Here is a 57671-nt window from a genome sequence, read left to right on the forward strand (position 1 = left end):
CGGTCCCAACCAGCATGCGCCAATCAATCAGTGATTTCTGTAGAACGAAAGTCGTCGTCGCCAGCAGCGCCGCCGCCCTCGTTCAGTGAGCGGGTTATAGATCCCACCACCATTTGAAGTCAACAGCCATTTTCAAAAAACTGTCATTTTTCTCGGGACCTGCCCAAAACACGCGATTTACGGCCATAAAATGAGCAGCGCTTAACGAAAGGGCAGCTCCGGAGCGCCGAAAAACCCATTTTACGCGGCGATTTCGCGTTGTTAGGGTAAAACCGATTTCTGGCGGCTGGAGTATGACATGCTGGTATTGAATGAAGTGCAGACCCGGGATGCACTCCCCTTTGCGGAACTCATCGCGGCGATCGAGGCGATGTTCAAAAGCGACTGCGTCATGCCGGTGCGCCACCATCATGAGATGGAGGTGCCGGGTGAGACAAATGCGGTCATGCTGCTGATGCCGGCCTGGGTGCCGGGCGACCATATCGGCGTCAAGATCCTCAATCTGTTTCCGGACAATCATCTCCGGTCCCTGTCGACCATCTTCGGCAGCTACCTTCTTTCGTCGGGCAAGACCGGCGAGATGCTGGCGATCGTCGAGGGCGGCGAACTGACCGCGCGGCGCACTGCCGCGACCTCGGCGCTCGCCGCCCGCTATCTCGCGCGGGAAGATGCCGAGACCATGCTGATGGTCGGAACCGGCCGGCTTTCGCTCAACCTCATGCAGGCCCATGCGATCACACGGCCACTCAAACATTTCCGCATCTGGGGGCGCAATATAGAGAAGGCCGAAGAGACCGCGCACGAAGCGCGGATGCTCGGGCTCGACGCGGTGGCCGTCGAGGATCTGGCCCACGCGGCCGGACAGGCGGACATCATTTCCTGCGCTACGCTATCGAGCGAGCCGCTGATCCGTGGCGAATGGCTGAAGCCGGGCGCGCATCTGGATCTCGTCGGCGCCTTCAAGCCGAGCATGCGCGAGAGCGACGACGAGGCGGTGCGGCGCGCGGCGGTTTTCGTCGATACGCGTGCCGGCGCCATGAAGGAAGGTGGCGACATCGTTCTGTCGCTTGCAAGCGGCGCGCTGTCGAAGGAGGGGATCAAGGCGGAACTGGCCGAACTCGCGCATCGAAAACATCCCGGCCGCACAAGCGCGGACGAGATCACGCTCTTCAAGTCGGTGGGCGCAGCGCTCGAGGATCTTGCCGGAGCGATCCTCGCCTATCGTCATGTCAGCGGACAGGTTTCGCACTGATGGCCTCAGCGCATGAGGCAGGTCCGATCACCAAGACCCTGCCAAGGCTTCCCGTTACCGACGTACTAGGCAATATAATGGTGGCGCTGGCCGAAGGTACGCGCGCGGTCCTTTCCGCCCCACCGGGCGCCGGCAAGACGACGCTGGTGCCGCTCGCGCTGCTCGACCAGGCCTGGTGCACCGGAAAGATCATCCTGCTCGAGCCGCGGCGGCTGGCGGCGCGTGCAGCCGCGTCCCGTATGGCGTCTCTGCTCGGCGAACAGGTCGGCGAGAGGGTCGGGTACCGGATGCGCCTCGACAATAAAGTCTCGGCGAAGACCCGGATCGAAGTGGTGACAGAGGGGGTATTCGCCCGGATGATCCTCGACGATCCGGAGCTCAACGGCGTTTCCGCCGTCATCTTCGACGAATTCCACGAGCGGTCGCTCGACGCGGATTTTGGTCTGGCGCTGGCGCTGGATGTGCAATCGGCACTGCGCGACGATCTGAAGATCCTCGTCATGTCGGCGACACTGGATGTGGAGCGGGTGGCGGGCCTGCTTGGCGAGCCTCCTGTCATCAAGAGCGAAGGCCGGACTTTTCCGATCGACATCCAGCATCGCGACCGCGCCCCGAACGAACGGATCGAAGACGCGATGACGCGGGCGATCGTCGAGGCGCACGCGAATGACACGGGCTCCATCTTGGCTTTCCTGCCAGGCCAGGCGGAAATCCTGCGCACGGCCGAGCGGCTCGCGAACCGGTTCGGGCCGGAGACCGTGGTCGTGCCGCTCTATGGCAATCTTTCCCAGAGGGAGCAGGATCTGGCGATCCGGCCGGCGCCCGCCGGGCAGCGCAAGATCGTGCTGGCGACAACGATCGCCGAAACCTCCATTACTATAGACGGTGTGAGGATCGTCATCGACAGCGGGCTGCAGCGCCTGCCGGTGTTCGAACCCTCGACCGGGATCACCCGGCTGGAGACGGTGCGTGTTTCCCGCGCCTCGGCCGACCAGCGGGCGGGTCGTGCCGGCCGTACCGAACCGGGCATCGCGATGCGCCTCTGGCATCCGGGACAGACGGCAGCGCTGCAGGCATTCACGCCGCCGCAGATTCTCGCAAGCGATCTTTCCGGCCTGGTTCTCGATCTTGCCCATTGGGGCGTGCAGGATCCGAAGGGGCTTGCCTTTCTCGATCCGCCTCCCGGACCGGCTTTCAACGAGGCAAAGGTGCTGCTGGCCCAGCTTGGCGCGCTCGACCCCCAGGGCGGGCTGACGGAAAAGGGCCGGCTGATGCGGGAACTGGCGCTTCCGCCGCGGCTTGCAGCCATGGCGATTTCCGCGGCGGAGGAGGGTTTCGGCAGGCAGGCGAGCCTGCTTGCCGTGCTCCTGACCGAACAGGGGCTCGGCGGCAGCGACATCGATCTCGACGAACGGCTGCGGCGGTTCCGCAACGAACGTGGCGAGAGAGCCGATGCGGCCCGCAAGCTCGCGGATCGGATCTTTTCGAACCTGCCGAAGCGATCGCAATCGACGGAACCGGTTCTGGCGGGGCGTATTCTCCTGCATGCCTATCCGGACCGGATCGCGCTCCAACGCGGCGGGCGCGGGCGTTTCGTGATGGCGAACGGGCGCGGCGCGGAACTGCAGGAAACCGAGCGGCTGGCGGCGTCGCAGATGCTTGTCATCGCCGATCTGACAGGGCGGGCGGCGCAGGCTCGCATTCTCGCGGCAGCGGAGATCAGCCGGGCGGACGTCGAGGCTGAGCTTTCCGGCGCGATCCGCGAGAGCGAGGAGTGTTTCTTCGACCGGGCGAGCCGGCAGGTGCGCGCCCGCAAGGTGACGCGGCTCGGCGCCATCATCTTTGAGGAAAGGCCACTGCCACGGCCGAGTGGCGAACGGGCCGCACAGGCGCTTGCGGACGGCGTGCGGGAACTGGGGCTTCAGGTCCTGCCATTCTCCAAGGAAGGTGCGCAATTGCGCGACCGGATCGGCTTCCTCAACCGGTCGATCGGTGAGCCCTGGCCTGATATGAGCGACGAGGCGCTGCTCGCCCGGCTCGATGACTGGTTCGTCCCGTTCCAGGGCAGTACATCGGGCATCGATTCCATCGCTCCCGGCAGTCTTTCGGAAGGACTTCGTTCGCTCATTCCGCATGAGGTATCCCAGAATCTCAACAAGCTGGCACCGACGCATTTCGAGGCGCCTACGGGCGAGCGGCATCCGATCCGTTACGATGGCGAGGAGCCGGTCCTGGCAATCCGGGTGCAGGAACTGTTCGGGCTGAAGAAACATCCGGCGATCGCCGGCGGAAAGCTGCCGCTGCTGCTCGAGCTCAACTCGCCGGCGCATCGGCCGATCCAGACGACGCGGGACCTGCCCGGCTTCTGGGCAGGTTCCTGGAAGGATGTGCGGGCCGAAATGCGCGGCCGCTATCCCAAACATCCCTGGCCGGAAGACCCGGCCGAGGCTGCGCCGACGACACGTGCCAAACCGCGCGGGACGTGACAGAATGCCGCCTGCGACCTGAGGTCGAGCCGGTTTATGAAGGCTGCCTCAAGTCACTTAATATAGGGCAAGGTAAAGAGCAGACGGTGAGCGTAGACAGTCCTTCAGTGCGGTTTGCGCAATTCGGCCCTTCGAGCCGGCGGATCCGGCTTCAGACGCTGGTGCGGCTGCGCTGGCTCGCGGTCGCCGGCCAGACGATCACCGTGGTCATCGTCGGACTGCTGCTGCAGTTTCCGCTGCCTCTTCAGGAAGCTGGCATCCTGGTCGGCGCGCTTGCGGTCGCAAACCTCACCCTGTCGGCCTGGTTTCCGCCGACCCATCGGCTTGGCCCGAAATCGGCGCTGGCGTTGCTCGGTTTCGACCTGCTGCAGATGGCGGCGCTGCTGTTCATCACCGGTGGGCTTGCCAACCCCTTTGCACCGCTGATCTGCGTTCCGGTCATCATCGCCTTCGCCTCTCAGCCGCTGCGCCATTCGCTTGTCCTGATCGTTTTTGCGCTGACCTGCACCACGGTGCTCGCCTTTTCACCCTACGCGGTGCCCTGGTACGAAGGCGAGCCGCTCCGAATCCAGCCGGTCATGCAGCTCGGAGTCTGGTGTTCGATCGCCTCTATGATGATGTTCGCGGCCTTCTATGCATATCGCGTCAGCCATGAGGCGACGCTGCTTGCCGATGCGCTGGCGGCGACCGAACTGGTCCTGGAGCGGGAAAAGCATCTTTCGCAGCTCGACGGGCTGGCCGCCGCCGCCGCCCATGAACTCGGCACGCCGCTCGCAACCATCAGCGTCGTCGCCAAGGAGATGGAGCGCGAGCTCGGTCCCGACGATCGGTTCCGCGAGGATGTGCTGCTGCTGCGAAGCCAGAGCGAACGCTGTCGCGACATCCTTCGCCGGCTCACCTCGCTTTCCGCCGAGAGCGAGGAACATATGCGCCGGTTGCCGCTTTCCTCCCTGGTCGAGGAGGTGGTGGCACCGCATCGGCAATTCGGCATCGAGATCGAGCTCGTGGAGAAGAACGACCGAACCGACGAACCGGTCGGCAACCGCAATGCCGGCATTATATATGGGCTCGGCAACCTGATCGAAAATGCCGTCGATTATGCCAAGAGCAAGGTGATCGTCACGGTGGAGCACGACGCCGAGCGGGTTGCGATCACCATCGAGGACGACGGCCTGGGTTATGCGCCGGATATTCTTTCGCGGATCGGTGAACCCTATATGACGAAGAGGCCCAAGGAAGACGAACGGGCCGGTGGGCTTGGTCTCGGCCTCTTCATCGCCAAGACGCTGCTCGAACGGTCCGGAGCCTCGATCCGTTTCGGCAACCGCGACAGCGGCGAACCGGGTGCCCGCATTCATATCGAATGGCCGCGCTCGGTGATGGACGCGCAGGACTTGAAATAGGCCGGCCAGCCGGCCGATCATCATGAAAAGGCAAGCGGGCCTTCGAAACCCGCGGAGAAAAAGAGATGGAAACACACCCGGAACCGACCAAGGCTCATGCCGACCCAGAACTCGGACCTGATCCTTCGCTGCTGATCGTCGATGACGACGGGCCGTTCCTGCGCCGGCTGGCCCGGGCGATGGAGACCCGCGGCTTTCTGGTCGACACGGCGGAGTCCGTCGCGGAAGGCATCGCCAAGACGAAGGCGCGACCGCCGAAATATGCGGTGGTGGATTTGCGCCTCGGCGACGGCAACGGGCTGGATGTGATCGAAGCGATCCGTCAGAGCCGCGAGGACACCAAGGTGATCGTGCTGACCGGCTACGGCAATATCGCAACGGCCGTGACCGCGGTAAAGCTCGGGGCGCTCGATTATCTCGCCAAGCCCGCCGATGCCGACGACATTTTTGGCGCGCTGACGCAGCGGCCGGGCGAGCGCGCGGACGTGCCGGAAAACCCGATGTCGGCGGATCGCGTCCGCTGGGAACATATCCAGCGGGTCTACGAGATGTGCGAGCGCAATGTGTCCGAGACGGCGCGCCGGCTCAACATGCATCGCCGTACGCTGCAGCGCATCCTCGCCAAGCGCGCGCCGAAATAATCAGCCGCCATCGTTCCCGGCATCGTCGAATGTCTTGCCGGTCGCCCATTCCGCCAACATCAGGCGCTGGGCGGCGGCGCGCGAGAAGTTCAGCGTCATCGCCTTGCGGGTGGAGGGCGGCAGTCTGTGTTCCGGTGCGTCACGTAGCAGATGCCCGCCATAACCGTCCGAGAGGAAAAGGCCGCAATCCTCCGGGAAGATGTCGAGAGGCACGTCCTTGTGCGTCGCGAAAAACAGGCGGTCGCAGAAGTACCGGTATTCCGGCCACTTACGGTCGACGCGAAAATCCTCGATCGACGTCTTGATCTCGACGATCCAGATCTCGCCCTTTTCAGAAATGGTCACCAAATCGGCGCGCCTTCCGCTCGACAGCACGAGTTCCGGCAATATCGCATGCCGCATGTCGTGGAGCAGAATCTGGACGCCCTTGCGGACCAGCATGGCGCGGGCCGACTGCCGCCCATCTATTAAGGGATTATTACTGGCAAGGTTGAGTATAGTCATAGAATCCCGAAAAACCGTTTCCATGATGTTGCAAAAACGCCATGGCTTTATTCAATCATGCGCCGGCTCTGTTTTGATGCGCTGCAGCGCTTGCCAAGCGTAGTCTAATCGAAAATAACCCGTCATCAAAGGTGGGCCAAAGGCCCGTCTAAATCGATTCGTTTATCCAAGAGATCTCCATGCGCTTTCGCACTAGCATGCTCGCACTCGGCTTGTTGGCAACTGCCGCCTTGGCCGGTTGCGCCTCCACGATTCCCGGCGGCGGCACCCAGGTGGCCACGGCCTCCTACACCGAACAGATCTTTACCGACTCCTACGGTTCGGTGAGAGACGCCGGCTATACGCTTCCGGCAATCCCGATCAACAAGGTGGCCAAGCAGTATGTCCGTCAGATCGTCAGCTATCAGACCAGCGAAAAGCCGGGCACGATCGTCGTCAACACGCGTGAACGCCATCTCTACTACATCATGCCGAACGGCAAGGCGATGCGCTACGGCATCGGCGTCGGCAAGCAGGGTTTTGCCTGGTCGGGCACGGCCTATGTCGCCTGGAAGCAGGAATGGCCGACCTGGCATCCGCCGAAGGAAATGGCCGGCCGTCGTCCGGACGTCGCAAAATACGTCGAAGACGGCATGGGCCCCGGTCTCAGCAACCCGCTCGGCGCCCGCGCCATGTACCTGTTCAACGAAAAGGGCCAGGATACGCTCTTCCGTCTGCACGGCACGCCGGAATGGAACTCGATCGGCACCGCGGCTTCGTCCGGCTGCATCCGCCTGATCAACCAGGACGTCATCGACCTTTACAGCCGCGTCCGTCCGGGCCGCGAAACCAAGGTCGTGGTGGTCCAGTAATCGCGAAATTCGACGAGAATACGAAAAGGCCGCCGAGAGATGTCTCCGGCGGCCTTTTTCTTTGTTCAGTTCTCTGCTCTCCGGTCAGCCGGCGAGCTTGGCTTTCAGCTCGATCCGGCGGCGATGCAGAACCGGCTCGGTATAACCATTCGGTTGTTCGCGGCCCTTGAGCACCAGATCAAGCGCGGCCTGGAAGGCGACGGAACCCTCGAAATCCCTGGCCATCGGGATGTAGAGCGGATCGTCGGCATTCTGGCCATCGACGACGCCGGCCATGCGTTTCATCGTCTCGACGATCTGCTCTTCGCTGGTGAGCTTGTGATAGAGCCAGTTCGCCATGTGCTGGGCCGAGATGCGCAGCGTCGCGCGGTCTTCCATCAGGCCGACATTGTTGATGTCCGGCACCTTCGAGCAGCCGACGCCCTGATCGATCCAGCGGACGACGTAGCCGAGAATCCCTTGCGCGTTATTGTCGAGCTCGCGCTGGATTTCCTCCTGAGTCCAGTTCGGCCGCACGGCAACCGGCACGGAAAGGATATCCGACAGTTTGGCGCGGCTGCGGCTCTTCAGGCCTGACTGGACGGCGGCAACGTCGACCTTGTGATAGTGGGTTGCGTGCAGCGTGGCCGCTGTCGGCGACGGAACCCAGGCGGTGTTGGCGCCGGCCTTCGGATGGGCGATCTTCTGTTCCAGCATCGCCGCCATCATGTCCGGCATGGCCCACATGCCCTTGCCGATCTGCGCATGGCCCGACAGGCCGCATTCGAGGCCGATATCGACGTTCCAGTTCTCGTAGGCCGCGATCCAGACGGCCTGTTTCATGTCGCCCTTGCGGATCATCGGGCCTGCTTCCATCGAGGTATGGATTTCGTCGCCCGTACGATCGAGGAAACCGGTATTGATGAACACGACCCGCTCGCGCGCCTCGCGGATGCAGGCCTTGAGGTTGATGGTGGTGCGGCGCTCCTCGTCCATGATGCCCATTTTCATGGAATTGGTGGGAAGACCGAGCGCCTGTTCGACACGGGCAAAAATCTCGCAGGCGAAGGCGACCTCTTCCGGCCCGTGCATCTTCGGCTTCACCACATACATGGACCCAGCCCGCGAGTTCTGGCGGCGACCGTTGGGACCGATATCGTTGATGGCGATCAGCGCCGTCACCATGGCGTCCATGATGCCTTCCGGAACCTCCCTGCCCTCGCTATCCAACACTGCCGGATTGGTCATCAGGTGACCGACATTGCGGATCAGCATCAGCGAGCGGCGCTTCACGGTGATCTCGCCGCCCGCAGGCGACTTGAAGGCGGTGTCCGGGTTGAGCTTGCGGATGAAGGACTTGCCGCCCTTGGCAACCTCCTCCTTAAGGTCGCCGTTCATCAGGCCGAGCCAGTTGCGGTAGACGACGACCTTGTCTTCGGCATCGACCGCGGCGATCGAATCCTCGCAGTCCATGATGGCGGTCAGTGCCGATTCCAGCCAGACATCGGAAATCTTGGCCGGGTCGTCCTTGCCGATCGCCGTCGTGGCGTCGATCAGGATCTCGATATGCAGGCCGTTCTTCGTCAACAGCAGATGGGTCGGCTCGGCGGGTTCGCCGAGATAGCCGGCAAACTGCGCCGGATCGGCTAGATTGGCGGTCTTGCCGTCCTGGGCTGCCGCCGCGAGCGTGCCGCCCGTCACCACAAACGAGGTGACGTCCGTCCAGCTTGCGCCGGAAAGCGGCACCGACTGATCGAGAAAATCCCGCGCCCAGGCGATGACCTTGGCGCCGCGGACCGGGTTGTAGCCCTTGTCCTTTTCGGCACCGTCCGTCTCGGGAATGGCGTCCGTGCCATAGAGTGCATCGTAGAGCGAACCCCAGCGGGCATTGGCGGCATTCAGCGCATAGCGGGCATTCATGACCGGTACGACGAGCTGCGGACCGGCGATTTCGGCGATTTCCGGATCGACCTTGTCGGTCGAAACCGTAAAGTCCGGCCCTTCCGGCAGCAGATAGCCGATGTCGCGCAGGAAGGCCTCATAGACGGCCAGATCGCTGGGGGCGCCGTTCTTGCGGTACCAGCCGTCGAGCTTCGCCTGGAAGGCATCGCGCTTGGCGAGAAGTTTGCGGTTCTTCGGCGCCAGATCGTGGACGATCTTCGAAAACTCGGAGAAGAAGCGGCCGGCATCGACACCGGTGCCCGGCAGCGCTTCCTTCACCAGGAAGTCGTGGAGCTTCTCGTCGATTGCGAGACCATTTTTTTCGATACGGGCCATCGGTTCCTCCGAATTTTTCATGCCGCGACTGTCTTTGTTAGCGAGCGAAATTGCAATTGCACAAATATTGAATGACCTATGCCATATCGGAAATAATCCCCGGTGATAGCAGCTATTTCCGGCCTGCCTCCGGGGAATGCCGCTCCCAATAAGGCGTCGGCCCATAGAGGTCCGCCAGATACTCGATGAACGCCCGGACCTTGGAGGGAAGATGCTGCCGGCTGGGATAGACCGCGGAGACCGAGACATTCTTGGAGCCTTCATATCCGGGCATTACACTCACCAGACGCCCGTCCTGGAGTTCGTTGCCGATGTCCCAGGTGGATCTTAGCGCGATGCCGAGGCCGGCGATTACCGCTTCGCGGATGACTTCGCTCGAATTTGTGTTCAGCCTTCCAGCCGGTCGGTAAATCAGCGGGCCCTTGGGGCCTTCCAGCCTCCAGGGTTCGCCGTTATGGGCCGTCAGGCAGTGATGGTTTGCCAGTTCCTCAATGCTTGTCGGGGCGCCGTGCCGCTCGATGTAGGAGGGAGAGGCGCAGAGAATGCGCCGGACCTGCACAAGCTTGCGGGCGACAAGGCTCGAATCTTTCAGCTCGGATATACGGATCGCCACGTCAAAACTCTGGGCGATGATATCCGTGAACTCATCCGACAGCATCAGGTCGATCGACAGATGCGGGTTTGCTTGCATGAATGCCGGCAGATGAGGCGCGATATGCATCCGCCCGAATGAAGTCGGCGCGGAGATCCGCAAATTGCCCGCGATCTCGGTCGACCGGCCGGAGACAAACTGCTCGGCATCCTCGATCCCGGTCAGGACGTTGGCGATCCTGTCGTAAAAACCCTTGCCGGCGTCGGTCATCCCGACCTGGCGGGTGGTCCGCTGCAGGAGGCGCGTCCCTAGCTGCTCCTCAAGCCGCTTGATACGCTTCGAAACCACTGCCGGGGAAATGCCAAGGCTCTTTGCAGCCGCCGACATGTTTCCGGTGGCCGCCACTTTGACGAAGATTTCCAGATCGGCAAGATTGGTGATCACTGCAATTTTTCCCGGCTGGAATAAATGCCGGCCAACTTACGCCCTTTTGAAGAGAGCTTAAAGGTGGTCCACACCCAGCGTCGAGGAGCATGGGCCGGCTAAGCCACCTGGAAAACGGCTATCCTCGGCCGGCCGACAGCCACGGCAGTAATCCGCGCCTCGATGAGCTTTCGCGAGCCCTCGATTTCCGGCGCATCCAGTTCTTCCGAGACGGTCACGGCGGCGTCCCCGGCGCCCTCCGCATTCGCCTGCTCCAGCGCGGCTGTGATTGCACGGTCACGGGCCGTTGCCACCGCCTGCGTTTCGCCAGCGACTGAGAGCCGCTCGCCTGCTCCAGAGAGGATGAAGCGGCCCTCTTCCGGGGAAGTGACAACAATGGTGACGCTGGCCCGGACCTGGCCGACCACCGCTCCGACGGCGTTTGCAACATCGGCATCGGCCGGGATGACCGACTGCGCGCCCAGCATATCCGCAACCGCCGGATAATAGACGGGTGCCGAAGCGCCGAGCCCGATCAGCGGGCGATCCAGCGAGACGGAGAACCGGGCGATGCCGGGGACGCGTTTCAGCGCTCGATCCACGGCAAGAGAGACCGCGGGATCGATGGCTTCGGCGCCGTCTTCGGAAAGGCAGGCCGCGAGCACGGCCTCGGACGACTGGCGCGTCAGCCGGCTCACGATCTTTTCGGCCAAGTCTTCCGGGGAAGCAGCGATCCCGCGTCCTGCGCCATCCTTGCGCCGGGCGGCAAGTTCGAGACCCAGACTTGCAGCCTCTCCGTGCCATTGGTTCTGGCGGCCGAGCACGTGCAGGGCATCGGATGGGGTGATGCCGCAGAGATGCACCAGCCCTCTCGCAACCAGCCGGTCGAGAACCGCCCTTTGCGAGTTCATGGTCAGAAGATCGTTGAGCGAAACCGGCGCAACGCCGATGCGGGCAAAAAGCGCCTGTTCCGGCTGCTGCAGGCCTTGGGCCATCATATCCGGCACGCCGGTTCGCACCGCAAAGCGCCCGTCGTGCCGTCCGGCATGGCTGGCACGCAGCTGCTTTTCCAGCGTCGACAGGATGATCTCGCCATGCGCCATCGCGGCAAGGCTGAGCGGCAGAAGCCGGCGCGGACCGAGCGTGAGCCGGACTTCGAGGCCGCGGTCGTCGATATGGACTTCGGAATCGCCGCCGAGCCCGTAGGTGCGCAGCGCCACGGCCTCCACCATGGTGCGATGACCGCCGACGACGGCGCCTTCTTCCGCCAACTTCGGCCGCCCCCCATCGAGAACCGCAACATCCGTGGTCGTGCCGCCGATATCGGAAACGACCGCCTGATCGAGCCCAGTGAGAAAATGCGCACCGACGAGGCTTGCCGCGGGGCCGGAGAGGATGGTCTCGATCGGTCTCAGCCGAGCCTCGGCGGCCGAGATCAGCGCACCATCGCCGCGCACCACCATCATCGGCGCCGTGATGCCGCGCGCGGTCAGAAAGCCCTCGCAGGAGCCGACCAGCCGGTCGATGATCGACACCAGCCGGGCGTTCAGAAGCGTGGTCAGCGCACGGCGGGGACCGCCGAGTTTCGACGAAAGCTCGTGGCTGCAGGTGACGGGCGGATGCGAAAGCGCGCGAATGCGGTCCCTCACCCGGATTTCATGAGCCGGATTCCGGACAGCGAAATAACCAGCGACAGCAAAGGAAGACACCGTTCCGCCAAGCGCGGGCATGGCCGCCTCCAGAGCCCCCATGTCGAGCGGCGTTTCGTTGCCGTGCACGTCATGGCCTCCGGGCAGGAAGATCACCGGGTCATTTCCCAGCGCCTCCGCAAGTCCGCCGCGGGTCAGATCCTCCGCGGCAAAGCCGATCATGATCAGGGCGGCCCGGCCGCCCTGCCCCTCGACCAGCGCATTGGTGGCAAGCGTGGTCGACAGCGAAACGAGGCCGATAGCCGAAGCGGAAACCGCGCTCTTTTCCAGTACCGAATCGACGGCGCCGGCAATGCCGACCGCCAGATCATGCCGGGTCGTCAGCGATTTCGCCTTGGCGATAACGCCTTCGCCATCGCGGAACAGCACCGCATCCGTATAGGTGCCGCCGGTATCGATTCCGAGAAGGAGAGGACCGGGAGGAAAGGAAGAGGCCACGCGAAAATCCTGAAGATCGGGTCTAGGGATCAATAGCGCATAGGCCGCCAAGATCAATTCACCAGCGGAGACCTCTGATGTCGCGGACTGACCCGCATCAGCAGACCATCGCGCGGCTGGGTGGTCAGCTTCTGGACCGGCCAGACTTTTGTTTCGGGCGTAACGTCGAAACGATAGCGAGCCATCAGCACCGCAAGCGCGATCACCGCTTCCTGCAGGGCGAAGGTGGCGCCGATGCAGGTGCGAGGCCCCGCACCGAAAGGCAGATACTGGAACCGGTTCAGCTTGCCGCGGTTCTCGGGCAGAAACCGCTCGGGCATGAAGGCCCGCGGCTTTTCCCAATAAAGTTCGTGGCGGTGCAGCGTCCAGGGCATGACCAGCACGGTCACGCCGGCGTCGATCCTGACCGTCTTGCCTTCCGGGCTCGTCCAGCTGTCGTCGCTGATCGCCTCGCGGTTGATCGAAGGCGCCGGCGGATAGAGCCGCAATGCCTCCTCGAACGCCGCCCGCACCCAGGGCATCAGTTCCAGCCATTCCACTGGATCGGCGCCGGTCGCCAGAACACGATCGATTTCTTCCTCCATGTTCTGCCGTACCGATGGCGATTCCGCGACGCAATAGAGCGTCCAGGCCAGCGCCCGTGCCGTGGTCTCGTGCCCCGCGCCGATGAAGGTGAGGATATTGTCCTCGATCTCGCCCATCGTCAGCCCGTCCGGACCGGCAAGCTGAAGCAGCAGGGTCAGGAAATCCTGCGGCACGTCGCCCGGATGGTTGCGCATCCGCTCCTGCCGCATAAGCATCGTTTCTGCGACCACGCGCCGGAACTTGTCGAGGATCCGCCTGCCGCCGATGCGTGTGACGCGTGGCACCCACGGCGGCGCACGTAGCATATCCATCGGGTCGATCCGGCCCATGCGATGCAGAAGCTGATCGACATCGTCGGCAACGGTCTGCTTGTTCCCGGCGATCTCGCCGGAAAACAGGGTTTCGGCGAGGATGGCATAGGTCAGTTCCGTCATGTCGACGGAAATATCCCGGACCGAGCCCTCGGCGCCGGCCTCGTCATATTTCCTTGAGAACTCCTCGGTCTGGCTCAGCATCTGGCCGGCAAAACCGCGGGAATGCTTTGGCGTGAAAACCGGTGCCATTGCCTTGCGGCAGCGTTTCCAGACCTCGCCTTCCGCCGTCAGCAGGCCGTCCCGGAGGATCGGGCGAAGGACGAGCTGGCGGATTTCCGACATCTCGTAGTTGCTGACATTGTCCACCAGTACATGCCGGATAAGCCCGGGATGATTGACGATCAGCGTCCGTTCCTTGAAGAACTTCGTCTCGAACCAGGGCAGCGTGTAGGAAACCTTGCCCCAGAGCTCCAGCGGATTGCGCAGCGCAGTCCAGATGACCTCGATCGGGTTCAGCAACCGATCTCGAAGCGGAGGTGCCGGCGGAACGAAGGGTTCGGGGCGGATGTCCACGGACAGCCCTCCTCAGGGGTTTCCTATGGAGGGAATATCAGCCGTCAGAGGAGAGATTTCAACTCGGCGAGCTTGTCGTTGACCAGCCAGCCATAATAATTCTCCTCCGGCAGGCCGCCGCGGGCAGCCAAGGCCGCGGCGCGCTGCGTCGAACCGCCAGTATTGTAGAGCGTCGCGGTGATGCCGGGATTGCGTGAGATATCCATGCCGGCGATCGTCTTGTAGTCGTCGATGGAGCGGCGGATGCTGGCTGCCATATAGGCGAGCGACTTGTCCGGATCCATGATCGCATCATAGACCGCGGCCGCTTTATTCTCGTCGAGCTTCGGATAACCGGAGGTTCTGGCCACCATGTCCGAGAGCATCAGCGCCGTCAGCGGATTGACTTGGCCGAGGCCAAAAGTCTGGCCGGCATAGAACGGCTGGAAGAAGACCGCACTGAAGCGGTTGTCGGGAAACGACGTGCCGCCGACCGAACGGCCGCGAAAGCTCTTGTCCCAGACGCCTTCGCGGCAGGTCCAGAGCTTGTAGGAATCGGCGAAATCGCCGCATTTGCTGAATTCCGGCCGGTCGAGGAACTGCTGGATGCTCTCGTCGCCGTAGCCGAAACGGAAACTGTTGCCCGCATAGGCGGCGGCCTTGACGTAATAGGTCTGCAGCCGGTCGTAGGCATCGACATTGTAGGTGTGCTCGCCGACGATCGCGCCGATCATGTGGATCGGATCGATACCGTAATCGGCGGCCGTCGACCTGACCTTGGCGATCAGCTTCTTGTCGGAAGCCAGCAGGTCGCGGATCTTTTCGTATTTGTCATCGAAGGTTGTGCGGCCGGCCCGGGTCCGGCGCACCGAGGCGCCGGGAATCTTCGGCTGTTCCGCGTGACGATTTCCTTCGGGAACCATCGTGAGGCCGCCTGCGAACGCGGAAGAGGCCGCGGACGTGGCGACGACAAGGATCAATGCCAGAAGGATGCGTTTCAAGATTTGCGTGTCCCAGGACTTCGACTATGCCGATCTCCGGCACCGAATGCTAAAAGCCATTCCAGACCGACTCACTCAAGCGCCGGATATTTCCATGAAAACGCGCTTCCCTTACGCGAGGCGCAAGGACCGTGTCGAGACGCGGGCGTTCAAAATCCCGTCAGTGCCGGCAAATGAGCAGCCGGACGTTGCCCGGCTGCCACGATTGCCCGCTCAGAGAATGTAGCGCGACAGATCCGTGTCGGCCGCAAGATCGCCGACATGCTTCTTGACGTATTCCGCATCGATCGTGACGGCCGTGCCGCCCTGATCCGGGGCATTGAACGAGATTTCGTCGAGCACCCGCTCCATCACGGTCTGCAGCCGGCGAGCACCGATATTCTCGACCGAAGAATTGAGATGCACGGCGACATCCGCCAGCGCATCGATCGCGTCGGCTGTAAAATCGAGCGTCAGCTCTTCGGTTTCCATCAGTGCCTTGTACTGGCGGATGAGGCTTGCCTCGGTTTCCGTCAGGATACGGCGGAAATCCTCCTTGGTGAGCGGCCTCAGCTCGACCCGGATCGGCAGGCGGCCCTGGAGTTCCGGCAGAAGGTCGGAAGGCTTGGACACGTGGAAGGCACCCGAGGCGATGAACAGGATGTGGTCGGTCTTCACCGGTCCGTATTTGGTCGAGACAGTCGTGCCTTCGACCAGCGGCAGCAGGTCGCGCTGCACCCCTTCGCGGGACACGCCGGCGCCCATGCCGCCGTCGCGAGCGGCGATCTTGTCGATCTCGTCGAGGAAGACGATGCCGTCGTTTTCAACCGAGCGGACGGCCTCGCGCTGGATGACCTCGTTGTCGATCAGCTTGTCGGATTCGTCGCGGATCAGCTCGCCATAGGATTTCTTGACGGTGGTACGGACCTTCTTGGTGCGGCCGCCCATCGCCTTGCCGAACATTTCCGACAGGTTCAAGACGCCGATGTTGGCGCCCGGCATGCCGGGGATCTCGAAGCCGGGCATGCCGGCGCCGGTGTCAGTGACCTCGATGTCGATTTCCTTGTCGTCGAGCTCGCCGGCGCGCAGCTTCTTGCGGAAGCTTTCGCGGGTAGCGGGCGAGGATGTCGCGCCGACCAGCGCGTCCAGCACCCGTTCCTCGGCGCTCATATGGGCCTTCGCCTGCACGTCGGCGCGCATCTTGTCGCGCACCAGGCCGATGCCGATCTCGACGAGATCGCGGATGATCTGCTCGACATCGCGGCCGACATAACCGACTTCGGTGAATTTGGTCGCTTCGACCTTGATGAAGGGCGCGCCGGCGAGCTTCGCCAGGCGACGCGAGATCTCCGTCTTGCCGACGCCGGTCGGGCCGATCATCAGGATGTTCTTGGGCATCACTTCGTCGCGCAGGCTCTCGTCGAGCTGGTGACGGCGCCAGCGGTTGCGCAGCGCGATCGCCACCGCGCGCTTGGCGTCGTGCTGGCCGATGATGTGCCGATCCAGCTCGGAGACGATTTCCCGGGGTGAAAAGTTACTCATGTCAAATCCGTTTCTTCTGGTGCATCCAGCGCCATGAAATGGGCCGGACCGTAAATGGACGTCCTGGTGTCGACATAGCGGAAGCCGGCCTTTTCATAGGCGCGGATCGCCTGGGCGTTCTCCGGATCCGGATCGATGACGATCCTTTTCGCGCCGCTTTCGAAAAGTTCAGAGGTCAGCTGGCGGATGATCGCGCTGCCATGGCCGATGCCGACAAGCTCAGCATTGCCGATCGAGATGTCGATGCCAAGCGTGCCCTTCGGCTGATCCTGATAGGGATGATCCTCTTCGAGATGCGGGTCGTAATACTGGAGATAGGCGATCGGCCTGCCGTCCAGTTCCGCGATCATCGGCCGGGTCTCGACGCTCGTCATCGAATATTCGATGCTGGCCAGTTCCTCGTCGACATTCCCCCACCATTTCGCGATATGCGGCTCGGCGAGCCACTGCGCGAGCAGAGGAAAATCCTCTGCCGCGACATCACGGAACGAATAGCGGGGCGCGCCGTCAGTCATCGGCATCCAGCGTTTCGATGACCAGGTTGTGGTTGGTATAGACGCAGATATCGGCGGCGATATCGAGCGCTTTCCTGGCGATCTCTTCGGCCGACTTGTCCGTATCCATCATGGCGCGGGCAGCGGCATAGGCATAGTTGCCGCCCGACCCGATCGCGATCGTTCCGTGCTCTGGCTCCAGGACGTCGCCATTGCCGGTAATCGCCAGCGTCGTCGATTTGTCGGCGACCAGCATCATCGCTTCGAGATTGCGCAGGTACTTGTCCGTACGCCAGTCCTTGGCGAGCTCGACGGCGGCGCGCATGAGCTGGCCCGGATATTGTTCGAGCTTCTTTTCAAGCCGGTCGAGCAGCGTGAAGGCATCGGCGGTCGCGCCGGCGAAACCGGCGATCACTTCGCCCTTGCCGATGCGGCGCACCTTGCGGGCATTGCCCTTCATCACGGTCTGGCCAAGGCTCACCTGGCCGTCACCGGCCATGATGACCTTGCCGCCTTTCCGAACAGTAATAATGGTTGTCATAAGCCACCTGTTGGCCCGTCCTGCGGGCATTGGTTTCAGAGCATTCCGGCCCCGTTGGACATTTATGTAAGACGGTCCAGGGCGAATGCAATCTCATGACGCGATGCCGCCGCCACTGCCCTGCTTTTGCTGGATATTTGACGTAGTGCCTGATAAGGAGCGCAGATCGATCGCATGGAGCAGACCCAGATGGGTGAGACGACTACCGCACGCGTGGGCAACATCGTCCGCAAGACCAACGAAACCTCCGTTTCCGTTTCCGTCAATCTCGACGGCGCCGGCGCGGCCAGGATTTCCACGGGCGTCGGCTTTTTCGACCATATGCTGGACCAGCTCTCGCGACATTCGCTGATCGACATGGACATCGAGGTTACCGGCGACCTGCATATCGACGACCACCATACCGTGGAAGACACCGGTATCGCGATCGGCCAGGCAATCTCCAAGGCGCTCGGCGACCGTCGCGGAATCACCCGCTACGCCTCACTCGACCTTGCCATGGACGAAACGATGACCAAGGCGGCCATCGACGTTTCCGGCCGGCCGTTCCTGGTCTGGAACGTCGCCTTCAGCGCGCCGAAGATCGGCACGTTCGATACGGAACTGGTGCGGGAATTTTTTCAGGCGCTTGCCCAGAATGCGGGCATCACGCTGCATGTCCTGAACCATTACGGCGCCAACAACCATCATATCGCCGAGACCTGCTTCAAAGCCGTGGCACGGGCACTTCGCGCCGCCATTGAAATCGACCCGCGGCAGGCCAATCGCGTTCCTTCGACCAAGGGAATGCTGGTCTGACTGCTTGAGGAGACAATCCTTGAGAAGCTATCTCGTTCTGACACCGCCCAATGACCCTCGACGCGGACCCGACAGGGATTTCCAGTCGACCCTCGTATTGCGGGACGGGTTTTCCGGGCTGGCGCTGTTGTTTCCGTGGATCTGGCTGTTCTGGCATGGGCTATGGATTGCCGGGATCGTGGTGCTGCTGGTCCAGATCGGCGGCGGCATCCTGATGCAGGTTCCTGGTTTCTGGACCGCCGGCCTGCTGCTTGGTTTCGCCACCAGCCTGGTCACGGCACTCGAGGGCCGACATTATCGCTCCGAAACGCTGATCCGTCGCGGCTGGACGCTGGAAACGGTGATCTCCGCCCACGATCTGCGCACGGCCGAGGAGATCTATTTCTCTGGCCTGCCGCAGCCGGAACAACAACCAATGCCGATCTCGGCCGAGTGGGCAAAACAGGCAAAGCCGCCCGCCGCCGGATGGCAGGCCCCGCACATGGGCCTTTTCGAACATGGAGGACGCTGATGCGCGTCGCAATCATCGACTACGGGTCCGGCAATTTGCGTTCCGCGACCAAGGCTTTTGAGCGGGCCGCCCGGGAAGCCGGCATCGACGCGGTTATCGACCTGACCGACAAGGCCGAGGCCGTCGCCACCGCCGACCGTATCGTGTTGCCGGGCGTCGGCGCCTATGCGGACTGCAGCGCCGGCCTCGCCGCCGTGCCGGGCATGCGGGAGGCCATCCTCGACGTCGTCGAGCACAAGGGCCGCCCTTTCCTCGGCATCTGCGTCGGCATGCAGCTGATGTCGTCGCGGGGGCTTGAAAAGACGACCACAGACGGATTCGGCTGGATCGAGGGCGACGTCGTCGAGATGACCCCGAGCGATCCCAACCTTAAGATCCCGCAGATCGGCTGGAACACGCTCGATATCCATCACTCCCACCCGCTGTTCGATGGCATCCCGACCGGGTCGGACGGCCTGCACGCCTATTTCGTGCATTCCTACCATCTGGCGGCCAAGCACCGCAGCGACGTGATCGCAACCACCGAGTACGGCGGTTCGATGACCGCGTTCGTCGGCCGCGACAATGTGGCGGGTTCTCAGTTTCACCCTGAGAAAAGCCAGACACTAGGGCTTGCCCTCATCTCCAATTTCCTGCGCTGGAAGCCCTGAGCTCGCGCGAATTCTCAAGGACCGAAGACATGATCCTCTTTCCTGCAATCGACCTGAAGGACGGCCAGTGCGTGCGCCTCAAGCTCGGCGACATGGACCAGGCCACCGTCTACAATCCCGACCCGGCAGCCCAGGCCAAGACCTTCGAGGACCAGGGTTTTGAGTGGCTGCACGTGGTCGACCTGAACGGCGCCTTCGCGGGTGAAAGCGTCAATGGTGCGGCCGTCGATGCGATCCTGAAGGCCACGAAGAACCCCGTGCAGCTCGGCGGCGGCATCCGCACGCTCGACCATATCGAAAACTGGCTGGCGCGCGGGCTGACGCGCGTCATCCTCGGCACCGTCGCCGTCCGCGATCCAGCGCTGGTCATCGAGGCCTGCAAGCAGTTTCCCGGCAAGGTCGCCGTCGGCATCGACGCCAAGGGTGGCAAGGTCGCGGTCGAAGGCTGGGCGGAAGCATCAGAGCTCGGCGTCATTGAACTGGCGAAAAAATTCGAAGGCGCCGGCGTTTCGGCGATCATCTATACCGACATCGACCGCGACGGCATTCTGGCCGGCATCAACTGGGCATCGACACTGGAACTCGCAGATGCCGTTTCCATTCCGGTCATCGCATCGGGAGGACTTGCCTCGCTCGACGATATCAGCCGCATGCTGGAGCCGGATGCGGCCCGGCTCGAAGGCGCAATTTCCGGCCGGGCGCTGTATGACGGCCGCATCGATCCCCACAAAGCGCTGGCCCTGATCCGCTCCAGACAAGGACGTGCCGCATGACCCTCAAAGCCCGCGTCATCCCCTGCCTGGACGTCAAGGACGGCCGCGTCGTGAAAGGCGTCAACTTCGTCGACCTCATCGATGCCGGCGATCCCGTAGAGGCTGCAAAAGCTTATGACGCCGCCGGTGCCGACGAACTCTGCTTCCTCGACATCACCGCCTCCTCCGACAATCGCGAGACGATCTTCGACGTCGTCGCCCGCACGGCCGACCATTGCTTCATGCCGCTCACCGTCGGCGGCGGCGTGCGTGCCGTCGGCGATATCCGCAAGCTGCTGCTGGCCGGCGCCGACAAGGTCGCGATCAACTCGGCGGCGGTCAACAATCCGGACTTCGTGGCTGAGGCCGCCGACAAGTTCGGCAACCAGTGCATCGTCGTGTCGATCGACGCCAAGCGGCGGCGTTCCCAAGCCGTCGGTGGCGACAATTTGAGTGCCTGGGAGATCTATACGCATGGCGGCCGCAACGCGACCGGCATCGATGCCGTCGAGTTCGCCGTCAAGATGGTCGAGCGCGGCGCCGGCGAGCTGCTCGTCACCTCCATGGACCGGGACGGTACCAGGAGCGGCTACGATCTGGAGCTGACGCGGATGATCGCCGACAGCGTCAGGGCACCGGTCATCGCGTCGGGCGGGGTCGGAAGCCTGGACGACATGGTCGCCGGCATCAAGCAGGGCCACGCGACGGCGGTGCTGGCCGCATCGATTTTCCACTTCGGGACCTATACGGTCGGTCAGGCAAAGCACTATATGGCAGAGCACGGCATTGCCATGCGGCTCGATTGAGCGGTCGGAGAGAATGTTATGAGTGAATTTTCCCTGATCGACCTCGAGCGGATCGTCGCCGAGCGGGCCAAGGCATCGCCGGAGGAGTCCTGGACGGCAAAACTGGTCGCTGCCGGCCAGGAGAAGGCCGCAAAGAAGCTCGGCGAAGAAGCCGTCGAAACGGTGATCGCCGCGATCAAGCACGACGGCAAAAATCTGACGGCGGAAAGCGCCGATCTCCTCTATCATCTTTTAGTCGTCTTGAATATTGCGGCGGTACCGTTGCAGGATGTGCTCGACGAACTCCAGCGAAGGACCGGCCAGTCCGGCCTTCAAGAAAAGGCAAGCCGGCCGACATCATGAACATCGTTTCCCAGCCCGCCGAGGCGCCGGAGCTCGAGACCGGCTCGAATGCGGAATATTATTCGCCCTATCACCACTTCAGTGCGGAGGAATGGGCGAAGTTCCGCGCAGACACGCCCCTGACGCTCACCGCAGACGAGGTGCAGAGGCTGCGTTCGCTGGACGACCCGATCGACCTCGATGAAGTCAGGCGCATCTATCTCTCGCTGTCGCGCCTGCTGTCGACGCATGTGGAGGCGACGCAACGCCTCTTCCAGCAGCGAAACCGTTTCCTGAGCCTTTCCGACATCACCAAGACGCCCTTCATCATCGGCATTGCCGGGTCGGTCGCGGTCGGCAAATCCACCACCGCACGTATCCTGAAGGAACTGCTCGCCCGCTGGCCGTCGAGCCCGAAAGTGGATCTCATCACCACCGACGGTTTCCTCTACCCGAACGCCGTGCTGAGCCGGGAAAACCTGATGGAGCGCAAGGGGTTTCCGGAAAGCTACGATATCGGCACCATCTTGCGGTTCCTGTCGGCGATCAAGGCCGGCGAGCCGAACGTCAAGGCGCCGCGTTACTCGCATCTCACCTACGACGTTCTGCCGGACGAATACACGCTGGTCGACCGGCCGGACATCCTGATCTTCGAAGGCATCAACGTCCTCCAGTCACGGGCGCTGCCGGCCGACGGCAAGATCGTGCCGATCGTCTCGGACTTCTTCGATTTCTCGATCTATATCGATGCCGACGAAGAGCAGATCCACAACTGGTACGTCCAGCGCTTCATGAAGCTGCGCCAGACCGCCTTCCGCGATCCGACCTCGTTCTTCAAGAAATACGCGGCAATCGATGCGGACGCGGCCCGCGCCGTTGCCGAAGGATTGTGGGAAAACATCAACCTGAAGAACCTGCGCCAGAACATTCTGCCGACCAGGCCCCGGGCGGACCTCATCCTGCGCAAGGGCCGCAATCACTTGGTCGAAACGGTCGAACTGCGGAAACTGTAGGCGATCGATCGCCGGCTATTGAATTAAATCGTCAGCTGTTCACGCGGCGGAGCGTCAGGTTGATGCGTCCGCCGTTCTTCAGCAGCGTCGATGTGCCCGGATAAATGCGGTCGACGCCGTGGAAGGCGAGACGCCCCTCTCCGCCCAGCACAACGACATCTCCACTCGCCAACCGGAAAGAGCCGGTCGGGTCCTTCCGGTTGCGGCCACCAACCCGGAACAGGCAGCTGTTGCCCAGCGAGACGGAAAGAACGGGGGCGGCCAGATCGTTCTCGTCCCGGTCCTGATGCAGGCCCATCTTGGCATCGTTGGAATAGAAATTGATGAGGCAGGCTTCTGGCGGTTTCGGATAGCCGCCGAGCTTTTCCCAGAGATCGAGCAGTTCCTCCGGCATCGCGGGCCACGGCTTTTTCGTCGCCGGGTGAAAGGACTGGTACCGATATCCCTGTTGCTTGTCGGTCACCCAGCCGAGCGGGCCGCAATTGGTCATGCGCACCGACATGGGTTTGCCGGTGCCGGGCATTTCGGGCGTGTAGAGCGGCGCCTCGGCCACGACCTCTCGTATCAGTTCGACCAGATGCTCCTGTGCCGGTCGATCCAGATAGTCGGGAAGGTGCCTGATGCCATTCGCAAGCGTCGCCAAAGATCAGTCTCCGCTGTTAGTCGCCGCTTGGCCGGCCGCGCATCTTCTTGACGTCCGAGCGGCCGGATTTTTCCTTCAACCGACGCTCCACCGAACCCTTGGTCGGCTTGGTTTTCTTGCGCGGCGGCGGCGGTGGTTCGGCCGCCTTGAGGATCAGCTCCTTCAGCCGCTCGCGTGCGTCTTCCCGGTTGCGCTCCTGACTGCGGAACCGGTTCGCCTCTATCATCAGCACGCCGTCCTTCGACACCCGTTTTCCGGCGAGCTTGATGGCGTTTTCCTTCACCCGCTCCGGCAAAGACGGCGTATTCACGATGTCGTAGAAAAGCTGGACCGCCGTCGAGACCTTGTTGACGTTCTGGCCGCCCGGCCCGCCCGCCAGCACGAATTGTTCCGTCAGTTCCCATCCGGCGATGGTGATGCGGTTGTTGATGACGAGGGGATTGCTGGCCATGGTCTCTAAATGCCTGTTTCTGGAGGCATGTTTCCCACAAAGCCGGCAAAAAGAAAACCGCCGGCGCAAAGGCCGGCGGTTTCACGTGAATCCCTGAGACGCAGAAGATTATTCGGCGGCGGCAAGCATGACCGGAGCGGCGCTTCTCACCTTGCTGTCGACGTGGTCTTCGTACTGTCCGAAGTTCTGGATGAACATCGAGACGAGCTTCTTGGCATAGGCGTCGAACGCCGCACCATCCGCCCAAGTCGAGCGAGGATCGAGGATCGCATTGTCGACGCCGTCAACGGCGACCGGCACCGCGAAACCGAAATTCGGGTCGGTCCGGAACTCCACATTCTTGAGGCTGCCATCGAGCGCAGCGCTCAAAAGGGCGCGGGTCGCCTTGATCGGCATACGACGACCAACGCCGTAAGCGCCGCCGGTCCAGCCGGTGTTGACGAGCCAGCAATCGACCCCGTGGCGGGCGATCAGTTCCTTGAGCAGGTTGCCGTATTCGGCCGGGTGACGCGGCATGAACGGACCGCCGAAGCAGGTCGAGAACGTCGCTTCCGGCTCGGTGACACCCTTTTCCGTGCCGGCGACCTTGGCGGTGTAACCGGAGAGGAAGTGGTACATCGCCTGTTCCGGCGTCAGCTTGGCGATCGGCGGCATGACGCCGAAGGCATCGGCGGTCAGCATGATGATCGACTTCGGCTGCGGTGCCATGCCGGTCTTCGATGCATTCGGGATGAAATGCAGCGGATAGGCACTGCGGGTGTTCTCGGTCAGCGAATCGTCGTTGAAATCCGGAACCCGGTTCCCGTCGAGCACGACGTTTTCGATCACCGTGCCGAAACGGCGGGTCGCCGCATAGATTTCCGGCTCGGCTTCGGCCGAAAGATTGATGGCCTTGGCATAGCAGCCGCCTTCGAAATTGAAGACGCCGTTTTCACCCCAGCCATGCTCGTCGTCGCCGATGAGCGTGCGGTTCGGATCGGCCGACAGCGTGGTCTTGCCGGTGCCGGACAGGCCGAAGAACACCGCGGTATCGCCGTCCGGGCCGACATTGGCCGAGCAGTGCATCGGCATAACGCCTTGTTCTGGCAGGAAGTAGTTGAGCACGGAGAAGACCGACTTCTTGTTTTCGCCGGCATAGGAGGTGCCGCCGACCAGGATGAGGCCATTGGTGAAATCGCAGGCGATCACGGTCTCGGTGCGGCAGCCGTGGCGGGCGGGATCCGCCTTGAAGCTCGGCAGGTTGATGATCGTCAGCTTTTCTTCGAAGCTTTCGAGCGTGGCACGATCCGGACGGATCAGAAGATTGCGGATGAAGAGGGCGTGCCAGGCGAATTCGCTGACGACGCGGGTCGGAAGCGCATATTCGGCATCGGCGCCGCCGACCAAATCCTGGACGAACAGCGTCTTGCCGGCCGCATGGGCGAGCATGTCCTGCTTCAGGACTTCGAAGTGTTCAGGCTTCATGGGCTTGTTGTCGCTGCCCCACCAGACACGCTTCTCGGTGCCGGCATCGCGGACGATGAACTTGTCCTTGGGCGAGCGGCCGGTGTGCTGGCCGGTAACGGCGCGGAGGGCGCCGTCGATCGTCAGATCGGCTTCACCGCGGCGGATTGCTTCTTCGTAAAGTTCAACCTCGGACGAATTGTAATAAACACGCGATACACCGCCGAGACCGATCGCCGCTAAACCCTTGGACGGGTTGTGAAGTCCAAACTCCTCCATGCGCGCACTCCTTCAGCTTGCCGTGGGGACTGACGCGAAATTAATGACAGATTTCTAAAAGGGCAAGAGGCCCTTTGCAAATTCTTTAATAATATCAATTATTTAATCGATTTAAAAAATTTTATTCCTCTTTAAATCGGTTTAATAAAGGTTTCAATCCGCATCCGCGCTATCTTAAACTCCATTGCCAAAACGCACGATCGTCAGCGGCCCCTTTATCTTTGCCACAATTTGTTCCACCTTTATACTCAAGAAGCGCGTCGGCTGATGCCGCCTGGCTGGGGTGATTTCCAGGAGATGCGCATAGATGATGACGGAGATGGAGAGCATGCAGACAATCGCGCTCGTAGACGACGACCGCAATATCCTGACGTCGGTGTCGATTGCACTCGAGGCAGAAGGATACAAGGTCGAGACCTATACGGATGGCGCTTCCGCGCTCGACGGGCTGATCGCCCGCCCTCCGCAGTTGGCGATCTTCGATATCAAGATGCCGCGCATGGACGGCATGGAGCTTCTGCGCCGCCTGCGGCAGAAGTCCGACCTGCCGGTGATCTTCCTCACCTCCAAGGATGAAGAGATCGACGAACTGTTCGGGCTGAAGATGGGCGCCGATGACTTCATCACCAAGCCGTTCTCGCAGCGTCTTCTGGTGGAGCGCGTCAAGGCGATCCTGCGACGCGCCGGCAGCCGCGAGGCACAAGCCGCCGGCGGTGCCGGGGCCAAGATGGCAGCCGATCAGCAGGCGGCCCGCACCCTCGAACGCGGTCAGCTTGCCATGGATCAGGAGCGCCATACCTGCACCTGGAAGGGCGAGCCGGTGACGCTGACGGTGACCGAGTTCCTGATCCTGCATTCCCTGGCCCAGCGGCCCGGCGTCGTCAAAAGCCGCGATGCGCTGATGGACGCCGCCTATGACGAGCAGGTCTATGTGGACGATCGCACCATCGACAGCCACATCAAGCGGCTGCGCAAGAAGTTCAAGATGGTCGACAACGACTTCGATATGATCGAAACGCTTTATGGCGTGGGTTATCGATTCCGCGAGTCGGCTTGACCCTTGCGAAAGGTTAACTTGAGGCCACGGCCGGACGAGCGCTAAGCTGGCCCGGTGGAAGGACTGCAGTGGCAGATCAAACATTCGACAGCAATATCGCCCGAATGGAGAAGGCTGGGACACGCCGCGCGCCGCGGAAGTTCTGGTCGCGTCCCTTCACGCTCATTCGGCGGGTGTTCGGCCACGCGGTCTTTTCGAGCCTCACCCGCCGCATCCTGTTCTTCAATATCGCCGCGACGGTGGTGCTGGTCGCCGGCATTCTCTACCTCAACCAGTTCCGCGAGGGGCTGATCGACGCCCGCGTCGAGAGCCTGCTGACCCAGGGCGAGATCATCGCCGGCGCGATTTCCGCCTCAGCCTCGGTCGATACCAACTCGATCACCATCGACCCCCAGAAACTCCTCGAACTGCAGGCCGGCCAGAGCATTACGCCGGTGCCGAACGACGAGGACCTCGATTTTCCGATCGATCCCGAGCGCGTCGCGCCGGTTCTGAGGCGGCTGATTTCGCCGACCCGCACCCGCGCCCGGATTTTCGATGCCGACGCGAACCTGCTGCTCGATTCCCGCCATCTCTATTCGCGCGGACAGGTGCTACGTTTCGACCTGCCGCCGGTGGAAAACGAAGCGCAGACCTGGAGCGAATGGTTTGCGGGCCTCATCAACCGCCTGCTGCAGCCGGGCAACCTGCCGGTCTACAAGGAAGCGCCGGGCGGCGACGGTTCGATCTATCCGGAGGTGATGAACGCGCTGACCGGCGTTCGGGGGGCGCTGGTGCGCGTCACTGACCGCGGCGAGCTGATCGTTTCCGTCGCCGTGCCGGTCCAGCGTTTCCGCGCCGTGCTCGGCGTGCTTCTTCTGTCGACCCAGGCCGGCGACATCGACAAGATCGTGCATGCGGAACGGCTGGCGATCATGCGCGTCTTCGGCGTCGCGACGCTGGTCAACATCCTCTTGTCGTTGCTGCTGTCGTCGACCATCGCCAATCCGCTGCGGCGGCTGGCGGCAGCCGCAATCCGTGTGCGGCGCGGCGCCAAGCAGCGCGAGGAAATCCCGGACTTCTCCTATCGCCAGGATGAAATCGGCAATCTTTCGATCGCGCTTCGCGAGATGACCAACGCGCTCTACGACCGCATTGATGCGATCGAGAGTTTCGCGGCCGATGTCAGCCACGAGCTCAAGAACCCGCTGACTTCGCTTCGCAGCGCCGTCGAGACCCTGCCCCTGGCGAAATCGGAGGAGTCGAAACAGCGCCTGACGGAAATCATCTTCCATGACGTGCGCCGCCTCGACCGCCTGATCAGCGACATTTCCGATGCTTCGCGGCTGGACGCCGAGCTTGCCCGCTCGGATTCGACGTCCGTCGACATGGAAAACCTGCTCGGCAATCTCGTCGATATTTCGAGGCAGATCCGCAGCGGCCGCAAACCGGTAGAAATCAGTCTCACCGTGGACAACAAGGCCGGCAACCGGTCGGCCTTCCTGGTCAACGGCCATGATCTTCGCCTCGGGCAGATCATCACCAACCTCATCGAGAACGCGCGATCCTTCGTGCCCGAGAAGGGCGGCCGCATTACCATCCGGCTCTCCTGCACCAGGGATCGCGTGATCGTGACGGTGGAGGACAACGGTCCCGGCATCCAGGCGGAGGATATCGACCGCATTTTCGAACGCTTCTATACGGACCGGCCGGACGGCGAGAGTTTCGGCCAGAATTCCGGCCTCGGCCTGTCTATCAGCCGGCAGATCGCCGAGGCCCATGGCGGCTCGCTGAAGGCGGAAAACGTGCACGACGCCAAGACGGATGCTGTGACGGGGGCGCGCTTCACGCTGTCGCTGCCGGGCGGCGAAGACCAATGAGCACGACGCCGGTCAATATCCATGCGACCGCGATCGTCATCGGCACCAAGGGCCTCCTCTTCACTGGCCCGTCCGGCAGCGGCAAATCCATGCTCGCCTTCACCTGTATCGCCGCGGCCCGGCGTCAGGGCGCTTACGCGGCCCTGGTGGCCGACGATCAGGTGCTCGTCTCGCGCCACGGCGATCATCTGCTCGCCACCCGGCCGGAACCGATCGTCGGCCTCATCGAACTGCGCGGCAGCGGCATCGCCCGTGTCGAAAGCCTCTCCGCCGCGGCGCTGGACCTTGCGGTCGAGATCATTTCCCTGCCCGAAGATGAAAGGCTTCCGCCGGAAAACGAACACTTCCGGATCCCAGGTCTCGGCGACCTTCCGCTTGTCCGGATATGGCGCGGTGCAGCGGACCCTTTGGCGGTTCTGGCGGCGTTCGCGCCCGATTTTCATGGCGAGATGCCGTTTTGATCATCCTGAGGCCTGATTTTTTAACTTGAACTTCGAGTCTACTTGGAGAAGATGGCATCCCACCGCTGGACCGCCTTATTGCAATGCGATATTGGCGCCGAGTTTCCATAGCAGGGGGCAGTTTTCATGATCGGACTAGTGCTTGTCACCCATGGCAAGCTGGCTGAGGAATTTCGTCATGCGGTGGAGCATGTCGTCGGGCCTCAGAAATTCATCGAAACCGTATCGATCGGTCCCGAGGACGACATGGATCAGCGGCGGCAGGATATCGTCGATGCCGTCACCAATGCCGATGAAGGCCATGGCGTCATCATTCTGACGGACATGTTCGGCGGCACACCCTCCAATCTTTCCATTTCCGTCATGGAAAGCGGCCGGATCGAAGTCATTGCCGGCATGAACCTACCGATGCTGATCAAGCTTGCCGGCGTGCGCAGCGACAACAACATGGACAAGGCGCTCGCCGAAGCCTCCGAAGCCGGCCGCAAATACATCAATGTCGCAAGCCGCGTCCTCAGCGGCAAATGAGAACCCAGACCGGATGTCATCCCCCTCTTCCCGTGAATTCCTGATCGTCAACAAGCGTGGACTGCATGCGCGCGCCTCTGCCAAATTCGTGCAGATGGTGGAAACCTTCGATGCGCGGATTACCGTTTCCAAAGACGGAACGACCGTCGGCGGTACCTCGATCATGGGCCTGATGATGCTCGCGGCCAGCACGGGATGCTCGATCGAGGTCTCAGCCGAAGGCCATCAGGCCGAGGAGGCGTTGAACGCGCTGGAACAGCTCGTCGCCAACAAGTTCGGCGAAGAAGCCTGACGCGCCCGCCGCTTAACCTTTCACTGACATAAACATATAAAGACCTCTTTATATCCCGTTGCCAGCTCGCCGGAAGCCTGCTAAACCGCTGGCCAGTTTCCGCTTGGCCAAAGCGGGTCTTGCCACGTCCGGCGGTGCCCCCGCCGGAGAGGGCACCACCGAACATGGAGAGCTTTATGAGCACTGAGAAGGATTACGTCGTCGCGGATATCAATCTTGCCGCCTACGGCCGCAAGGAGCTCGACATCGCAGAGACCGAAATGCCGGGCCTGATGTCGTGCCGCGAAGAATTCGGCCCCACCAAGCCGCTGAAGGGCGCCCGTATCTCCGGCTCCCTCCACATGACCATCCAGACGGCCGTTCTGATCGAGACCCTTCAGCACCTCGGCGCGGAAATCCGCTGGGCGTCCTGCAACATCTTCTCGACCCAGGACCATGCTGCTGCGGCGATCGCCGCCGCCGGCATTCCGGTCTTCGCCGTCAAGGGCGAATCGCTCACCGAGTACTGGGACTATACCGACAAGATCTTCCAGTGGGCCGATGGCGGCCTCTCCAACATGATCCTCGATGACGGCGGCGACGCCACCATGTACATCCTGCTCGGCGCCCGCGCCGAAGCCGGCGAAGACGTTCTTTCGAACCCGACGTCGGAAGAAGAAGAAATTCTCATCGCGCAGATCAAGAAGCGCCTCAAGGCATCGCCGGGCTGGTTCACCAAGCAGCGCGACGCAATCAAGGGCGTTACCGAAGAAACCACCACGGGCGTGCACCGCCTCTACGAACTGTCCAAGAAGGGCCTGCTGCCCTTCCCGGCGATCAACGTCAACGATTCGGTCACCAAGTCGAAGTTCGACAACAAATACGGCTGCAAGGAATCGCTGGTCGACGGCATCCGCCGCGGCACCGACGTGATGATGGCCGGCAAGGTTGCCGTCGTCTGCGGTTACGGCGACGTGGGCAAGGGTTCGGCCGCTTCGCTCGCCGGCGCCGGCGCCCGCGTCAAGGTCACCGAAGTCGATCCGATCTGCGCCCTGCAGGCCGCCATGGACGGCTTTGAAGTCGTCGTCCTCGAAGACGTCGTCGACAGCGCCGACATCTTCATCACCACGACCGGCAACAAGGACGTCATCCGCATCGATCACATGCGTGCGATGAAGGACATGGCGATCGTCGGCAATATCGGCCACTTCGACAATGAAATCCAAGTCGCCGCGCTCAAGAACCTCAAGTGGACCAACGTCAAGCCGCAGGTCGACATGATCGAGTTCCCGAAGGGCAACCGCATCATCCTTCTGTCGGAAGGCCGCCTGCTCAACCTCGGTAACGCCACCGGCCATCCCTCTTTCGTGATGTCGGCATCGTTCACCAACCAGACGCTCGCCCAGATCGAACTCTTCACCAAGCAGGGCGAGTACAAGAACGACGTCTATATCCTGCCGAAGCACCTCGACGAAAAGGTCGCTCGCCTGCATCTCGCCAAGCTCGGCGTGAAGCTGACGGAACTCTCCGACGAGCAGGCAGCCTATATCGGCGTCTCGCAGACCGGCCCGTTCAAGGCTGAACACTACCGGTACTAATCAATAGCCGGTCAATCCACAAGATATGGTAGCCGCGGCCTTGACAAAGGTCGCGGTTTCTTTTTTGGGCGCATCCCTTCCCGGCGATTCCCTAAGCAAGTATTGTTTTAGAACTTGATTCGCGCCTTCCCTGGAGCGTGATGCCGGAAGCCGCCAGCGGTTTTCGACCATCGTCGCGCTCCCACCATGTGATTGGGAGCCGTCCGGCTACGGGCAAGGCACGGAGTGGTATGTCTTGTCGATGAGCGGCAATTGGACGGAGACAGACCGGATATGTCGGTAAAAAAAATGAGCTCGTCAGAACGGGCCGATCCCCTTTGCGGCGGAGCGGACGCTCCGGCTTTGCGTTTCGTTTCGGGGACACCGGACGATAATGCGACCGGTGGAAGACTTCGCCGCCTGGCGCTATTCGGCAGCGCTTTCCTTTCGGGCACCGCCCTTTCAGGGCTCGCGACCGCAGCGCTTGCGCAGCAGTCGGGCGATTCAGCCGTCCGCCTGTTTTCTTCGACGGAAGTCATCGTTTCATCGCTGGTGATGGGCGCGCTTGGTGCCGCCCTGTTTTCCGCCATCTGGCTGGTGCGTCAGCGCGGCAACATGGAAGCCGAAACCCAGGAAATGCGCAGCGCCCTTTCGGATGCGCAGCAGCGGATTTCCAAGTTCGAAGCCCTGATCGCCGACAAGAACCGCCGGATCGTCGTGTGGGAAAGCGGATCCTCCAAACCGGAATTCCTCGGCCAGCTGCCGGTGGAAACCGGCGCACCGCAGCAGGACCGCGAATTTCTCGCCTTCGGCCGCTGGATGCGCGGCAGTTCGGCCAGCGAACTGGAAAAATCCGTCGAACTGCTGCGGGTCGAAGCCCGCTCCTTCGACATGGTCGTCGAGACCAACCGCGACGAGATCCTGGAAGTGCAGGGCCGCGTTTCAGGCGGCAAGGCCTTTGTCCGCTTCATCGCACTCAACAACCTGCGCGCCGAACTGGCCGAGCTCAAGATCGAGCGCGAGCGGCTGACGAACTCGATCATGATGTTCCATTCGCTGCTCGACGCCATCGAGCACCCGGTCTGGCGCCGCGATTCGCAGGGCAGGCTCACCTGGGTGAACCACGCCTATGGCGATGCCGTGGAGGCTCCGACGCCTGCGCAAGCCCTTGAGGACGGCCGCGAATTTCTGGGCTCGATCGCACGCGAAAAGATCAGGTCGGCGGCAACCTCCACCTCGCCTTTCCATGACCGGATATCCACGGTCGTGCACGGAAACCGGACAATGTTCGACGTCGTCGACGTCGTCATACCCGGCGGTTCGGCAGGCTTGGCGGTCGACGTTTCCGAGGTGGAAGCCGTGCGCGAGGAACTGAAGCGGACGCTGAAGAGCCACGCCGAAACGCTCGACCATCTGGCAACGCCTGTCGCCATCTTCGACGGCGAGCGCCGGCTGCAGTTCTACAACCAGGCTTTCGTGCAGCTCTGGGGGTTCACCCTGCCCTTCCTCGATTCCAGGCCGGACAATAGCGAGCTGCTCGATAAATTGCGCAGCGAAGGCAAGCTGCCGGAGCAGCTCAGCTGGCGGAGCTGGAAGGACGCGGCCTTGTCCGTCTATCAATCTCCCAACACCCAGACTGACCTCTGGCACCTGCCGAACGGCCAGACACTGCGCGTGATCGCCACCGCCCACCCGCAGGGTGGTGCCACCTGGGTGTTCGAGAACCTTACCGAACAGGTGGATCTCGAGACCCGTTACAATACGCTGGTCCAGGTCCAGGGCGAAACGATCGACCATCTGTCCGAAGGCGTCACCGTCTTCGGGCCGGACGGGCGCATCCGCCTCTCCAACCCCGCCTTCCGGGCGCTCTGGGGCATTACCGCCGAAGAATCGAAGCCGGGCACGCATATCAAGGCGATCGAGACCGCCTGCGCGCCATCCTACGACAAGCAGGATGGCTGGCGCCGCTTCGGCCAGATGCTGACCAATTTCGACGACGAGCGCCCCTCGCTGCAGGGCACGTTCGAGCTTTATTCCGGCCTGATCCTCGACTATGCCGTGACGCCGCTGCCGAACGCCCAGACGATGCTGACCTTCGTCGACATGACGGCGAGTGCCAGGGCGGAACGGGCGCTCAAGGAAAAGAACGAGGCGCTGCAGAAGGCAGACGAGCTCAAGAACGATTTCGTCCAGCACGTCTCCTACGAACTGCGCTCGCCGCTGACCAATATCATCGGCTTCACCGATCTCCTGAAGACGCCCGGCATCGGCCCGTTGAACGATCGGCAGTCGGAATATATCGATCATATCTCGACGTCATCGTCGGTTCTCCTGACGATCGTCAACGACATCCTCGATCTGGCGACCGTCGATGCCGGGATCATGCAGCTCAACTATTCTGAAATGGCGATCGACGACCTGCTCGACGACGTGGCCATGCAGATCGCCGACCGGCTGCACGAAAACGGCGTGACGCTGGCGATCACCGCGCCGGCCGGTCTCGGCACCATCGTCGCCGACCAGCAGCGGCTGAAGCAGATCCTCATCAAGCTGCTGACCAACGCCACCAACTTTGCGCCGGACGGCTCAGCCATCACGCTCAACTGCTGGCGCACCCATAGCGACGTGTTCTTCTCGGTGACCGACAAGGGCCCGGGGATTCCGGAAGATATCCTGAAAACAGTGTTCGACCGCTTCTCGGCCAATGCCAAGGGCGGCAAACGCTCGGGCGCGGGCCTCGGCCTTTCGATCGTCGAAAGCTTCGTGACGCTGCATCACGGCGATGTCGCGATCGACAGCAAGCCCGGCCAGGGAACCACGGTTACGTGCCGCATTCCGAGCGGCACGACGGCGCGGTCCGTCGCCGCCGAATGAGTGGTGAGACGGCCCTTACCCTGACGCTTGCCGACGAGGCCGAAACGATCCGCCTTGGCGAGGATATGGCGCTGGCGCTGAAGAAGGGCGACTGGATCGCCCTTTCCGGCGATCTCGGTGCCGGCAAATCGACCTTCGCCCGGGCTTTTTTGCGCGCGCTTGGCGATGAAGACGAGCTCGAAGTGCCGAGCCCCACCTTCACCCTGGTGCAGAGTTACGAGCTGCGCATTCCGGTGGCGCATTTCGATCTCTATCGGCTTGGGGATTCCTCAGAGCTCGACGAACTTGGTTTCGACGAGGCGCTTTCCAACGGCATCTGCCTGGTGGAATGGCCCGAGGTCGCCGACGACCTGCTGCCGCAGGCCCGCATCCAGCTCAGGCTCGAACAGAGCGGCAGCGGCCGGACGGCGACGATCACCGCCCCGGACGCGCAGATGCAGCGTATCCGCCGTGTGCTGGCGATCCGGGAATTTCTGGACAGCCATGGTTACCCCGGCGCCCGGCGGCGTTTCCTCACCGGCGACGCTTCGACGCGCGCCTATGAAAGCGTGACGATCGCGAACGGCGAAACGCTGATCCTGATGGACTGGCCGCGCCCGGCGGAAGGGCCGCCGGTTCTTGACGGCAAACCCTATCCCAAGGTCGCGCATCTGGCCGAGGACCCCTATCCCTTCGTTGCGATCGACGAATACCTGCGCGAACTGGGCCTGGCGGCGCCGGAAGTGCTGCATGTGGATTACGACCAGGGCATCCTGCTGATCGAAAATCTCGGCGTAGAAGGTGCCGTCGACGAAGACGGCAACCCCATCGAAGAACGCTACCGCGAAAGCGTCGTGTGCCTCGCCTTCCTGCACAGCCACGAGATGCGCCAGGACCTGCCGGTCGGGGACGGCCATATCCACCACATTCCCGACTTCGATCCGACCGCGATGAAGATGGAAGCCCGGCTTCTGATCGATTGGCACCTACCCTGGAAGCGCGGCACAGCGGCGACCGACGAGGAACGCCGGGAATATCTGGCGATCTGGGACAATCTCATCCGCGAACTCGACGATGTCGAGAAGAACCTGCTGCTGCGCGATTTCCATTCGCCCAATATCATCTGGCGGCCGCATGAATCGGGCGTGCGACGCGTCGGCCTGATCGACTTCCAGGATGCGATGATCGGCCCGACCGCCTATGATCTCGCCTCTGTCGTTCAAGACGCACGGGTGGACATTCCGAAGGCGCTTGCCGATCAGCTGATGCTGGATTACGTGACGCTTCGCCGCGCACTCGGAGCCTTCGACGAGCCGACGTTCCTGAAGGCCTGGGCGATCATGGCGGCGCAGCGCAACTGCAAACTCGCCGGCCTTTGGGTGAGGCTCTTGCAGCGGGATGGCAAGCCGGGCTATCTGAAGCACATGCCGCGGACGCTACGCCATCTCGCGACGGCGCTGAAGCATGATGTGCTCACCCCCTTGCGCGATTGGTGTCGCCGGGCTGGAATAGAACTGCCCGAATCATAATTACGGTTGCCGATGACCATTCAACGAGCCCCCATCAAACAGGCCATGGTGCTTGCCGCAGGGCTCGGCACTCGCATGCGGCCGATCACCAACACAATGCCGAAGCCGCTGGTGCCGGTCGCCGGCAAGCCGATGATCGATTACGTGCTGGATTCGCTAAAGGAAGCTGGCGTCGAGCGTGCGGTGGTCAATGTGCACCACTTCGCCGACCAGATGGCAGGGCATCTTGAAGCTTACAAGGGCCTCGAAATCCTGATCTCCGACGAGCGCGACGCGCTGATGAACAATGGCGGCGGTATCGTAAAGGGGCTGAAGCTCCTCGATCGCGGCACGGTTTTCATCATGAATGCCGACCTCTTCTGGATCGGCGAGACACCCGACAAACCGACCAACCTGCAGCAACTGGCAAATTTCTTCGACCCCGAGCGCATGGACATCGCGATGCTCTGCGTCGATATCAACAACACGACCGGGCACAACGGTATCAACGATTTCGGCATGGATGCGGATGGCCAATTGAGGCGTTACCGGGACGATCCGACCAATCCGGTCGTTTATGCCGGCGCCTTCGCGATGAGCCCGTCCTTTCTGGATGACGCGCCGTCCGATGCCTTCAATATCAATATCTATTTCGACAAGGCTATCGCCCGCGGCCGGCTCTATGGAACCATGCTCGATGGCCACTGGATCACCGTCGGCACGCCGGAAGCGCTGCCGGAAGCCGAAGCGGTAATCGCGCGCTATCCGGTGGAGGCATGACCACGCTATCCGGCAAGAAGCGGGTCTTTTCGATCGCCGCCGGAGCGCCGTTCCTCAAGACCGTGGCAGCGGCACTCTGCGACGGCCGTCTCAACGAGACCTTCCGCTACGATCCGGCCGATCCGCTTTCGCTCGCCGACGTGACCATCTACGTACCGACGCGACGGTCTGCCCGCGTGCTGCGCTCCGAATTCGTCGATCTGCTCGGCGGCCGATCGGCGATCCTACCGGTCATCCGGCCGCTTGGTGAAACCGACGACGACAGCGGCTATTTCGACCTCGTAGCCCCTGAGGAGATGGACCTGGCGCTGCCGATCGGCGGCACCGCGCGCCTGCTCGAACTCGGCCGGCTGATCCTTGCCTGGCGCAACCAGCTTCCGAAAATCGTGCTCGACGTGCATTCGGAATCACCGCTCGTCGCACCGGCTAGCCCCGCCGATGCCATCTGGCTCGCCCGGGCGCTTGCGGAGCTCATCGACGCGGTCGAGACCGAGGAGCGCGATTGGGCGGATCTCAAAAAACTCGACACCGGCGAACATGCGCTCTGGTGGCGGCTGACCGCGGAGTTTCTGTCGATCGCCAGCGCCTTCTGGCCGCTTCGTCTTGAAGAACTGCGGCGTTCTTCACCGGCGAAACACCAGGCGGCGATCCTGCGCGGCGAGGCAAGGCGAATTGCGTCCAGGGATCACAAGGGACCGGTGATCGTCGCGGGTTCGACCGGCTCCGTGCCGGCCGCTGCCGACCTGATCGCCGCGATCTCCAACCTTCCGAACGGCACCGTCGTTCTGCCGGGGCTCGACCTCTCGATGCCGGCGGATCAATGGGCGATGATCGGCGAAGAGGCCTTTGACGGCAAACCGGAACCCGCCAGCCGCAGCCATTCGCAATTCGGCCTGTCGCGGCTGCTCAAAAAGCTCGGCGTGACGCGGGAAGACGTGGCGGTGCTCGGCGAAGTTCCGGGCGATCTCGCCTTCCGCGCCGAAGCCCTCTCCCAGGCGCTGGTGCCCGCCAAGGCGACCGACCGGTGGAGCACCTGGCGGGACAACGCCGACTCCTCCCTCCTGGCCCAGGCCTTTGCTGACGTCTCGCTGATCGAAGCCTCGAACGAACGCGAGGAGGCCGTGGCGATCGCCATCGCGCTCCGGCTGGCGCTCGAACAGCCGGGCAAAAATGGCGGCGAGAGCCAGGCGGCGCTGATCACTCCCGATCGTGCGCTGGCCCGCCGGGTCACCGCCGAACTTTCCCGTTTCGGCCTGCTCGCCGACGATTCCGCCGGTTCGCCACTTTCCGGCACGCCGCAAGGCACGCTGACCCAGCTTCTCCTCGAAGCGACGCTTCGGCCGGGCGACCCGGTGGCGATCGTGGCGCTGATCAAACACCCGCTGATGCGGCTCGGCCTGCCCACTGCCGATCTGCGGTCTTCCGTCGAAGCGCTCGAAATCCTGGCACTGCGCGGCGGTCTGGGCGACATGGACATTTCGGCGCTGGAGCCGCTGCTCGAAACCCAGCTTGCTGCCCAGCTTAAAGACCGGCATACGCCTCACTGGCGGCTGTCGCTGCCTGCCGACGCCATCGACAAGGCCCGCGACCTCGCCCGGCGGCTGGCGAAGGCGGTCGAGCCGCTCGCCTCGGCCCTCATCCGCCGCCGGCCGGACGGGCGCGGCCTCACCGCCAAGCTGACGCTCTCCGACTGGGCCGAACGCACGGGCCGCGCGCTGGAAGCAATCTGCGTGGATGAAGGGAAAAACCTCGCGGCGCTCTGGTCCGGCGAAGCTGGCGAGCGGCTGGCGGGGTTGCTCTCCGAAGTCATCGACACCGACGGGCAGATGGAGGCGGACGGTCCGCAATGGATCGATATCGTCATGGCGCTGACAACAGGCGAGGCAGTAAAGCCCCGTTCGCTCAGCCATCCGCGCATTTTCATCTTCGGCACGCTGGAAGCCCGGCTGCAGAGCGTCGATACGATGATCCTCGGCGGGCTCAACGAAGGGTCCTGGCCCGGCCAGACGGTCAACAACCCCTTCCTGTCCCGCACCATGAAGACCGATATGGGCCTGGAGCCGCCGGAACGGCGGATCGGCCAGCTCGCCCACGATTTCGAAATGGCCTGCGGCACCCGGCATCTGATCCTGTCGCGCTCGACGCGGCAGGGATCGACGCCGACCGTCGCCTCACGCTGGCTGCAGCGGCTGCTGGCCTTGGGTGGAAGACAATTCGCCGAAGATCTCAAGGCGCGCGGACACCAATACCGCGATTGGGCCTCCATGATCGACGCCGGCGAAAACCAGCCGGTTGCCAAGCGCCCGGCCCCGAAACCGCCGGCAAACCTACAGCCGGTAAAGTATTCCTTCAGCGAGGTCGGGCGACTGCGCCGCGACCCTTATTCGATCTATGCCCGCCGGATCCTGAAGCTCGATCCGCTCGCCCCGTTCAACCGCGATCCCGGCGCTTCCGAACGCGGCACGCTCTACCACGCGATCATCGACCGCTACACGCGTGAGGGCCATAAGCCCGGCACGCCTGCGGCCAAAGAGGCGATGCGCCGCATCACTCAGGAACTTTTCGATGTCGAACAGCTGCCAACCCATATCGACCGCGTCTGGCGGCCCCGTTTTGTCGAAGTCGCCCGCGCCTTCCTGGACTGGGAAGTCGAGCGGGCGCCGGATATCCACAGGACGATGACGGAAGTCGGTGCCGGCTGGGATCTGGCGCCCGCCGGCATCCGCGTCACCGGGATCGCCGACCGGATCGACATCAAAGGTTCGGGCCTTGCGGACATCGTCGACTACAAGACGGGCCTCAGCCCATCCGTTTCCCAGGCGCGGGCACTGCTCGATCCGCAGCTCGGGCTTGAGGCGGCGGCGCTTCGGGCCGGAGCTTTCAAGGATGCCGGTCCCTTGACGCCCGACCAGCTGCTCTATGTCCGGCTGCGTCCCGGCGACCGGTTCCGGGAAGATAAGGTCAACAACGAGGGTTCGAACGCGACGGCCAAGCGGCAGCCTAAATCCGCGATCGATCTGGCGGACGAATCCCTCGAGCAGCTGGCCCGGTTCGTGATCACGCTCCGCAATGGAGAAGCCGGCTTTGCATCACGGCTCGTCCCGATGGCGCAGAATGATTTCGGCGGCGAATACGACCACCTCGCCCGTGTTGCCGAATGGTCGACGGCCGACGACGAGGAGGCGGAAGTCGATGAGTGATCTGGCTCCGGAGGGCGACGACCCGATCAGGTGGATCGACTGGACGACGGTGCAGCAATCGCTCGCCTCCGATCCCATAAGTTCCGCCTGGGTTTCCGCCAATGCCGGCTCCGGCAAGACGCATGTGCTGACCCAGCGGGTCATCCGCCTGCTGCTCGCCGGTTGTCGGCCTTCATCGATCCTCTGCCTCACCTATACCAAGGCGGCCGCATCGGAAATGTCGAACCGTGTCTTCCAGCGGCTTTCGGAATGGACGGTGCTTTCGGACGACGAGCTGCGCAAGCGGATCGCTGGCATCGAAGGCGCTGAGCCGGATGTTTTTAAGCTCGCGGAGGCGCGGCGGCTGTTCGCGAAGGCTCTGGAAACGCCGGGCGGGCTGAAGATCCAAACCATCCACGCCTTCTGCGAAGCGCTGCTGCACCAATTTCCGCTCGAAGCCAATGTCGCCGGGCATTTTTCGGTGCTCGACGACCGCGCCGCCTCCGCCCTGCTTGCCGATGCGCGGCGTTCGCTGCTGACGGCGACCTCTGCGGAAGAAGACCCGGTGCTCGCAGAAGCCTTTGCGCATGTGCTGGATCTCGGCGACGAATTCGGGCTCGAAACGCTACTCGGCGATATCATCGCCAACCGCACCGCGATCCGCCGTTTCATTGCCCATGCCGAACGTCACGGCGGCATCGGCGTCGAACTGAAGCGCGCGCTAGGGTTGGGGCCAGCCGACACGGAAGACAGTATAGCAGCAGCCTACTGGCCCCTGCCCGGGCTCTCCGGCCTGACGCTCGATCTTTATCTGGCACTCGCCGACCAGAAGGGCGGGCAGAAGGTCACGGAAGTCGCTTACGGCCTCCGGCTGGTCGCCAAGGAGCCGGATGTCCTGAAGCGGGCCCAGCATCTCGACCAGATTTTCCTTACCCGCGAAGGCAAGCCGAAAGCCGACAGTTCGCTGGTCGCCAAGGCGATGACAACGACGGCACCGGAACTGACCGACGCCGTGGCGGCCGCTCGTGCCCATGTCGTCGCTTGTCGCGACCGGCTGCGGCTGATCCGGATGTTCCTCGCCACCAAGGCGGCGCTGACGCTGGCGCAACGCCTCAACGACGATTACGAGGACCTGAAAAAACAACGCAGCCTACTCGACTTCGAGGACCTGATCGCCCGCACCGCCGATCTTCTCACCCGCGACGGCGTCGGCGCGTGGGTGCACTACAAGCTCGACCAGGGCATAGACCACATTCTCGTCGACGAGGCGCAGGACACCAGCCCCATCCAGTGGACGGTGATCAAGTCGCTCGCGGAGGATTTCTATTCCGGCGCCAGCGCCCGCGAGACCCGCCGCACCATCTTTGCTGTCGGCGACGAAAAACAGTCGATCTATTCCTTCCAGGGCGCCCGGCCGGAACGGTTTGCGGAAGAGCGCAGCGAGACGGAAAAACGGGTGCGGGCCAGCGACCAGGCCTTCCACTCGGTGCGGCTGCCGCTCTCCTTCCGCTCAACGGCCGATGTGCTCGCAGCCGTCGACCAGGTGTTTTCTCTGGAGGAGAACTTTCGAGGTCTCAGCGCACTGGGCGAACCGGTGCAGCACCGTTCCAACCGGATCGGCCACCCGGGTGCCGTCGATCTCTGGTACGTCGTGGTGCCGGAAGTCGCCGAGCAGGAGGAAGACTGGACCGCACCATTCGATTCGACGCCCGACAAGGCGCCCTCCGCCATTCTCGCGGGCCGGATCGCCAACCGGATCGAGGAGATGATCGGCAAGGAAACGATCATCGAAAAGGGCGTCGAACGGCCGATCGAGGCCGGTGACATCCTCGTTCTGGTCCGAAAGCGCGACGCTTTCGTCAATGCGCTGACCCGGGCACTGAAACGCCGCGACAATATTCCGGTCGCCGGTGCCGACCGGCTGCGGCTGACGAGCCATATCGCGGTGCAGGATCTCCTGGCGCTTGGCCGCTTTCTGCTTTTGCCGCAGGACGATCTTTCGCTGTCGGCGCTGCTCAAAAGCCCGCTCTTCAATCTCTCGGAAGAGGATGTCTTCGAAGTCGCGGCGCGGCGGGCGGAGAACACAAGCGCCTGGGCTCAGCTCAACCGTTTGAGCGAGGAGCAGCCGCTCCGGTTCCGCGATGCGGCCGACCGGCTTCAGCATCTTCTCGGCCTCTCGCGGCAGCTCAGCCCGCATGACCTGTTTGCCCGGATTCTCGGCGCGCAAGGCGGACGGCGGAAATTCCTTGGCCGGCTCGGTACCGAGGCAGGCGATATTCTCGACGAATTCCTGACCTTCGCGCTCGACCACGAGACAAATGGATTGCCAGGCCTGCAGGCCTTCATCTCGACGCTGGAAATCGAATCGCCGGAGGTGAAGCGCGAACAGGACGGCGGCCGCAACGAGGTGCGGATCATGACCGTGCACGCTTCCAAAGGCCTGGAGGCGCCGGTGGTGTTCCTCGTCGACAGCGGCTCGAAGGCCTTCATTTCCTCGCATGTGCCGAAATTCCGGCTGCTTCGGATCGCCGGCGAGAATGTACCCGCCTGGGTGCCCGGCAAGATGCTGACCAATGCGATGACATCAGCCGACGACGATCGGATCAGGACTTCGACCGAGGAAGAATATCGCCGGCTGCTCTATGTGGGGATGACACGGGCGGCCGACCGGCTGATCGTCTGCGGTTATCGCGGCAAGATCGACAATCCCGATACCTGGCAGTCGATGATCTCGAAGGCGCTCGCCGCCGACGAACACCATTGCAGCCCGGCGGAGTTTCGCGGCTCGGATGGCGAATGGGGCGGTTTCAAATGGCGGCTTCCGGCCGCTCCCGGACAGGCGCCGAAGGCGGCGCACAAGGAGGCGGCGGAAGCGGACAGAAGGCCGCTTCCGCCAGCGCTTTCCCGTCCCCTGCCTGCACAAAAAATCCTGCCGCGGCCGCTCAGCCCTTCCGGCGCCGGCACGATGATCGATGACGACGCGGACGACCTGATCGTCGCTTCGCCGCTGTTTGCCAATCAGAAGGACAGCGCGGGACTGGCGCTGCAGAAGGGCAAGCTGGTCCACCGCATGCTGCAGATGCTGACGGATTTTCCAGAGCCTGAACGTGCCTCCGCCGCCCGTCGTTATGCGGACCGTGCGGCCCGTTTCTGGTCGGCAGCGGAGCGCGAAAAGCTCGTCGCCAGCGTCATGTCGGTGCTGTCGCACGCCGAACTCGGGCCGGTGTTTTCCGAGCGCAGCCAATCGGAAGTCTCGATCATGGGCACGCTGGCGCTGGAAGGCCGCGACTATGCGATTTCCGGCCGCATCGACCGACTGGTGGTGACCGAGGATCGGGTGATCATCCTCGACTACAAGACCAATCGCGTGCCGCCGAAGAACCTCGACGCAATACCGCTCTCGCATCGCACCCAGCTCGCCATCTATCGCGAAATCCTGCGGCCGCTTTATCCGGCAAAGAATTTCGACTGCGTGCTGGTCTATACCGAGTCGGCGCAAGTGGTTACGCTGCCGGCGGAACTGCTGTCACGCTCGCTTGCGGAACTCAAAACAAAGTGAGATAGCGGCCATTGAAAACTTTGAGCGGGAAGCTCACATTTACACCAACAGAGAATCGTGAAGGAGAGCCCTATGGCTACCGTAAAAGTCGATAACAGCAACTTCCAGGCCGAAGTCCTTGACGCCGCCGAGCCGGTGATCGTGGATTTCTGGGCTGAATGGTGCGGCCCTTGCAAAATGATTGGCCCGAGCCTCGAAGAAATTTCGAACGAGCTCGCCGGCAAGGTGAAGGTCGTCAAGCTGAATATCGACGAAAATCCCGAGCTTGCTGCCCAGTTCGGCGTACGCTCGATCCCGACGCTTGCCATGTTCAAGGGTGGCGAAGTCGCCGACATCAAGGTCGGCGCCGCTCCGAAGACCGCCCTTTCGGCCTGGATTTCCAGCGCCGCCTAACTTCCAGTCGCATGCCCGCGTAAAAAAAGCCCGGCTGATCCCTGCAGCCGGGCTTTTTCTTTTGGTGTAGCGGCGCCCTTTTGTCAGGTCGGCGGGGTGCCGTTGTCGGCAAGTACGTTGCCGGCGAAATAAAGCGAGCCGCCGATCAAGATGCGCGGCGGCCGCCCCCCCGGCACCTGGCGGCGGGCGATTTCCTGCAGCGCCTCAGCCGTGGAGCCGGCGGGTTCGGCCACCAAGCCCGCGTCGAATGCGGCATGGGCGAGAACCACCGGGTCGAGCCCCGATTCGCTGCCGCGGATGCGCACGGTGAAGACGTGTTCGGCGATGTCGGCAAAGGCGCGGAAATAGCCGATCGGGTCCTTGGTATTGATCATGCCGGCAATGATGTAAAGCGGCCGGGCCTGGCGTTCCTCGAAGGATGCCATTGCCTCGGCGATCACCTCGCCGGCGCCGGGGTTGTGCCCGCCATCCAGCCAGATTTCAGAACCCTCGGGCGCATATTGCAGCAGTTTACCTTCGGTCAACTTCTGGAGGCGGGCGGGCCATTCGACCGTCGCCATCGCCTTTTCCATCATCGCTTCGGTGACGGTGAAGCCAGCTGCCTTGACGGCGCGGATGGCGGCAGCGGCGTTGGCGTATTGGTGACGCCCCGGCAGGCGCGGCAAAGGCAGGTCGGCAAGGCCGTACTCGTCTTGATAAATCAGCCGGCCAAATTCCTCGTGGGCCGAAAACTCCTGGCCATAGACGGCGGTCGGACAGCCGAGCCGTTCGGCAGTCGAAACCAGCACGTCGCGGGCCGCCTCAAATTCCTGCTGGCCGATGACCACCGGGCGGCCGCGCTTCATGATCCCCGCCTTTTCGGCGGCAATCAGCTCGACCCGATCGCCGAGATAGGCCTGATGGTCGAGCGAGATCGGCATGATGACCGAAACCGCCGGATCGGAAATGACGTTGGTGGCATCGAAACGGCCGCCGAGGCCGACTTCGAGGATCACCGCATCGCCGGGTTGTTCGGAGAACAGAAGGAAGGTCGCTGCGGTCAGGATCTCGAAGACGGTGATCATCTGGCCATTATTGGCCGCCGCGATGCGCCGCAGGGCATCCGCCAGCATCTCGTCGCCGACGATCTGGCTGCGGCCGCCTTTGACGCCGATTCGATAGCGTTCATGCCAGTGGACAAGATGCGGAGACGTGTGGACATGCGTGGCGTAACCGCCTGCCTCGAGCAGGGCACGGCAGAAGGCGGTGACGGACCCCTTGCCGTTGGTGCCGGCCACATGGATGACGCGCGGCAGTTTCCTGTGCGGATTGCCGAGGAGTTCGAGCAGGCGGGTGATCCTGTCGAGCGAAAGATCGAAACCCTTCGGATGAAGGGTCATCAGCCTATCGATTTCCCGTTCCGCTTCGCTCACAACGGGCTCGTTCATGGTGGTCATCCCGCCGCTCCGGCTCTCGATTCTCTCTTTCGGTCAGGCGCTGAGCGCGATGGGGGCCGGAAGCGCTTCCTGGACAGGCTGCTTTGTCAGCATCTTCAGGATTTTGGCCAGCGTCGACGGAATGTCGTGGCGCTTCACCACCATGTCGACCATGCCGTGCTCGAGCAGATATTCCGAGGTCTGGAAACCTTCGGGCAGCTTTTCGCGCAGCGTCTGCTCGATCACCCGCTTGCCGGCAAAGCCGATTTCGGCGCCCGGTTCGGCGATATGGACGTCGCCCAGCATGGCGTAGGAGGCCGTAACGCCGCCGGTCGTCGGGTTGGTGAGCACGACGATATAAGGCAGCCCCGCTTCCTTCAGCATGTCGACCGCAACCGTGGTGCGCGGAAGCTGCATCAGCGACAGGATGCCTTCCTGCATGCGGGCGCCACCGGAAGCCGGGAAGATCACCAGCGGGCATTTTTCGGTGAGAGCTCGTTCGCAGGCCCGGACGATCGCCTCGCCAGCCGCCATGCCGAGCGAACCGCCGATGAAGTTGAATTCATGCACGACAGCGACCAGCTTCAGGCCCTGGACCTCGCCGAGACCGGCAAGAATCGTGTCTTCCTGCTCGGTCTTGATGCGGCTGTCCTTCAGGCGGTCGGCATACCGTTTCGAATCGCGGAATTTCAGGGGATCCTGGGCGACCTTCGGCTGCGGGAACGCTTCGAAGACACCGCCGTCGAAAAGATCGACAAGGCGAGCCTTGGCGGGCATCTTCATGTGGAAGCCGGAAGCGGGGATGACCCACTTGTTTTCTTCCAGGTCCTTATGAAAGACCATTTCCCCGGTTTCCGGGCACTTGATCCAGAGATTTTCCGGAACGTCCCGGTTGGGACGACCGAGCATGGAGTTGATGCGCGGCCGGACGTAATTGGTGATCCAGTTCACTTGGCGTACTCCCGATTAACTCAAGCCTAATGTGGGAAACTATTCGGCGGCAACAAGGCGGGCAGCGCGCACGCCGGTTGCAAGGCCCCGAACCAGGGTTGCGACCGCAGCAACGGTATCCGGACCGGCCTTGCCATCCTTGGTGAGGCTGCCGGCGATCTGGCTGACGATTGCCGAACCGACGACGACGCCATCCGCAGCAGCGCCGATTGCCTTGGCGTGATCCGCGGTCTTGACGCCGAAACCGACGCAGACCGGCAGAGCCGTGTGGCCCTTGATGCGCTTGACGGCTCCGCCGATCAGCGACGGATCCGGAAGGGCCGAGCCGGTGATGCCGTTCATCGAGACGTAATAGACGAAACCTGACGTGTTCTTGAGAACGGCCGGGAGACGCTTGTCGTCGGTGGTCGGGGTGGCGAGGCGGATGAAGTTGACACCCTTGGCCAGTGCCGGGATGCAGAGCTCGTCATCCATTTCCGGCGGAAGATCGACGACGATCAGGCCGTCGATGCCGGAGGCGATCACGTCATCGAGGAATTTTTCGACGCCATAGACATAGATCGGGTTGTAGTAACCCATCATGACGATCGGCGTTTCAGTATCGTCTTCGCGGAACCTGCGTGCGAGCTCGAGCGTCTTTGCGAGCGTCTGACCGTCCTTCAGGGCGCGCTGACCGGCCATCTGGACCGCCGGGCCATCGGCCATCGGATCGGAAAACGGCATGCCGAGCTCGATCAGATCGGCCCCGGCATCGGGCAGTGCCTTCATGATGCCGAGCGAGGTCTCGAAATCCGGATCGCCGCCCATGATGTAGGTGATTAGCGCTGGGCGACCCTCGGCCTTCAGGGCCGCGAAACGTTTGTCCATACGAGCGGTCATATCAAAGCTCCATGCCGAGAATCTTGCCGACGGTGAAGATGTCCTTGTCTCCACGGCCCGACAGATTCATCAGGATGATTTCGTCCTTGCCCATCTTCGGGGCGCGCTTGATCACTTCGGCGAGCGCATGGCTCGGCTCCAGCGCCGGGATGATGCCTTCGAGACGGGTCAGCATCTGGAAAGCGTCGAGCGCTTCGTCGTCCATGATCGGCACGTATTCCGCACGGCCGATGGAATGCAGCCAGCTGTGCTCCGGACCGATGCCGGGATAGTCGAGGCCGGCCGAAATCGAATGGCCTTCGAGGATCTGGCCGTCGCCGTCCTGCAGCAGATAGGTGCGGTTGCCATGCAGGACGCCAGGCGTTCCGGCGGTGATCGAGGCGCAGTGTTCGACGCCCTGGAGGCCACGGCCACCGGCTTCGACGCCGACGATCCGGACGCTGTCGTCATCGAGGAAAGGATGGAAGATGCCGATCGCGTTCGACCCTCCGCCAACGGCGGCAATGACCACGTCAGGCAGCCTGCCTTCGGCTTCCAGCAGCTGGGCGCGGGCTTCGGTGCCGATGACCGATTGGAAGTCGCGGACCATTTCCGGATAGGGATGCGGGCCGGCGGCGGTGCCGATCAGGTAATAGGTGTCGTCGACATTGGTGACCCAGTCGCGCAGCGCCTCGTTCATGGCGTCCTTCAGCGTGCCGTGACCGGCGGTGACCGGACGGACTTCAGCACCGAGGAGCTTCATGCGGAAGACGTTCGGCGCCTGCCGCTGAACGTCGGTGGCGCCCATGTAGACGACGCAGGGGAAGCCGAAACGGGCGGCAACGGTCGCGGAGGCAACGCCATGCTGGCCGGCACCGGTTTCGGCGATGATACGGGTCTTGCCCATGCGCTTGGCAAGCAGGATCTGACCGATGCAGTTGTTGATCTTGTGCGAACCGGTATGGTTCAGCTCTTCGCGCTTGAAATAGATCTTGGCACCGCCGAGATGTTCCGTCAGGCGCTCGGCGAAATAGAGCGGGCTCGGGCGGCCGATATAATGGGCGCCAAGATCAGCCAGTTCCTTCTGGAAGGCCGGATCGTTCTTCGCCTTTTCCCATTCCCCCTGGAGATCCAGGATCAGCGGCATCAGCGTTTCGGCGACGAAGCGCCCGCCGAAAATACCGAAACGGCCATCCTCATCGGGGCCGGAACGGAACGAATTGGGTTTTGGCGTCTCGTTCACTGTCTACTCCCTCACGCGCTTTTCCGATCCGCATCTGCAACGGCATCGAAAAACGCATCGATCATTCCAAGGTCCTTGATACCCGGCGCACTTTCGACGCCGGACGATAGATCGATACCGGTCGCCCGCGTCGATTTGAGGGCGATGGTGGCATTATCCTTGTTCAATCCTCCCGAAAGCATGTAATCCACGCCCTCGTCAAGGGAAGCCATCAGGCTCCAGTCAAAGGAAATGCCGTTGCCGCCCGGCAATTCAGATCCGGCGGGAGCCTTGGCATCGAAGAGAAAACGGTCAGCGACGCCGATATACGCATCGACCCGGTCAAGATCGCCGGCTTCCTTCACAGAAAATGCCTTCATGACCGGCAGGCCGAAGAGCGCTTTTACCTGCAGAACCCGTTCCGGGCTCTCGTTGCCATGCAGCTGCAGGATGTCGGGCCGCACCATGGATACGATGTCGTCCAGTTCCTCGTCATCGGCATCGACCGTCACCGCGACGAGCTTCACCCGTCCGCGGACTCGATCGGCAAGGTCTCCAGCAAGGTCCGGTTCCACATAACGCGGGCTCTTGGCAAAAAAGATGAAGCCGATATGCGAGGCACCCCGCGCCACGGCGCGATCGACAGCCTCGGGGGTCTTCAACCCGCAGATCTTGATATCAGGTTTCATGAGGTGCGGAGTGGCATGAAATTCCGCCGGAGTCGAGGCAAATCATAGCCGAGAGTGCGGCGTTTGGGGCATGGATCCTCGGGTCAAGCCCGAGGATGACGACGGAGAAGGCGGCGGATGGCTAAGGAGCGGACGGCTGGTGATCGCCAACGGGCGATAACATCCAAGCTGGTCATCCTAGGGCTTGACCGAGGATCCACAGGCGGTCTCCTACTCGAAGTCGATCGCGTGCAGCTGCGAGCCGTGCTGTTTCAGCCATTTGCGCGCTTCTTCCATGCGCGGGCAGAGCTCCCTGCACAGGGCCCAGAATTTCGGACCGTGGTTCATCTCCTTCAGGTGCGCCACTTCATGGGCGGCGAGATAGTCGATGATCAGAGGCGGAGCCATGACGATGCGCCAGGAAAAGCTGAGATTTCCATCCCAGGAGCAGGATCCCCAGCGGCTGCGGGTATCCTTCATGGAGACCGACTTGATCGGCTTGCGGATGGCGGCGGCGTGGCGGGCGACCAGCACTTCGAGATCCTTGCGCGCTTCCTTCTTGAAAAAGGCGGAGAGCCGGCGGCCCATATGATCCTCAAGGCCGCTCACCCTCAGCACCGGTTCGCCGTCGATCAGCACCGCCTCGGTAAGGCCGCGAAGCGTGCCGGTATGTTCGATCCGGTGAGGCACGCCGCGAAAGGCGATACGGCCGCCGGGGCGAATCGCATTGTCCGCGGAGAATTTCGCCAGCTTGGTCAGCAGCCAGCCCTGATGGCGGTCGAGGAAATCGTCGATCTCGCGCTTCAGCAGGCCCGCCGGCACGGTGAGATTGAGCGCGCGGCCCCCGGGTTCGATCCTGAGCGTGATGCGGGTGGCACGGCGGTTTTCCCTGATCGTCAGCGGCATCGCCCGATCGCCGACATCAAGCGTCCGCTTAACCGTTTCGAGCGGTTTCGGTTTGGAGCGGACTGGCTTTTTCAGAAGCGCGAACATGGACCCTTTCTAGCCGATTCCCTTACATAAAAAAGCCGGCGCCTCACAGACGCCGGCTTTCCATCGCGTTTCACGTGAATCCTTGGGAGGATCAGAGATCGACAACCGGGTTCTGGCCGGAAGAACGGTTCTGCCGCTCGCGCATGAAGCGATCGAACTCTTCCTGGTCCTTGGCGCGGCGAAGCTCGCGGACATAGTTGTCGAATTCTTCGCGCATTTCATCCAGCTTGCGGCGTTCTTCCTCGATCCGGTCGATCTCGGTCTTGCGCCAATCGTCGAAGGCGATGTTGCCAGTGGTGAAATGCGTGTTGTAACGGGACTTCGCCCGGCGGCAGCCGGCGAACATGCGATCGGCGCGGTCGTTGGCATCGCGCTTGAAGCCGCGGAGCCTGTCCCCGAAGAGAATATAGGCGAGCATGGCAAGGCCGAGAGGCCAGAAAACGACGAAACCGAGCACCATGAGAGCGATGGTGGCCGGCGTCCAATCCGGACGAATCAATGCTGACTGGTTCATTGGTCACACCCTGATGTTTCAGCGGGTGGCCACATGCCAGCCCGTCTCATTCCGATTTGGTGAGCCCATGATCCGCCTTCAAGAAGACGGATCATTAAATTCAAGAAGATGCTGAAATATAAACCGGAATTCGAAGAACCCCGCCGGCTTAGCCGGCCTTGCCGCCCTTTATCACGCGCTTGACCGGAGTCTTCTTCGGTGCGGACCTGGCATGTTTCTGGGTGAAGGCAACGATGCGAGGCGCGATCTCGCGGCGGAAACGCGAGCCGTTGAACACACCGTAGTGGCCGACATCCGGCTGCATGTAGTGCATGCGCATCTCATCGGGAATGTTCGGGCAGATGGTCTGCGCCGCATTGGTCTGGCCGAGACCGGAAATATCGTCGTTCTCGCCCTCGACGGTCAGAAGCGCCACCTGATGGATGAGCTTGGTATCGACCGGTACATTCCGGTGCATCATCTCGCCCTTCGGCAGCGAATGCTTGATGAAGACCGTGTCGACCGTCTGGAGGTAAAACTCCTCGGTGAGGTCCATGACCGCCAGATATTCGTCGTAGAACTCGCGGTGCTTCTCGGCGGACTCGCCGTCGTTCTTGACGAGGTGCTGGAAGAATTCCTTGTGGGCGGTCACGTGCCGGTCAAGGTTCATCGACATGAAGCCGGACAATTGCAGGAAGCCTGGATAGACGCGGCGCATGAAACCGGAATGCGGCCACGGCACGTTCATGATGACGTTGTCGCGGAACCATTCGATCGGATGTTTTTCCGCGAGCTTGTTGACGGCGGTCGGGTTGATGCGGGTGTCGATCGGGCCCCCCATCAGGATCATCGAGGCCGGAACCATCTGGTCGCGCTGCGATTCCATCACAGCCACGGCAGCAAGCACCGGGACCGAAGGCTGGCAGACGCCGATGACATGGGCGCCAGGGCCGATCGCGTGCAGCATCTCGATGATGTAGTCGATATAGTCGTCAAGATCGAAGCGGCCATCGGTGATCGGCACCATGCGGGCGTCGATCCAGTCCGTGATGTAGACATCGGCGCTTGGCAGCAGCGCTTCCACGGTGCCGCGCAGCAGGGTCGCATAATGGCCGGACATCGGCGCGACGATCAGGATCTTCTGGTCCGGGGCACGGCCGGCCGGCAAGTCACGGCGGAAATGCAGGAGATTGCAGAACGGTTTGTTCCAGACGATCTCTTCCGTCACCGCGACGGTTTCGCCGTCGGCGATCGTGAACGGGAGATCGAAGGCCGGCTTACCGTATCGGCGCGTCACGCGCTCGAAGACTTCAAGGCCGGCGGACAGCGTCCGGCCCATCGTCGTATGGGAAAACGGATTGAGCGGGTTGGAATAGAAGAAGTGCATGGCATCCGCGGCAGCGCGGACAGGAGCCATCGCGGCGTGGTTCATCTCGTAGAACTGATAGAACATCGAGGTGCTACCTTTCGTGATTTCCGACAGCGCATTCGACAGGGGCATCGAACCGATCGGTTCAGGAGCAGCGTGGGGATAGGCTAGCACTTTTCTATTGCGGTGCAACATTATGGGGGATACCGGCTGAATTGGCCAAGAGGAAGGCGGAACCGCAGATCATTCTGCTGTCTTGAGAATGACATGTAAGCCTTAAAGTTCCACCTTCCAAGCCTGGTTAAGGACTCATCCCCGCCGGCGGGCATGAGTCCTCCGATCATTTAGACGTCGGCGACGAAGGTCTGACGCTGGGTGCCGAGGCCATCGATGCCGAGCTCGACGACTTCGCCGGGCTTCAGGAAACGCTGCGGCTTCATGCCGAGGCCGACGCCCGGAGGCGTGCCGGTGGAGATGATGTCGCCCGGATGCAGCGACATGAATTGGCTGAGGTAAGAGACGAGATAACGGACGCCGTAGACCATCGTCTTGGTGGAGCCGTTCTGCATCTTCTTACCATTGACCGTGAGCCACATACCGAGGTTCTGCGGATCGGCGATTTCATCCTTGGTGACGAGCCAGGGGCCGATCGGGCCGAAGGTGTCGCAGGACTTGCCCTTGGTCCACTGGCCGGAGCGTTCGCTCTGGAAGGCGCGTTCGGAGACGTCGTTGGTCAGGCAGTAGCCGGCGACATAATTCATCGCATCGGCTTCCGAGACATATTTTGCGGTCTTGCCGATGACGACCCCGAGCTCGACTTCCCAGTCGGTCTTCTGGGAACCCCGCGGGATGACCACGTCGTCGTTCGGGCCGACGATGGCGGAAGTCGCCTTCATGAAGATGATCGGCTCCGGCGGTACGGTCGCGCCGGTTTCGGCCGCATGGTCGGAATAGTTGAGGCCGATGCAGATGAACTTTCCGGTGCCAGCGACGCAGGCGCCGATGCGGGTCGGCTGCAATTCGGGCAGGCTTTCCGGATCGAGAGCGGCGATCTTGGCAAGGCCTTCCGGGGAAATGGCAGGCCCGGCAATATCGGCGACATGGCCGGACAGATCGCGGATCTTGCCCTTGTTGTCAAAAAGTGCCGGCGTTTCATGGCCCGGCTCACCAATGCGCATCAGTTTCAAAACATGATCCTCCATTTAAGCGAGGAGGTTTATGGAACATGCGTCCCGGCTTGTCACGCCCGTTTTCAGCCAACCAGAAGTCTGTTGCCAAGCAGGTCGACGGGCCTATTGTTAATGTTAAATCTACTCCCGGCCTGCAATTTCGGAGAATGCTCATGACCAGCAGCAACACCCGCGACTCGGAGTTTCCGATCGACACCTTCTTCCTCGACCGCTGGTCGCCGCGGGCGTTTACCGAGGAAACGATCGATCAGGCGACCATGCTGACGATCCTCGATGCTGCCCATTGGGCGCCCTCCTCCGGCAACAACCAGCCCTGGCGTTTCATCTATGCGATCCGCGGTACGCCTTCTTTTCCGGTGCTCGTCGACATTCTTTCGCCGGGTAACCAGCGCTGGGCGCAGAACGCGGCAGCGCTGATGATCGTCGTGTCGAAGACCTATCGCATCGCGAGCAATGGCGAGCGCCGGCTTGCCTACACCCATTCCTACGATACGGGTGCTGCCTGGTTCTCGGTGATCTGCCAGGCGATGAAACTCGGTTATCACGCGCACGGTATGGAGGGTTTCGACAAGGAAAAGGCTGTCGAAGTGCTTGGCATTCCGGAAGGTTACCGGGCCGAGGCAGCGGCTGCGATCGGCCGCATCGCGGACCGGAGCACGCTTCCCGACGATCTTGCCGAACGGGAGTTTCCAAGCAAGCGCAAGCCGGTTTCGGAGATCGCCTTCGAGGGAAAATTCACCGGAGAGCCCTGAGCGCCGGCGATGCCTCGAAAATTGTTTCACGTGAATCCCTATCCACAGGAAAGATTCACGTGAAACACTTTCGAACTGGACAAACAAAAAACGGCGGCCCGAGAACCGCCGCTTTTTTGTAAAGCTTCAACGTCAGATGTCGAGGTTGGCAACGCTCAGCGCGTTTTCCTGAATGAACTCGCGGCGCGGTTCGACTTCGTCGCCCATCAGGCGCGAGAAGAGGCCGTCGGCATCGGTCGCATCGTTGACCCTGACCTGCAGCAGCGAGCGGACGTTCGGATCGAGCGTCGTTTCCCAGAGCTGCTCGGCATTCATCTCGCCGAGGCCCTTGTAACGCTGCATGGAGAGACCCTTTCGGCCCGTCGCGAAAATCGATTCCAGCAGCGCGCGGGGGCCGGACATTTCCTGCTGACCATCCTTGCGGGTGAGGACCGGCGGGGTGCGATAGATTTCCTGCAGGCGCGCCGTCATCTGGTCGATATGGCGGGCATCGGCCGAGCCGATCAGCGCCACGTCTACGGAGGCGACTTCCTTGACGCCGCGCACCATGCGCTCGAAACGCAGGCCGCCCTCGTCCGTCACATGGCCGGACCAGCCGCGTTCGGTCTCTTCGGCGATCATGTCCAGCCGGCGGGCGACTTCATCGGCTGTCTGCTGGGCCCGTTCGCGGTTATCGGTCAGTTCCGGATTGAGGGCACCGGCGATCGCAGCCTGTTCGATGATCGAGCGGCTGTAGCGGGAATGCAGGCCTTCGACCAGGCTGCGCAGGCGCAGCGCGTCCTGGATGACTTCCCGCATATCTTGGCCGGCACGTACTTCGCCGGAACCGAGCGTCAGCGTCGCCTCTTCGAGGCCCATGGTGATCAGGTACTCTTCCAGGGCGACTTCGTTCTTCAGGTACTGGATCGACTTGCCGCGGCTGACCTTATAGAGCGGCGGCTGGGCGATATAGATATGCCCGCGCTCGATCAGCTCCGGCATCTGGCGGAAGAAGAAGGTCAGAAGCAGGGTGCGGATATGGGCGCCGTCGACGTCGGCGTCCGTCATGATGATGATCTTGTGGTAACGCAGCTTGTCGGCGTTGAACTCGTCCTTGCCGATCGATGTGCCGAGCGCGGTGATCAGCGTGCCGATTTCCTGGCTTCCGAGCATCTTGTCGAAACGGGCACGTTCGACGTTGAGAATCTTGCCGCGGAGCGGGAGGATCGCCTGGTTCTCGCGCGAACGGCCCTGCTTGGCGGAACCGCCGGCGGAATCGCCCTCGACGAGGAACAGTTCGGACTTGGCCGGGTCGCGCTCGGAGCAATCGGCAAGCTTGCCGGGCAGCGAGGCGATGTCGAGTACGCCCTTGCGGCGGGTCAATTCGCGGGCCTTGCGGGCGGCTTCGCGGGCAACGGCCGCTTCGACCACCTTGCCGACGAGAATCTTCGCTTCGGTCGGATGTTCCTCGAACCAAGTGCTCAGGGCTTCGTTCATCAGGCTTTCGACCACCGGCCGAACTTCCGAGGAAACGAGCTTGTCCTTGGTCTGCGATGAAAACTTGGGGTCGGGCACCTTGACGGAAAGCACCGCGGTGAGGCCTTCGCGGCAGTCTTCTCCCTGCAGCGTGACCTTTTCCTTCTTGGTGATGCCGGAACTATCCGCATAGGACGTCACCTGACGCGTCAGGGCGCCTCGGAAGCCGGCCATATGGGTGCCGCCATCGCGCTGGGGAATATTGTTGGTAAAGCAGAGCATGTTTTCGTGGTAGCTGTCGTTCCACCACATGGCCACTTCGACCGTCATGCCGTCCTTTTCGCCCTTGATGCTGACTGGCTTTTCGACCAGCGGCTTCTTGGAGCGATCGAGATAACGGACGAAGGCTTCGAGACCGCCGTCATACAGCATTTCCTCTTCCTTGACGTCCGGCTTGCGCTTGTCCGTTAGCCGGATTCTGACGCCGGAATTCAGGAACGCCAGCTCGCGCAGACGATGCTCGAGCGTGCCGTAGTCATATTCGGTCATCGTGAAGGTTTCGGAGCTTACGAGGAAGGTAACCTCGGTTCCGGAGCGACCTTCGTATTCGCCGATGACCTTGAGCGGACCGTCGGCAACGCCGTGGGTGAAGGAAATTTCGTGGAGCTTGCCGTTGCGGCGGATGCGCAGCTTCAGCCAGACGGACAGCGCGTTGACGACGGAGACGCCGACGCCGTGCAGACCACCCGAGACCTTGTAGGAGTTCTGGTCGAACTTGCCGCCAGCATGGAGCTGGGTCATGATCACTTCGGCAGCCGATACGCCCTCGCCGGTGTGAATATCGGTCGGGATACCGCGGCCGTTATCCGTCACGGTGACGGAGCCATCCGCGTTGAGCGTGACGGTCACCAGGTCGGCATGGCCAGCCAGCGCCTCGTCGATCGCGTTGTCCACGACTTCGTAGACCATGTGATGCAGGCCGGAGCCGTCGTCCGTATCGCCGATATACATGCCGGGCCGCTTGCGCACTGCATCGAGGCCCTTCAGAACCTTGATCGAGTCAGCACCATATTCGGCACTCGCGCCATTATCGCTGACGGGTGTATCGGTCATCAAGTATCTTCCAATTCGTTTGAGATGCCGGTTAAGCGAATCACCGGCCATTCCACCCTCAGAATATAGGGAAATCGGGGCGGTTTCTAAAGGTTGAGCCTCGCCAATACGGCATGAAAGCCGTGGATGCGTAGCGAATTCAGCCTCGCATCTCGGCTTTTTTGAGGAGCGTGTCCATTTCCTCTATCACGTCGGGCGGTAAAGAGCGAATCCGCTGCGCCAGCCGGTTGGCAAAGCCGGTGTATGATGGCGGCAGACCCGCGGTATCAAGCACGACTTTCGGATGCGACGCTTCGGCAAGGCGGAAAAGTTCTTCCGCCTCGTCCCAGATAACATTGAAATAACCGGCGATCCGCTGCAGCAGTTCGAAGGTCGGCCGGCCGCGCTTTCCATGCTCCAGGGCGGAAAGATAGGCAGGCGTGACGCCGATCGCCTCGGCCAGTTCGCGTTGGGTTATGCCCTTGCGGCGGCGCAGCTCCCTCAGTGCATGGCCGAAGGGGGTCATTCCCGATCTCCGCGATTGTCCCCTCTGCCGCGGGAAAGCCGCACATACATGGCGCCCTCGCCGCCATGATGACGCGCCGCCCATTCATAAGACGAGATCAGGAAACGGAACTCCGCTTTCGAAAACCACAGAGGCACAGCGCGTCGGAGCGCGCCTTCGCTGCCCATCGAGCTGCCCTTGCCGGTGATCACCAGCACATGGCGAAGACCGCGTTCATGGGCTCGCAGCAAAAAGTCGAGAAGCAGGTCGTGAGCCTCGCCCTGGAATAGTCCGTGCAGGTCGAGACGGGCGTCGATCGGCAGCCGGCCCTTGGCGAGCTTTTTCTTGACGGGCTTTTCGAGCGGCTGATGAGAACCCACGGGACGCCTGGCCGGGACGGGTGCCGGAAGCTCGACTGCATAACTCTGCTGCCGCGGCGCGGGTTTTGGCTTTTTCGCTTCGACGGCCGCTTCCTCCGCGGCGATCTTTGCGGCCTCCGCTTCCTCGAACTGCAGGATCTCCTTCATGCGGCCGGGCAAGGCGCGGGCCGACTTCGCGACCCTTCCCCACAATATCCGCTCTTCCGGATCGAGTTTGCGACCGCCCTTCATCCGCCGTACCTGACGGACGCTGCCTTGGGGATGAGGATGTAGAAGTCCGCATCGTTGCGTACGGTTCCAGCAAGCTCGCCCGCCTCGAAGCCGGAGCCAGTAAAAATGTCGCCGCGCGCCGGGCCGACGATCGCGGATCCGGTATCGAGCGCCAGCATCAGCCGCGCGAAGGGTTTGCCCCCATCCATATGGGTCAGCGTCTCGGACCGGATGAAAAAGGGGAAACCGAATGTATGAACCTGGCGGTCGACCGCCAGCGAGCGTCCCGGGATCAGGGGCACCTTGGCGGCCGCCACCGGCCCGAGCGACGGATCGGAGACATCCGCTTCCCGGAAGAAGATGTAGGAACGATTGTGCCAAAGCACCTCGTCAACCTTAGCCGGATTCTCAGCCAGCCAGGTTCGGATGCTCTGCATGGAAATCTTGGCGGGATCGATCTCGCCGCGGTCGATCAGCAGCTTGCCGATCGGCGAAAACGGATGACCCGCCTTAGCGGCATAGGTGATCCGCCGGATGTTTCCATCGGGATATCTCAACCTCGCCGCGCCCTGGACATGAATGAAGAAGACATCGACCTTGGACTTCGCATAGGCGATCTCCAGGCCGCGGCCTTCGAGAAAACCTCGGTCGATCTCGCCGCGGTCCGGATAGGGCTCGATGCCATCGGCTGTCTGCCTTCCGAACATGTAGCCGGAGTCCAATCCCGCCGGACGGTTGCCGTCGTCGAGATCAATGAGATCGTCGGGGCGATAGTAGAAGGGGTGGATCCAGACATCGTCCCGCGTTTCCGAGACCTCTATCTCAGGCTCGTAGAAAGCGGTGACGAAACCGCGCCGGCCGTC

At 62.3% G+C, this 57671-nt stretch carries 50 protein-coding genes (1 of these 50 running past the window's edge); 25 read left to right on the plus strand and 25 right to left on the minus strand.

Annotated features, from left to right (window positions below; all coding sequences use genetic code 11):
* Window positions 1-298 precede the first annotated feature (298 nt).
* The 4 genes from C5J24_RS26050 to C5J24_RS26065 all read left to right on the plus strand — a co-directional run bounded on the left by C5J24_RS26050 (window position 299) and on the right by C5J24_RS26065 (window position 5782).
* Window positions 299-1252 (plus strand): ornithine cyclodeaminase family protein, encoded by a 954-nt coding sequence (locus C5J24_RS26050; protein WP_105422063.1) that lies wholly within the window; start codon window positions 299-301, stop codon window positions 1250-1252.
* Entirely contained in the window at window positions 1252-3738 is a 2487-nt protein-coding gene (gene hrpB / locus C5J24_RS26055) for an ATP-dependent helicase HrpB (RefSeq protein WP_105422065.1), read from the plus strand. The genes C5J24_RS26050 and hrpB overlap by 1 nt, the downstream gene beginning before the upstream one ends.
* A gap of 86 nt (window positions 3739-3824) precedes the next feature.
* Window positions 3825-5141: an ActS/PrrB/RegB family redox-sensitive histidine kinase gene (locus tag C5J24_RS26060; RefSeq protein WP_245446787.1), complete on the plus strand. Its 1317-nt coding sequence runs from the start codon at window positions 3825-3827 to the stop codon at window positions 5139-5141.
* A 65-nt stretch (window positions 5142-5206) separates the two neighbouring features.
* On the plus strand, window positions 5207-5782 hold the full coding sequence (locus C5J24_RS26065; protein ID WP_046607960.1) for an ActR/PrrA/RegA family redox response regulator transcription factor: 576 nt from the start codon (window positions 5207-5209) through the stop codon (window positions 5780-5782).
* Here C5J24_RS26065 and C5J24_RS26070 read toward each other — a convergent pair whose 3' ends face one another.
* Complete coding sequence (locus tag C5J24_RS26070; RefSeq protein WP_105422068.1) at window positions 5783-6286, minus strand: MmcB family DNA repair protein; 504 nt, start codon at window positions 6284-6286, stop codon at window positions 5783-5785. It abuts the gene before it with no gap.
* Window positions 6287-6465: 179 nt separating this feature from the next.
* On the opposite strand from C5J24_RS26070, the gene C5J24_RS26075 reads away from it, so the two are divergent.
* Window positions 6466-7137, plus strand: coding sequence for a L,D-transpeptidase (locus tag C5J24_RS26075; protein WP_105422070.1), 672 nt, complete (start codon window positions 6466-6468; stop codon window positions 7135-7137).
* Between the two features lie 84 nt (window positions 7138-7221).
* Here C5J24_RS26075 and C5J24_RS26080 read toward each other — a convergent pair whose 3' ends face one another.
* The 8 genes from C5J24_RS26080 to hslV form a co-directional block, all read right to left on the minus strand.
* Window positions 7222-9393 carry a malate synthase G gene (locus C5J24_RS26080; protein WP_105422072.1) on the minus strand — a complete coding sequence of 724 codons (2172 nt, stop codon included), beginning with the start codon at window positions 9391-9393 and terminating at the stop codon, window positions 7222-7224.
* A gap of 112 nt (window positions 9394-9505) precedes the next feature.
* Entirely contained in the window at window positions 9506-10426 is a 921-nt protein-coding gene (locus C5J24_RS26085; protein WP_105422287.1) for a LysR family transcriptional regulator, read from the minus strand.
* A gap of 101 nt (window positions 10427-10527) precedes the next feature.
* A complete protein-coding gene (locus C5J24_RS26090) occupies window positions 10528-12555 on the minus strand; it encodes a hydantoinase/oxoprolinase N-terminal domain-containing protein (protein ID WP_105422074.1) in 2028 nt (675 codons plus the stop codon).
* Window positions 12556-12608: 53 nt separating this feature from the next.
* Window positions 12609-14027: a cytochrome P450 gene (locus tag C5J24_RS26095; protein WP_105422076.1), complete on the minus strand. Its 1419-nt coding sequence runs from the start codon at window positions 14025-14027 to the stop codon at window positions 12609-12611.
* 44 nt (window positions 14028-14071) lie between these two features.
* Window positions 14072-15007: a DUF1402 family protein gene (locus C5J24_RS26100; RefSeq protein ID WP_105422077.1), complete on the minus strand. Its 936-nt coding sequence runs from the start codon at window positions 15005-15007 to the stop codon at window positions 14072-14074.
* Between the two features lie 213 nt (window positions 15008-15220).
* Complete coding sequence (hslU, locus tag C5J24_RS26110) at window positions 15221-16528, minus strand: ATP-dependent protease ATPase subunit HslU (protein ID WP_046636667.1); 1308 nt, start codon at window positions 16526-16528, stop codon at window positions 15221-15223.
* Entirely contained in the window at window positions 16525-17043 is a 519-nt protein-coding gene (locus C5J24_RS26115; RefSeq protein ID WP_105422289.1) for a GNAT family N-acetyltransferase, read from the minus strand. The genes hslU and C5J24_RS26115 overlap by 4 nt, the downstream gene beginning before the upstream one ends.
* Complete coding sequence (gene hslV / locus C5J24_RS26120) at window positions 17036-17563, minus strand: ATP-dependent protease subunit HslV (RefSeq protein ID WP_105422081.1); 528 nt, start codon at window positions 17561-17563, stop codon at window positions 17036-17038. Before hslV ends, C5J24_RS26115 begins: the two co-directional genes overlap by 8 nt.
* Window positions 17564-17752: 189 nt before the next feature.
* On the opposite strand from hslV, the gene hisB reads away from it, so the two are divergent.
* From hisB to coaA, 7 genes are read left to right on the plus strand one after another with little or no spacing between them, the layout of a single operon-like run.
* The gene (hisB, locus tag C5J24_RS26125; protein WP_105422291.1) at window positions 17753-18361 is read left to right on the plus strand and encodes an imidazoleglycerol-phosphate dehydratase HisB; all 609 of its coding nucleotides are present in this window, start codon (window positions 17753-17755) and stop codon (window positions 18359-18361) included.
* 19 nt (window positions 18362-18380) lie between these two features.
* The gene (locus C5J24_RS26130) at window positions 18381-18872 is read left to right on the plus strand and encodes a DUF2628 domain-containing protein (protein ID WP_172724151.1); all 492 of its coding nucleotides are present in this window, start codon (window positions 18381-18383) and stop codon (window positions 18870-18872) included.
* Window positions 18872-19522: an imidazole glycerol phosphate synthase subunit HisH gene (hisH, locus tag C5J24_RS26135; RefSeq protein WP_105422085.1), complete on the plus strand. Its 651-nt coding sequence runs from the start codon at window positions 18872-18874 to the stop codon at window positions 19520-19522. Before C5J24_RS26130 ends, hisH begins: the two co-directional genes overlap by 1 nt.
* Before the next feature lie 29 nt (window positions 19523-19551).
* Window positions 19552-20295 carry a 1-(5-phosphoribosyl)-5-[(5-phosphoribosylamino)methylideneamino]imidazole-4-carboxamide isomerase gene (gene hisA, locus C5J24_RS26140; protein ID WP_105422087.1) on the plus strand — a complete coding sequence of 248 codons (744 nt, stop codon included), beginning with the start codon at window positions 19552-19554 and terminating at the stop codon, window positions 20293-20295.
* On the plus strand, window positions 20292-21080 hold the full coding sequence (gene hisF / locus C5J24_RS26145) for an imidazole glycerol phosphate synthase subunit HisF (protein WP_105422089.1): 789 nt from the start codon (window positions 20292-20294) through the stop codon (window positions 21078-21080). The genes hisA and hisF overlap by 4 nt, the downstream gene beginning before the upstream one ends.
* An 18-nt stretch (window positions 21081-21098) precedes the next feature.
* On the plus strand, window positions 21099-21422 hold the full coding sequence (locus C5J24_RS26150; protein ID WP_105404794.1) for a phosphoribosyl-ATP diphosphatase: 324 nt from the start codon (window positions 21099-21101) through the stop codon (window positions 21420-21422).
* Window positions 21419-22414, plus strand: a complete 996-nt coding sequence (coaA, locus tag C5J24_RS26155; RefSeq protein WP_105422091.1) for a type I pantothenate kinase — start codon at window positions 21419-21421, stop codon at window positions 22412-22414. The genes C5J24_RS26150 and coaA overlap by 4 nt, the downstream gene beginning before the upstream one ends.
* A gap of 31 nt (window positions 22415-22445) precedes the next feature.
* Here the strand turns inward: coaA and C5J24_RS26160 are convergent, their stop codons facing one another.
* The 3 genes from C5J24_RS26160 to C5J24_RS26170 all read right to left on the minus strand — a co-directional run bounded on the left by C5J24_RS26160 (window position 22446) and on the right by C5J24_RS26170 (window position 25230).
* Window positions 22446-23057: an alpha-ketoglutarate-dependent dioxygenase AlkB gene (locus C5J24_RS26160; RefSeq protein ID WP_105422093.1), complete on the minus strand. Its 612-nt coding sequence runs from the start codon at window positions 23055-23057 to the stop codon at window positions 22446-22448.
* A gap of 16 nt (window positions 23058-23073) precedes the next feature.
* Window positions 23074-23508 (minus strand): alternative ribosome rescue aminoacyl-tRNA hydrolase ArfB, encoded by a 435-nt coding sequence (arfB, locus tag C5J24_RS26165; protein ID WP_038547443.1) that lies wholly within the window; start codon window positions 23506-23508, stop codon window positions 23074-23076.
* 108 nt (window positions 23509-23616) lie between these two features.
* Window positions 23617-25230 carry a phosphoenolpyruvate carboxykinase gene (locus C5J24_RS26170; RefSeq protein WP_105422095.1) on the minus strand — a complete coding sequence of 538 codons (1614 nt, stop codon included), beginning with the start codon at window positions 25228-25230 and terminating at the stop codon, window positions 23617-23619.
* Window positions 25231-25558: 328 nt separating this feature from the next.
* Between C5J24_RS26170 and chvI the strand changes: the two genes are divergently transcribed.
* The 12 genes from chvI to trxA all read left to right on the plus strand — a co-directional run bounded on the left by chvI (window position 25559) and on the right by trxA (window position 43255).
* Window positions 25559-26287 (plus strand): two-component system response regulator ChvI, encoded by a 729-nt coding sequence (chvI, locus tag C5J24_RS26175; protein ID WP_105404799.1) that lies wholly within the window; start codon window positions 25559-25561, stop codon window positions 26285-26287.
* A 104-nt stretch (window positions 26288-26391) separates the two neighbouring features.
* Entirely contained in the window at window positions 26392-28146 is a 1755-nt protein-coding gene (locus C5J24_RS26180; protein WP_245446801.1) for a sensor histidine kinase, read from the plus strand.
* The gene (locus C5J24_RS26185; protein WP_105422099.1) at window positions 28143-28607 is read left to right on the plus strand and encodes an HPr kinase/phosphorylase; all 465 of its coding nucleotides are present in this window, start codon (window positions 28143-28145) and stop codon (window positions 28605-28607) included. The genes C5J24_RS26180 and C5J24_RS26185 overlap by 4 nt, the downstream gene beginning before the upstream one ends.
* Window positions 28608-28733: 126 nt before the next feature.
* A complete protein-coding gene (locus C5J24_RS26190; protein ID WP_037086324.1) occupies window positions 28734-29135 on the plus strand; it encodes a PTS sugar transporter subunit IIA in 402 nt (133 codons plus the stop codon).
* Between the two features lie 13 nt (window positions 29136-29148).
* Window positions 29149-29427: an HPr family phosphocarrier protein gene (locus C5J24_RS26195; protein ID WP_105404802.1), complete on the plus strand. Its 279-nt coding sequence runs from the start codon at window positions 29149-29151 to the stop codon at window positions 29425-29427.
* A gap of 176 nt (window positions 29428-29603) precedes the next feature.
* Window positions 29604-31004 carry an adenosylhomocysteinase gene (ahcY, locus tag C5J24_RS26200; protein WP_105422101.1) on the plus strand — a complete coding sequence of 467 codons (1401 nt, stop codon included), beginning with the start codon at window positions 29604-29606 and terminating at the stop codon, window positions 31002-31004.
* Between the two features lie 273 nt (window positions 31005-31277).
* Window positions 31278-33857 (plus strand): ATP-binding protein, encoded by a 2580-nt coding sequence (locus tag C5J24_RS26205; RefSeq protein WP_371674836.1) that lies wholly within the window; start codon window positions 31278-31280, stop codon window positions 33855-33857.
* Window positions 33854-35365, plus strand: coding sequence for a tRNA (adenosine(37)-N6)-threonylcarbamoyltransferase complex ATPase subunit type 1 TsaE (gene tsaE, locus C5J24_RS26210; RefSeq protein ID WP_105422295.1), 1512 nt, complete (start codon window positions 33854-33856; stop codon window positions 35363-35365). The genes C5J24_RS26205 and tsaE overlap by 4 nt, the downstream gene beginning before the upstream one ends.
* A 12-nt stretch (window positions 35366-35377) precedes the next feature.
* Entirely contained in the window at window positions 35378-36124 is a 747-nt protein-coding gene (locus tag C5J24_RS26215; RefSeq protein WP_105422103.1) for a nucleotidyltransferase family protein, read from the plus strand.
* On the plus strand, window positions 36121-39324 hold the full coding sequence (gene addB, locus C5J24_RS26220) for a double-strand break repair protein AddB (RefSeq protein ID WP_105422105.1): 3204 nt from the start codon (window positions 36121-36123) through the stop codon (window positions 39322-39324). Before C5J24_RS26215 ends, addB begins: the two co-directional genes overlap by 4 nt.
* Window positions 39317-42862 (plus strand): double-strand break repair helicase AddA, encoded by a 3546-nt coding sequence (gene addA, locus C5J24_RS26225; RefSeq protein ID WP_105422107.1) that lies wholly within the window; start codon window positions 39317-39319, stop codon window positions 42860-42862. Before addB ends, addA begins: the two co-directional genes overlap by 8 nt.
* Window positions 42863-42934: 72 nt before the next feature.
* Window positions 42935-43255 (plus strand): thioredoxin, encoded by a 321-nt coding sequence (gene trxA, locus C5J24_RS26230; protein ID WP_038547409.1) that lies wholly within the window; start codon window positions 42935-42937, stop codon window positions 43253-43255.
* A gap of 83 nt (window positions 43256-43338) precedes the next feature.
* Here trxA and C5J24_RS26235 read toward each other — a convergent pair whose 3' ends face one another.
* The 9 genes from C5J24_RS26235 to C5J24_RS26275 all read right to left on the minus strand — a co-directional run bounded on the left by C5J24_RS26235 (window position 43339) and on the right by C5J24_RS26275 (window position 52411).
* Window positions 43339-44691, minus strand: a complete 1353-nt coding sequence (locus C5J24_RS26235) for a folylpolyglutamate synthase/dihydrofolate synthase family protein (RefSeq protein WP_245446791.1) — start codon at window positions 44689-44691, stop codon at window positions 43339-43341.
* A 33-nt stretch (window positions 44692-44724) separates the two neighbouring features.
* Window positions 44725-45621, minus strand: coding sequence for an acetyl-CoA carboxylase, carboxyltransferase subunit beta (gene accD / locus C5J24_RS26240; protein ID WP_046636684.1), 897 nt, complete (start codon window positions 45619-45621; stop codon window positions 44725-44727).
* A gap of 39 nt (window positions 45622-45660) precedes the next feature.
* The gene (trpA, locus tag C5J24_RS26245) at window positions 45661-46500 is read right to left on the minus strand and encodes a tryptophan synthase subunit alpha (RefSeq protein WP_105422109.1); all 840 of its coding nucleotides are present in this window, start codon (window positions 46498-46500) and stop codon (window positions 45661-45663) included.
* 1 nt (window position 46501) lies between these two features.
* Window positions 46502-47722 carry a tryptophan synthase subunit beta gene (gene trpB, locus C5J24_RS26250; RefSeq protein ID WP_105422111.1) on the minus strand — a complete coding sequence of 407 codons (1221 nt, stop codon included), beginning with the start codon at window positions 47720-47722 and terminating at the stop codon, window positions 46502-46504.
* An 11-nt stretch (window positions 47723-47733) separates the two neighbouring features.
* Window positions 47734-48390 carry a phosphoribosylanthranilate isomerase gene (locus C5J24_RS26255; protein WP_105422113.1) on the minus strand — a complete coding sequence of 219 codons (657 nt, stop codon included), beginning with the start codon at window positions 48388-48390 and terminating at the stop codon, window positions 47734-47736.
* 210 nt (window positions 48391-48600) lie between these two features.
* Window positions 48601-49362, minus strand: coding sequence for a M48 family metallopeptidase (locus tag C5J24_RS26260; protein ID WP_046636688.1), 762 nt, complete (start codon window positions 49360-49362; stop codon window positions 48601-48603).
* A 91-nt stretch (window positions 49363-49453) separates the two neighbouring features.
* Window positions 49454-49876 (minus strand): DUF2852 domain-containing protein, encoded by a 423-nt coding sequence (locus C5J24_RS26265; protein WP_046668110.1) that lies wholly within the window; start codon window positions 49874-49876, stop codon window positions 49454-49456.
* 148 nt (window positions 49877-50024) lie between these two features.
* A complete protein-coding gene (locus C5J24_RS26270) occupies window positions 50025-51308 on the minus strand; it encodes a polyhydroxyalkanoate depolymerase (protein ID WP_105422300.1) in 1284 nt (427 codons plus the stop codon).
* 260 nt (window positions 51309-51568) lie between these two features.
* Window positions 51569-52411: a fumarylacetoacetate hydrolase family protein gene (locus tag C5J24_RS26275; RefSeq protein ID WP_105422115.1), complete on the minus strand. Its 843-nt coding sequence runs from the start codon at window positions 52409-52411 to the stop codon at window positions 51569-51571.
* Window positions 52412-52566: 155 nt separating this feature from the next.
* Here C5J24_RS26275 and C5J24_RS26280 point away from each other — a divergent pair, with 155 nt between their 5' ends.
* Complete coding sequence (locus C5J24_RS26280; RefSeq protein WP_105422117.1) at window positions 52567-53166, plus strand: nitroreductase family protein; 600 nt, start codon at window positions 52567-52569, stop codon at window positions 53164-53166.
* Between the two features lie 132 nt (window positions 53167-53298).
* Here the strand turns inward: C5J24_RS26280 and gyrB are convergent, their stop codons facing one another.
* The 4 genes from gyrB to C5J24_RS26300 form a co-directional block, all read right to left on the minus strand.
* A complete protein-coding gene (gyrB, locus tag C5J24_RS26285) occupies window positions 53299-55734 on the minus strand; it encodes a DNA topoisomerase (ATP-hydrolyzing) subunit B (protein ID WP_105422119.1) in 2436 nt (811 codons plus the stop codon).
* Between the two features lie 139 nt (window positions 55735-55873).
* Window positions 55874-56239, minus strand: a complete 366-nt coding sequence (locus C5J24_RS26290) for a helix-turn-helix domain-containing protein (protein WP_038547381.1) — start codon at window positions 56237-56239, stop codon at window positions 55874-55876.
* Window positions 56236-56829 carry a Smr/MutS family protein gene (locus tag C5J24_RS26295; RefSeq protein WP_105404814.1) on the minus strand — a complete coding sequence of 198 codons (594 nt, stop codon included), beginning with the start codon at window positions 56827-56829 and terminating at the stop codon, window positions 56236-56238. Before C5J24_RS26295 ends, C5J24_RS26290 begins: the two co-directional genes overlap by 4 nt.
* A protein-coding gene (locus tag C5J24_RS26300) for a murein transglycosylase A (protein WP_105422121.1) crosses the window boundary here: on the minus strand, window positions 56826-57671 show its 3' portion. Its footprint extends 273 nt past the window's final position; the window shows 846 of its 1119 coding nt (coding positions 274-1119); the start codon falls outside the window, past its right edge; the stop codon is at window positions 56826-56828. Before C5J24_RS26300 ends, C5J24_RS26295 begins: the two co-directional genes overlap by 4 nt.

Source organism: Neorhizobium sp. T25_27, assembly GCF_002968565.1.
In the GTDB taxonomy this organism is placed as follows: Bacteria; Pseudomonadota; Alphaproteobacteria; order Rhizobiales; family Rhizobiaceae; genus Neorhizobium; species Neorhizobium tomejilense.

Coding starts and splice junctions, on each gene's coding strand:
- C5J24_RS26050 (WP_105422063.1), top strand. CDS start 299: ATGCTGGTATTGAATGAAGTGCAGACCCGGGATGCACTCCCCTTTGCG.
- hrpB (WP_105422065.1), top strand. CDS start 1,252: ATGGCCTCAGCGCATGAGGCAGGTCCGATCACCAAGACCCTGCCAAGG.
- C5J24_RS26065 (WP_046607960.1), top strand. CDS start 5,207: ATGGAAACACACCCGGAACCGACCAAGGCTCATGCCGACCCAGAACTC.
- C5J24_RS26070 (WP_105422068.1), bottom strand. CDS start 6,286: ATGACTATACTCAACCTTGCCAGTAATAATCCCTTAATAGATGGGCGG.
- C5J24_RS26075 (WP_105422070.1), top strand. CDS start 6,466: ATGCGCTTTCGCACTAGCATGCTCGCACTCGGCTTGTTGGCAACTGCC.
- C5J24_RS26080 (WP_105422072.1), bottom strand. CDS start 9,393: ATGGCCCGTATCGAAAAAAATGGTCTCGCAATCGACGAGAAGCTCCAC.
- hslU (WP_046636667.1), bottom strand. CDS start 16,528: ATGAGTAACTTTTCACCCCGGGAAATCGTCTCCGAGCTGGATCGGCAC.
- C5J24_RS26115 (WP_105422289.1), bottom strand. CDS start 17,043: ATGACTGACGGCGCGCCCCGCTATTCGTTCCGTGATGTCGCGGCAGAG.
- hslV (WP_105422081.1), bottom strand. CDS start 17,563: ATGACAACCATTATTACTGTTCGGAAAGGCGGCAAGGTCATCATGGCC.
- hisB (WP_105422291.1), top strand. CDS start 17,753: ATGGGTGAGACGACTACCGCACGCGTGGGCAACATCGTCCGCAAGACC.
- hisH (WP_105422085.1), top strand. CDS start 18,872: ATGCGCGTCGCAATCATCGACTACGGGTCCGGCAATTTGCGTTCCGCG.
- hisA (WP_105422087.1), top strand. CDS start 19,552: ATGATCCTCTTTCCTGCAATCGACCTGAAGGACGGCCAGTGCGTGCGC.
- hisF (WP_105422089.1), top strand. CDS start 20,292: ATGACCCTCAAAGCCCGCGTCATCCCCTGCCTGGACGTCAAGGACGGC.
- C5J24_RS26150 (WP_105404794.1), top strand. CDS start 21,099: ATGAGTGAATTTTCCCTGATCGACCTCGAGCGGATCGTCGCCGAGCGG.
- coaA (WP_105422091.1), top strand. CDS start 21,419: ATGAACATCGTTTCCCAGCCCGCCGAGGCGCCGGAGCTCGAGACCGGC.
- arfB (WP_038547443.1), bottom strand. CDS start 23,508: ATGGCCAGCAATCCCCTCGTCATCAACAACCGCATCACCATCGCCGGA.
- C5J24_RS26170 (WP_105422095.1), bottom strand. CDS start 25,230: ATGGAGGAGTTTGGACTTCACAACCCGTCCAAGGGTTTAGCGGCGATC.
- chvI (WP_105404799.1), top strand. CDS start 25,559: ATGCAGACAATCGCGCTCGTAGACGACGACCGCAATATCCTGACGTCG.
- C5J24_RS26180 (WP_245446801.1), top strand. CDS start 26,392: ATGGAGAAGGCTGGGACACGCCGCGCGCCGCGGAAGTTCTGGTCGCGT.
- C5J24_RS26185 (WP_105422099.1), top strand. CDS start 28,143: ATGAGCACGACGCCGGTCAATATCCATGCGACCGCGATCGTCATCGGC.
- C5J24_RS26190 (WP_037086324.1), top strand. CDS start 28,734: ATGATCGGACTAGTGCTTGTCACCCATGGCAAGCTGGCTGAGGAATTT.
- C5J24_RS26195 (WP_105404802.1), top strand. CDS start 29,149: ATGTCATCCCCCTCTTCCCGTGAATTCCTGATCGTCAACAAGCGTGGA.
- ahcY (WP_105422101.1), top strand. CDS start 29,604: ATGAGCACTGAGAAGGATTACGTCGTCGCGGATATCAATCTTGCCGCC.
- C5J24_RS26205 (WP_371674836.1), top strand. CDS start 31,278: ATGTCGGTAAAAAAAATGAGCTCGTCAGAACGGGCCGATCCCCTTTGC.
- tsaE (WP_105422295.1), top strand. CDS start 33,854: ATGAGTGGTGAGACGGCCCTTACCCTGACGCTTGCCGACGAGGCCGAA.
- C5J24_RS26215 (WP_105422103.1), top strand. CDS start 35,378: ATGACCATTCAACGAGCCCCCATCAAACAGGCCATGGTGCTTGCCGCA.
- addB (WP_105422105.1), top strand. CDS start 36,121: ATGACCACGCTATCCGGCAAGAAGCGGGTCTTTTCGATCGCCGCCGGA.
- addA (WP_105422107.1), top strand. CDS start 39,317: ATGAGTGATCTGGCTCCGGAGGGCGACGACCCGATCAGGTGGATCGAC.
- trxA (WP_038547409.1), top strand. CDS start 42,935: ATGGCTACCGTAAAAGTCGATAACAGCAACTTCCAGGCCGAAGTCCTT.
- C5J24_RS26235 (WP_245446791.1), bottom strand. CDS start 44,691: ATGACCACCATGAACGAGCCCGTTGTGAGCGAAGCGGAACGGGAAATC.
- trpA (WP_105422109.1), bottom strand. CDS start 46,500: ATGACCGCTCGTATGGACAAACGTTTCGCGGCCCTGAAGGCCGAGGGT.
- C5J24_RS26255 (WP_105422113.1), bottom strand. CDS start 48,390: ATGAAACCTGATATCAAGATCTGCGGGTTGAAGACCCCCGAGGCTGTC.
- C5J24_RS26260 (WP_046636688.1), bottom strand. CDS start 49,362: ATGTTCGCGCTTCTGAAAAAGCCAGTCCGCTCCAAACCGAAACCGCTC.
- C5J24_RS26265 (WP_046668110.1), bottom strand. CDS start 49,876: ATGAACCAGTCAGCATTGATTCGTCCGGATTGGACGCCGGCCACCATC.
- C5J24_RS26270 (WP_105422300.1), bottom strand. CDS start 51,308: ATGTTCTATCAGTTCTACGAGATGAACCACGCCGCGATGGCTCCTGTC.
- C5J24_RS26280 (WP_105422117.1), top strand. CDS start 52,567: ATGACCAGCAGCAACACCCGCGACTCGGAGTTTCCGATCGACACCTTC.
- gyrB (WP_105422119.1), bottom strand. CDS start 55,734: ATGACCGATACACCCGTCAGCGATAATGGCGCGAGTGCCGAATATGGT.
- C5J24_RS26290 (WP_038547381.1), bottom strand. CDS start 56,239: ATGACCCCCTTCGGCCATGCACTGAGGGAGCTGCGCCGCCGCAAGGGC.
- C5J24_RS26295 (WP_105404814.1), bottom strand. CDS start 56,829: ATGAAGGGCGGTCGCAAACTCGATCCGGAAGAGCGGATATTGTGGGGA.